The organism is Roseomonas aerilata DSM 19363, from assembly GCF_000711725.1.
Lineage (GTDB): Bacteria > Pseudomonadota > Alphaproteobacteria > Acetobacterales > Acetobacteraceae > Roseomonas > Roseomonas aerilata.
Genome location: NZ_JONP01000014.1, coordinates 1 through 52,352 on the forward strand (window position 1 = coordinate 1; position 52,352 = coordinate 52,352).

Genomic DNA, 52,352 nt, shown 5'->3' on the forward strand with positions numbered 1-52,352 from the left:
CATGGGTAAGGCGAAGTTCGAGCGGACGAAGCCGCACTGCAACATTGGCACGATTGGCCATGTGGACCACGGCAAGACGTCCTTGACGGCGGCGATCACGAAGGTTCTGGCCAAGACGGGCGGTGCGTCGTTCACGGCGTACGACCAGATCGACAAGGCTCCCGAGGAGCGGGCTCGCGGGATCACGATCTCGACGGCGCACGTGGAGTACGAGACGGCGAACCGCCACTACGCGCACGTGGACTGCCCTGGCCACGCCGACTACGTGAAGAACATGATCACGGGCGCCGCGCAGATGGACGGCGCGATCCTGGTGGTGTCGGCGGCGGACGGCCCGATGCCGCAGACGCGCGAGCACATCCTGCTGGCGCGCCAGGTCGGCGTGCCGGCGCTGGTGGTGTTCCTGAACAAGGTGGACATGGCGGACCCCGACCTGCTGGAGCTGGTCGAGATGGAGGTTCGCGAGCTGCTGTCGTCCTACCAGTTCCCGGGCGACGACATTCCGATCATCCACGGCTCGGCGCTGATGGCGCTCGAGGACAAGCAGCCGGAGATCGGTGAGCAGGCGATCCTGAAGCTGATGGAGGCGGTGGACGCCTTCATTCCGCAGCCCGAGCGCGCGGTGGACCTGCCGTTCCTGATGCCGGTCGAGGACGTGTTCTCGATCTCGGGCCGCGGCACGGTGGTGACCGGTCGCGTTGAGCGCGGGATCATCAAGGTGGGCGAGGAGGTCGAGATCGTCGGCCTGAAGGACACCGTGAAGACGACGGTGACGGGCGTCGAGATGTTCCGCAAGCTGCTCGACAGCGGGATGGCGGGCGACAACATCGGGGCCCTGCTGCGCGGCACGAAGCGCGAGGACGTGGAGCGCGGGCAGGTTCTGTCCAAGCCCGGCGCGATCACGCCGCACACGCAGTTCAAGGCCGAGGCCTACATCCTGACGAAGGAGGAGGGCGGTCGCCACACGCCGTTCTTCACGAACTACCGGCCGCAGTTCTACTTCCGCACGACGGACGTGACGGGCGTGGTGCAGCTGCCCGAGGGCGTGGAGATGGTGATGCCGGGCGACAACGTCGCCATGACGGTGGAGCTGATCGCGCCGATCGCCATGGACCAGGGCCTGCGCTTCGCCATCCGCGAGGGCGGCCGCACCGTCGGCGCCGGCGTCGTCGCGAGCATCGAGAAGTAAGATGGCCGCCGACGCCCAGAACATCCGGATCCGCCTCAAGGCGTTCGATCACCGCGTGCTGGATGGCAGCACGCGGGAGATCGTGAACACCGCGAAGCGGACCGGTGCGCGGGTGCGGGGTCCTATCCCGCTGCCCACGCATATCGAGCGGTTCACCGTGAACCGTTCTCCGCACGTCGATAAGAAGTCGCGCGAGCAGTTCGAGATCCGGACTCATCGCCGCCTTCTCGACATCGTCGACCCCACCCCGCAGACCGTGGACGCGCTGATGAAGCTCGACCTCGCCTCGGGCGTGGATGTCGAAATCAAGATCTGAGTCTGAGGGGCGCATACACCATGGCCGCGAAAGATGGCCGCACTGGCCTGATCGCCCGGAAGCTGGGCATGTCCCGGCTCTTCAACGACGACGGCTCCACCGTGCCGGTGACGCTGCTGCACGTGGATGACGTTCGCGTCGTGGCGGTGCGCTCCGCCGACAAGGACGGCTACACCGCCGTGCAGCTGGGCGCGGGGCATGCGAAGGCGAAGAACGTCTCCAAGCCGAACAAGGCCCACTTCGCCAAGTCCGGCGTCGAGGCGCCGATGAAGGTGGTGGAGTTCCGCACGGCCGAGGACGCGGTGCTGGAGGCGGGCGCCAAGCTCTCCCCTGCGCACTTCGTCAAGGGCCAGAAGATCGACGTCACCGGCGTGACGAAGGGCAAGGGCTTCGCCGGCGCGATGAAGCGCTGGAACTTCCGTGGCCTCGAGGCGTCACACGGCGTGTCGATCAGCCACCGTTCGCACGGCTCGACCGGTAACCGTCAGGATCCGGGCAAGGTCTTCAAGAACAAGAAGATGGCTGGCCATCTCGGTGTCGAGCGTGTGACCACCCAGAACCTGGAAGTGGCCGGCGTCGATGTTGAGCGCGGCATCCTCTTCATCAAGGGCGCCGTTCCGGGCGCCGCCAATGGCTGGGTCATGGTGCGCGACGCCGTGAAGCGGAAGCGTCACGCCGACGCGCCGTACCCGACGGCCGCGGCCTGAGGATCGAGCGATGCAGATCAAGGTCATCACCCTCGATAACGCCGAGGCCGGCGAGATCGAGCTCCCGAACGAGGTCTTCGGGGCCCAGCCGCGCGCCGACATTATGGCGCGCGTGGTTCACTGGCAGCTCGCCAAGCGCCGTGCCGGCACCCACAAGGTGAAGGGCATGGGCGAGGTGTCGGGCACGACGAAGAAGCCCTATCGCCAGAAGGGCACCGGCAATGCTCGTCAGGGCTCGCTTCGCGCGCCGCAGTTCCGCACCGGTGGTGTGGTCCACGGCCCGGTCGTGCGCAGCCACGAGTACAGCCTGCCGAAGAAGGTCCGCCGCCTGGGCCTGATCAGCGCCCTCAGCCAGAAGGCTGCCGAGGGCAAGCTCTTCATCCTCGACGCGGCCGCTCCGGGCGAGAGCGCGAAGACGAAGACGCTTGCGGCTCAGCTCAAGGCGCTCGGCTGGACCAGCGCCCTGGTGTTCGATGCGACCCCGGACGAGGGCCTGGTGCGCGCCGCGCGCAACCTGCCGAAGTTCCAGGTGATGCCGACGGTGGGCGCCAACGTCTATGACATCCTCCACCACGACGTGCTCGCGGTCACGCGGGCGGGCGTCGAGGCCCTGAAGGAGCGCCTGTCGTGAGCGGCACGCAGACCAAGAAGCCGGTCGTCACGCCCGAGCGGATGTACCAGCTGATCGTTGCCCCGGTGATCACCGAGAAGGCGACCGTCCTGAACGAGACCGGGCAGGTCACCTTCAAGGTGACGCTCGACGCCACGAAGCCTGAGATCAAGGCCGCCGTCGAGACGCTGTTCGGCGTGAACGTCACCGCTGTCAACACGGTGGTGGTGAAGGGCAAGTCCAAGCGGTTCCGCGGCCGTCCCGGCCAGCGCTCCGATTGGAAGAAGGCGATCGTCAGCCTGGCCGAGGGCCAGAGCATCGATCTGACGACGGGGCTCGCGTAAGCCATGGCGCTCAAGCAATTCAAGCCGGTCACGCCGAGCCTCCGCGGCACGGTGCTGGTCAACAAGTCCGAGCTTTGGAAGGGCAAGCCGGTCAAGCAGCTGACGGAGGGCAAGAGCCACTCCGGCGGCCGCAACAACCACGGCCGTACCACCGTTCGGTTCCGTGGCGGCGGACACAAGCAGTCCTACCGCTACGTCGACTTCAAGCGCCGCACGAAGTTCAACGTGCCGGCGACGGTCGAGCGGCTGGAGTACGATCCGAACCGCACGGCCTGGATCGCCCTCCTCAAGTATGAGGACGGCGAGCTCGCCTACATCATCGCGCCGCAGCGCCTCAAGGCGGGTGACCAGGTGATCGCCGGTGAGCGCGTGGATATCAAGCCCGGCAACGCTATGCCGCTGGCCTCCATCCCCGTTGGCACGATCGTCCACGCGCTGGAGATGAAGCCCGGCGCCGGCGCGAAGATCGCCCGTTCGGCCGGAACCTACTGCCAGCTGGTTGGCAAGGATGCCGGCTATGCCCAGGTAAAGCTGATGTCTGGCGAGGTGCGGCTCCTCCGCGCCGAGTGCCTGGCGACGATCGGTGCGGTGTCGAACCCGGACAATTCCAACCAGCAGCTCGGCAAGGCCGGGCGCCGCCGGTGGATGGGCTTCCGTCCGCATAACCGCGGTGTCGTCATGAACCCGGTCGATCACCCGCACGGTGGTGGTGAGGGCCGGACCTCGGGCGGCCGTCATCCGGTCACCCCCTGGGGCAAGCCGACCAAGGGTTACAAGACCCGCACCAACAAGCGCACGGACCGTCTCATCGTCCGTCGCCGCACTGCGAAGAAGGGCTGACCGCGATGTCGCGCAGCGTATGGAAGGGGCCGTTCGTCGACGGCTACCTGCTGAACAAGGCGGAGACGGCGCGGAACTCCGGCCGGAACGAGATCATCAAGATCTGGTCCCGCCGCAGCACCATCCTTCCGCAGTTCGTTGGGCTGGTCTTCGGCGTCTACAACGGCAAGAAGTTCATCCCCGTCCAGGTGTCCGAGAACATGGTGGGCCATAAGTTCGGCGAGTTCTCGCCGACGCGCACCTTCACCGGCCACTCGTCGGACAAGAAGGCGAAGCGGGGCTGAGATGAGCAAGCCGAAGCACGAGCGCAGCCTCGCCGACAGCGAGGCCCAGGCCGTCACCCGGAACATCCGGGTGTCGCCGCGCAAGCTGAACCTCGCGGCCGGCCTCATCCGCGGCCGCCGCGCCCAGGATGCTGTCGCCACGCTGACCTTCAGCAAGCGCCGCATCTCAGACACGGTGAAGAAGACGCTCGAGAGCGCCATCGCCAACGCCGAGAACAACCACAGCCTCGATGTCGACAAGCTGGTGGTCTCGCGCGTCGAGGTGGGCCGTTCGATCGTCATGAAGCGCTTCCAGGCGCGTGGTCGCGGCAAGGCGGCGCGCGTCGAGAAGTGGTTCAGCCACCTGAAGATCGTCGTCGCCGAGCAGCAGCCGGCGCCGGTGGCCGAGGAGGCCGCGTAAGATGGGTCACAAAGTCAATCCGATCGGGCTCCGGCTCGGCATCAACCGCACCTGGGACAGCCGCTGGTACGCCGGCGACGCCGACTATGCCGGCCTGCTCCATGACGACCTGAAGCTGCGCCGCACGCTGCGCGACCGCCTCAAGGGCGCGGGCGTGGCCAAGGTGGTGATCGAGCGTCCGGCCAAGAAGCCGCGGGTGACGATCCACGCCGCCCGCCCGGGCGTCGTGATCGGCAAGAAGGGCGCGGACATCGAGCAGCTCCGCAAGGACCTGGCGAAGATGGCCGGGGCGGAGGTCTCGCTGAACATCGTCGAGATCCGCAAGCCCGAGCTGGACGCCACCCTGGTGGCCGAGAGCATCGCGCAGCAGCTCGAGCGCCGCGTGGCCTTCCGCCGCGCGATGAAGCGTGCGGTTCAGTCGGCCATGCGCCTCGGTGCCGGCGGCATCCGCATCAACTGCGGCGGGCGCCTGGGCGGGGCGGAGATCGCCCGCATGGAGTGGTACCGCGAGGGTCGTGTGCCCCTGCACACGCTCCGCGCCGACATCGACTTCGGGGTCGCGACCGCGAAGACCACCTATGGCACCTGCGGCGTGAAGGTCTGGATCTTCAAGGGCGAGGTCCTTGGCCATGACCCGATGGCCCAGGATAAGCGCGCCGCCGAGCAGGCGCCGCAGCGCTGAGCGACGGACTGAGGAACACGCAACATGTTGTCGCCGAAGCGCACGACGTATCGAAAGGCCCATAAGGGCCGCATCAAGGGCAACGCTAAGGGTGGGTTCACGCTCTCCTTCGGCGGCTATGGCCTGAAGGCGCTTGAGCCGGAGCGGGTGACCGCCCGGCAGATCGAGGCGGCCCGCCGCGCGATCACCCGCGCGATGAAGCGCCAGGGGCGCGTGTGGATCCGGATCTTCCCGGATGTGCCCGTCTCCTCCAAGCCGGCCGAGGTTCGCATGGGCTCGGGCAAGGGCGCGCCCGAGTTCTGGGTGGTCCGGATCAAGCCGGGCCGCATCATGTTCGAGATCGACGGCGTCAGCCAGGAGACCGCGCGCGAGGCGCTGGCCCTGGGTGCTGCGAAGCTGCCGATCAAGACGAAGGTCGTGGCCCGTCTGGGCGCGGCGGAGGCCTGATCGATGACGAAGATCGCGGATGTCCGCGCCAAGACCGCGGACGAGCTGAAGACCATGCTGCTCGACCTCCGGAAGGAGCAGTTCAACCTGCGCTTCCAGCGGGCGACCGGCCAGTTGGAGGCCGTGGGGCGTATCCGGGCTGTGCGCCGGGACATTGCCCGTGTTAAGACCGTGCTGGGCCAGCAGGCCCGCACATCCCAGAAGTCCTGAGAGAGGAGACCGCGGCACATGCCGAAGCGCGTCCTCACCGGGCGGGTAACGAGCGACAAGCAGGACAAGACCGTCACGGTCCTGGTCGAGCGTCGCATCATGCACCCGCTCTACAAGAAGTTCATCCGGCGCTCGAAGAAGTACGCCGCGCATGACGACACCAACCTGTGCCGCGAGGGCGACACGGTCTCCATTGAGGAGTGCCGTCCGATCTCCAAGCGCAAGTCCTGGCTCGTGGTCCAGCGCAACGGCGAGGCGGTTGCCCGCCCGGCCGCCTATGAGCTGCTCGAGAACATCGTGCTGCCCGAGGAGCAGGGCGCATGATCCAGGTCGAATCCAACCTCGACGTCGCCGATAACTCCGGTGCGCGCAAGGTGCAGTGCATCAAGGTGCTCGGCGGCTCCAAGCGGAAGACGGCCTCGGTCGGCGACATCATCGTCGTCTCGATCAAGGACGCCATTCCCCGCGCCAAGGTGAAGAAGGGCGAGGTCCACCGGGCCGTGATCGTCCGCACCGCTTATCCCGTGCGCCGGGTTGATGGCACCGCCATCCGCTTCGACAACAACGCGGCCGTTCTGATCAACAAGCAGAACGAGCCGATCGGGACCCGCATCTTCGGGCCGGTCGTTCGCGAGCTGCGCGCCCGGAAGTACATGAAGATCATCTCCCTGGCTCCGGAGGTGCTGTGATGGCTGCGAAGATCCGCAAGGGCGATCGCGTTCAGGTCCTCACCGGCAAGGACAAGGGCAAGCGCGGCGAGGTGCTGTCCGTCTCCCCGGAGACGAACCGCGCCGTCGTGCAGGGCGTGAACATGGTCAAGCGCCACACGAAGCCGCAGGGCATGAACCAGCCCGGCGGCATCCAGGAGAAGGAGGCGTCCATCGACCTCTCCAACCTGGCGGTGATCGACCCGAAGAGCGACAAGCCGACCCGCGTCGGCTTCCGCATGGACGGTGACAAGAAGGTCCGGGTGGCGAAGGCCTCCGGCGAGGTGATCGCATGAGCGACACGCAGGAGAAGGTCCGCGGCGAGAACGTCGCGGGCGAGCAGCCCCGCCTGCAGCAGGAATACTTCGCCTCGATCCGTCAGGCGCTGATCGAGGAATTCGGCTACAAGAACCCGATGGAGGTTCCGAAGCTGGAGAAGATCGTGATCAACATGGGCGTCGGCGAAGCCGCGGGCGACCAGAAGAAGCTCGACGCCGCCGTCGCGGAGCTGACCGTCATCGCCGGTCAGAAGCCCGTCAAGACGAAGGCGAAGAAGGCGATCGCCGGCTTCAAAATCCGCGAGGGCCAGGCCATCGGCACGAAGGTGACGCTGCGGCGCGCCCGGATGTACGAGTTCCTGGACCGGCTGGTCACCATCGCGCTGCCGCGCGTCCGCGACTTCCGTGGCATTTCGGGCAAGGGCTTCGACGGCCGTGGCAACTACGCCATGGGCCTGAAGGAGCAGATCATCTTCCCGGAGATCGCCTACGACAAGGTCGAGGCCATCCGCGGCATGGACATCGTTTTCGTCACGACGGCGAAGACGGACAAGGAAGCGAAGGCCCTGCTGAAGGGCTTCCGGCTTCCCTTCGTCAACTAGTCTTGGAAAACCACCGGGCCGGCGCACTTCGCCGGGTCCGGACAGGTTCCGGAGGATACTGATCGAATGGCAAAGACTTCGTCAGTCGAGAAGAACAACAGGCGCAAGCACCTCTCGTCCGCTCATGCGGCCAAGCGGGCTGCTCTGAAGAAGGTCGTGATGAACCGCGAGCTGCCGGTGGAGGATCGCTTCGAGGCGACCCTGAAGCTGGCGCAGCTGCCGCGCAACGGGGCGAAGGTCCGCGTGCGCCTGCGCTGCGAGCTGACCGGTCGTCCCCGCGGCAACTATCGCAAGTTCCAGCTCAGCCGGAACATGCTGCGGGATCTCGCGTCCAGCGGTCAGATTCCCGGCCTCACCAAGGCCTCGTGGTAAGGGAGGAGAGCACAAATGCAGCTTTCCGATCCGCTGGGTGACATGCTCACCCGCATTCGCAACGGCCTCCGCGCGCGTCAGTCTCGCGTGGTCTCGCCGGCCTCCCGCCTGCGCTCCGACGTCCTCGACGTCCTGAAGCGCGAGGGCTACATCCGCGGCTACCGCGGCGAAGAGCTTCGTCCCGGCATCAAGGTGCTTGAGATCGAGCTCAAGTACGCCGAGGGGGAGCCCGCCATCAAGGAGATCACCCGCGTGTCCAAGCCGGGCCGCCGGGTCTACTCCAAGATCAAGGAACTGCCGAAGATCTACAACGGTCTCGGCATCTCCATCCTCTCCACGCCCCGCGGGGTGATGAGCGACCTCGAGGCCCGCGCTGCCAATGTCGGCGGCGAAGTCCTCTGCCGCGTGTTCTGACGGAGGGCAGGGAACATGTCTCGCGTCGGTAAGTATCCGGTGAAGGTTCCTTCGGGCGTGACCGTCACGCTCGAGGCGGGCACGGTCGTGGCGAAGGGCAAGCTCGGCGAGCTGCGCCTTCCGGTCACGGAGAAGGTGGACGTCACCATCGAGAACGGCGAAGTCGCCGTGGCGCCCCGCGGCGATGACCGCGCGGCCCGCACGATGTGGGGCACCACGCGCTCCCTCATCAACAGCATGGTCACGGGCGTCTCCACGGGCTTCACGAAGTCCATGGAGATCACGGGCACCGGTTATCGCGCGGCAGTGCAGGGGAAGGAGCTTGTCCTGAACCTCGGCTACAGCCACGAGATCCGCTACGCGATCCCCGAGGGCATCAAGATCACGACCGAGCGCCCGACGGCCATCAAGGTCGAGGGTGCCGACAAGCAGCGCGTCGGCCAGGTTGCGGCGGAGATCCGGGCGTATCGCGGTCCCGAGCCCTACAAGGGCAAGGGCATCAAGTACGATAACGAGACGATCCTCCGGAAGGAGGGTAAGAAGAAGTAATGTCGAACAAGCTCGCACTGACGCAGCGTCGCCGTTCGCGCACGCGCTACCAGATCAAGCTAAAGGGCGCGGGGCGCGTGCGCCTCTCCGTCCACCGCTCCGGCCGCCACATCTACGCCCAGGTGATCGACGACAAGGCGGGCCGCACGCTCGCCGCCGCGTCCACCCTGGAGAAGACGGTCCGCGAGGCCGGCCGTACGGGCGCCGACCTCGACGCGGCGTCGGCCATCGGCAAGCTGGTGGCCGAGCGCGCGCTCGCAGCCGGCGTGACCGAGGTGGTCTTCGACCGCGGTCCCTATATCTATCATGGCCGGGTCAAGGCCCTGGCGGACGGCGCCCGTGAGGGCGGGCTGTCGTTCTGAGGAGCCGATAGAATGGCATACGCACCGCGTTCCAACGCGCCGCGTCCGGGTGGCGAGGGCGGCGACGCCGACCGCCGCCGCGGCCGTGGCCGCCGCGACGACAACCGCGACAACCGTGGCGCCGATCGCGAGAATGACGAGTTCAAGGACAAGCTCGTCACCATCAACCGCGTCGCCAAGGTGGTGAAGGGCGGCCGTCGCTTCTCCTTCGCCGCCCTGGTCGTGGTCGGTGACGAGAAGGGCCGCGTGGGCTGGGGCGCCGGCAAGGCGCGCGAGGTCCCGGAGGCGATCCGCAAGGCGACGGAGCGGGCCAAGCGCGGCCTCATCCGGGTGCCGATGCGCGAGGGCCGCACGCTGCACCACGACGTGATCGGCGAGTTCGGCGCCGGCCGCGTGATCCTGCGGGCGGCGCCCGCCGGCACCGGCATCATCGCCGGCGGCCCGATGCGCGCCGTCTTCGAGGTGCTGGGCATGGGCGACGTCGTCGCGAAGTGCACGGGCACCACGAACCCGCACAACATGGTCAAGGCGACCTTTGCCGGCCTCGCCCGCTGCACCTCCCCCCGGGCGGTTGCGGCCCGGCGCGGCAAGAAGGTGGCCGACCTGCTCCCCAACCCGCCCCGCGGCGGTGCGGAGACGACGGCGGAGGCCGCCAATGTCTGAGACGACGAAGCAGACCGTGAAGGTGACCCAGACCGGGTCGCCGATCGGCCGCAAGCCCGGCCAGCGCGAGACGCTGATCGGCCTCGGGCTGAACAAGATGAACCGGTCGCGTGAGCTCGAGGACACCCCTGCCGTGCGGGGGATGATCCGCAAGGTCGCGCACCTGGTGAAGGTGGGCTGAACCATGAAGCTCAATGAACTGCGCGACAACGAGGGCGCCCGCCCGAAGTTCAAGCGCGTCGGCCGGGGCATCGGCTCCGGCAAGGGCAAGACCAGCGGGCGCGGCGTCAAGGGCCAGAAGGCCCGTACGGGCGTCTCGCTCAACGGCTTCGAGGGTGGTCAGCTTCCGCTGTACCGCCGCCTGCCGAAGCGCGGCTTCAAGAACATCTTCCGCATCGAGTACGCCGTGATCAACGTCGGCACGATCGAGAAGGCGCTTGAGGCCGGTGTCCTCCCGGCCGGTGAGACGGTCGATGAGGCGGCGCTGGTGAAGGCCGGGCTGGTTCGCGTCGGCAAGAAGGCGGGCGTCCGCCTGCTGGCGAAGGGCGCGATCAGCCGCCCGGTCACCATCTCCGTGGCCGGTGCCTCTGCGGCGGCCGTTCAGGCGGTTCAAGCCGCTGGTGGCAGCGTCACCGTGCGCGAGGCTGCGACCGAGGAAGCGCCGGCTGCTTGATGCCGGTGGCTGGCGCCGCTAACTGATCATTGGACCTTTCTGCGGCGCCGCGGGTAAAATCCGCCGGCGCCGCAGTCGTAAGAGAGGGCATTCCCATGGCGTCCGCCGCCGAGCAGCTCGCGGCCAATCTCAACCTCGGCGTGCTCTCGCGAGCGACCGAGCTGAAGAGCAGGCTCTGGTTCACCCTGGGCGCCCTGCTGGTCTACCGCTTGGGCACCTACATCCCCGTTCCGGGCGTGGATGCGGCCGTCATGGCCGAGATCCTATCTCAGCACGGCGGCGGCATCCTCGGGATGTTCGACATGTTCACCGGCGGCGCGCTCGGTCGGATGACCGTCTTCGCCCTGAACATCATGCCCTACATCTCGGCGTCGATCATCGTGCAGCTGATGTCGGCCGCCATCCCCTCCTGGGAGGCCCTCAAGAAGGAGGGCGAGTCCGGGCGGAAGAAGCTCAACCAGTACACCCGCTACCTGACCGTCGTGATCGCCTTCTTCCAGGCCTACGGTCTTGCGATCGGGCTGGAGGGCATGCGCGGCAACTTCGGGGCGGCGGTGCTCGATCCAGGCCTGTTCTTCCGTGTCTCCTGCATCACCACGCTCGTCGGCGGAACGATGTTCCTGATGTGGCTGGGCGAGCAGATTACGGCCCGGGGGGTCGGCAACGGCATCTCGCTGATCATCTTCGCGGGCATCGTGGCCAACCTGCCGCACGCGCTAGTTTCCACCCTGGAGTTGGGCCGGACGGGGGCCCTCAGCCCCTTCTTCATTCTCTTCTTCCTGCTCCTGGCACTCGCCGTCATCGCCTTCGTGGTCTTCATGGAGCGCGCCCAGCGAAAGATCCCGGTGCAGTACCCCAAGCGCCAGGTCGGCAACCGCATGTTCGGCGGTGATTCGACGCACCTGCCGCTGAAGCTCAACACGGCCGGCGTCATTCCCCCGATCTTCGCCTCCTCGCTGCTCCTGCTGCCGGCGACCTTCTCGGGCTTTGCGGCGAACCAGGGGGAGGACACCTGGGTGACGCGCATGGCGGCGCTGCTGGCCCATGGCCAGCCGCTCTACATGGGCCTCTATGTCGCCCTGATCATCTTCTTTGCCTTCTTCTACACGGCGGTCGTGTTCAACCCGCAGGAGACGGCCGACAACCTCAAAAAGTACGGCGGCTTCGTGCCGGGCATCCGCCCCGGCGCCTCGACGGCCGAGTATTTCGACCGCGTTCTCAGCCGGCTGACGCTGGTGGGGGCGATTTACCTCTGCATTGTCTGCCTCCTGCCGGAGTTCCTGATCAGCCAGTACGGCGTGCCGTTCTACTTCGGTGGCACGAGCCTGCTGATCATTGTCTCCGTGACGATGGACACGGTGGCCCAGGTGCAGTCCCATCTCTTCGCCCACCAGTACGAGGGGCTGATTCGCAAGTCCCGCGTCGGCGGGCGCGGCGGTCCTGCCCCCGTTACCCCCCGCGGAGGAAGCCTGCGCCGATGAACCTGATCCTCCTGGGCCCGCCTGGGGCCGGTAAGGGCACCCAGGCCAAGACCCTCCAGGACCGCTACGGCATCGCGCAGATTTCCACGGGCGACATGCTCCGGGCCGAGGTTAAGTCCGGCTCGGCCATCGGCAACGAGGCGCGCGCGATCATGGAGCGCGGTGACCTCGTACCGGATGCCATCATCACCGCCATGCTGGCGCTGCGGGTGCAGAAGCCCGACTGCGCCGGCGGCTTCATCCTCGACGGCTTCCCCCGCACGGTGCCACAGGCCGAGGCGCTGGACGTGATGCTCGGCGAAATGGGCCTCGCGCTGAACCACGTGATCGAGCTCCAGGTGGACGACGCCGCCCTGGTGGAGCGCATCGCCGGTCGCTTCACCTGTGCCTCCTGTGGCACCGGCTACCACGACCGCTTTAAGCCGACCCAGCAGGCCGGCGTCTGCGATGTCTGCGGAAGCCACGAGTTCATCCGGCGCGCCGACGACAAGGCCGAGACGGTGGCCGCCCGGCTGGACGCCTATCATCGCCAGACCGCGCCGCTGCTTCCCTATTACCAGGCGCAGGGCAAGCTGCACCACGTCGACGGCATGGCCGATATGGGCAGTGTCGCCAAGCAGCTCGCGGCTATTCTCGATGCTCCCGCAAGCATTGCTTGACTCAGCGGGGCCGGGCGCCTAAATCGCCCGTCTTCGCGGCCGGCCCCATTTGGCCGCGATCCCGCTTGCACGGACGGTCCCCGTCCTCCACCGATTGGTCCTGCCGCCGCCGCGGTCGGGCCAGGATCACCTCGCCGGGCGGCCTCGCCGACCGGCCCGAACGGAGCGAACGCTCCAGGAGAGCACCGTGGCGCGTATCGCCGGCGTGAACATCCCCGACAACAAGCGCGTGCTGATCTCGCTGCGCTACATCTATGGCATCGGCCCGAAGAATGCGGCCGCCATCTGCGAGAAGCTCGGTATCCCGGCGGAGCGCCGCGTGAACCAGCTCTCCGAGGATGAGCTGCTTCGCCTGCGCGCGACGCTGGACAACGACTACCGCGTCGAAGGTGACCTCCGGCGCGAGGTCGCGATGAACATCAAGCGGCTGATGGACATGGCCTGCTACCGTGGCCTGCGCCATCGTCGCGGCCTGCCGGTGCGCGGCCAGCGTACCCACACGAACGCCCGCACCCGCAAGGGCAAGGCCGTCGCGATCGCCGGCAAGAAGAAGGTGACGAAGTAAGATGGCGCGTCAGCCGAACGCCGGGTCCCGCCCGCGCAAGAAGGAACGGAAGAACATCTCTTCCGGCGTGGCTCACGTCCTCGCCTCCTTCAACAACACGATCGTCACGATCACCGACAGCCAGGGCAACGCGATCGCCTGGTCGTCCTCGGGCTCCCAGGGCTTCAAGGGCAGCCGCAAGTCCACGCCCTACGCCGCCCAGGTGGCCGCCGAGGACGCGGGCAAGAAGGCTCGCGAGCACGGCATGGAGACGCTCGAGATCATGGTCTCGGGCCCCGGTTCGGGCCGTGAGAGCGCGCTACGCGCTCTGCAGGCCGTCGGCTTCTACGTGACGGCCATCAAGGACGTGACGCCCATCCCGCACAACGGCTGCCGCCCCCGCAAGCGCCGCCGGGTCTGAGAGGGAGGGTATCACCACCATGAGTGGCGCGATGGATCGCAACTGGCGTTCCCTGATCAAGCCCGAGCGTCTCGACGTGGAGGGGGGCAACGACCCCTCCCGCACTGCGACCATCGTGGCGGAGCCGCTGGAGCGCGGCTTCGGCATGACGCTCGGCAACGCGCTGCGCCGCATCCTGCTGTCCTCTCTCCAGGGGGCGGCGGTCACGGCCGTGCAGATCGAGGGCGCGCTGCATGAATTCAGCAGCCTCCCCGGCGTCCGCGAGGACGTCACCGACATCGTCCTGAACATCAAGCGCCTAGCCATCCGCATGCAGGGCGAGGGTAGCAAGCGCCTCTCGCTCACGGCGACGGGCCCGGGCGAGGTGACGGCGGGCCAGATCCAGGTGTCCGGCGACATCGAGATCGCCAACCCGGAACTCGTCATCTGCACCCTCGACGACGGCGCGAAGCTCAACGCCGAGCTGACCGTCGCGACGGGCAAGGGCTATGTCCCCGCCTCCGAGAACCGCCCCGAGGACGCGCCGATTGGCCTGATCCCCGTGGACGCCATCTACTCGCCCGTCCGCCGCGTGGCCTACCGCGTGGAGCCGACCCGCGTCGGCCAGCGCACGGACTACGACAAGCTGGTGCTGACGGTTGAGACGGACGGCACGGTCACGCCGGATGACGCGGTGGCGCTCGCCGCACGCATCCTGCAGGACCAGCTGCAGCTCTTCATCAACTTCGACGAGCCGCGCGAGGCGCGGGCCGCCGAGGTCGAGGACGACCTGCCGTTCAATCGCAACCTGCTCCGCAAGGTGGACGAGCTCGAGCTCTCCGTCCGCTCGGCGAACTGCCTGAAGAACGACAACATCGTCTACATCGGTGATCTCGTTCAGAAGTCCGAGCAGGAGATGCTGCGCACGCCGAATTTCGGCCGCAAGTCGCTGAACGAGATCAAGGAGGTTCTCACCTCCATGGGCCTCGGCCTCGGCATGAACGTCCCCGGCTGGCCGCCGGAAAACATCGAAGATCTGGCGCGGAAGGTGGACGAGCCGTTCTGACGGCCGTCCGGGAAAGGTAGAGACAATGCGTCACGGAATGGCCGGGCGGAAGCTTAACGTCACCTCCGCCCACCGGATCTCCATGTTCCGGAACATGGCGACCAGCCTGCTCAAGCACGAGCAGATCACCACCACACTGCCGAAGGCCAAGGAGCTGCGCCCCTACGTGGAGCGCATCATCACCCTCGGCAAGCGCGGTGACCTGCACGCCCGCCGCCAGGCGGCCGCGCAGATCCGCGACGAGGCGGTGGTCCGCAAGCTGTTCGACACGCTGGCGCCGCGCTACGCGGCCCGCACCGGCGGCTACACCCGCGTGCTCCGCGCCGGCATCCGCTACGGCGATGCCGCGCAGATGGCGGTGATCGAGCTGATCGAGCGCGACGTGGCCGCCAAGGGCCTCGACAGCGGCCCGCGGCCTGAGGTGGCTGAGGAAGAGACCGCCGAGGCGTGAACACGCCTCCACGGAAGATCGGTAGGAGGGCGGGTGGGCAACCACTCGCCCTCTTCCTTTTGGCGCTGCTCATCGGACCGGCGCTGGCCCAGCCTGATCGCGCTCCCTCTGCCCTTGAACTTGCCGGGCAACCCGTCCCGGCCCTTGCAGCCCATCCGGATGTCACAGTCCTGCTGCGCTCCGTCGCGCGCGGGCGCCAGACCTACGTGCTCCGCCATCTCCGTGCCCCCGAACCGGGCAGGCTCAGCGTGGCTGAGGACCGGTACGTCTTTGGCTGGACCTGCGACGGCGGCGAATGCGCGGAGGCTGGCCTCTTTCTCGGCTATGACACGCGCACGGAGCGCCTCTACCTGCTCCTCCTCGACGAGGGCGTGGCGAGCCTCACCGTGCCCACCCGCCGCTCGCCCTGGCCGGTGCCGATGGCTGAGGCAGTTCTGGCCATGAAGCCGGATTTACAGCACTTCCACTCGGAGTGAATGAAAGAGCGGGCCGGGTACCGCCCCGCAACGCCCGCCTATTCTGGCCGTTCCCTTCATGAATCCTAGAAGGAAACCCACCGCGATGGTGCGCTGGACAATTGGCCTTGCCGTGCTCTTTGCCCTGCTGGCACTCCTCGCGCGGGTGCTGCAGTTTGGCTTTTCGCTCGCCCTACTGGCTGTGGCTGGCGTTGCCCTGGTGGTGGCGATCGTCGCGGGCTTGGGTGCCAAGGCGACCTCCGGCAGCCCGCCTGACCGCACGCCCTGAGCCCGCGTTCATTCCGCGCGGATGCCGGCCTCGCGCACCAGCGTAGCCATCGACTCGCGTCCCTCACGCACGAAGCGGGCAAAGTCGGCGGGGGAGGAGCCCACGGGAAGGGCGACGATCTGATCCAGGCGCGCCCGCACCTCAGGATCCGCGAGGGCGCCGGAGACCGCTTCGTGCAGCCGGGTCGCGACGGCCATCGGCGTTGCGGCGGGCGCAAAGAGTGCGCACCACTCGGCGATGGTCAGGCCCGGCAGCCCGGCTTCCGCGAAGGTCGGCACATCGGGCCGCGAGGGTAGTCGCGTCTCCGTCGCCACAGCCAGGATCCTTGCCCGTCCGGAGTCGGCGATCGGCCCCGCTGAAAGCGCGGTGATGAAGGTGCCGTCCAGCACGCCCGCCGCCAGGTCGCGTGCCGCGTCCGCGCCGCCACGATAGGGCGCATGGGTTAGCTCGATCCCTGCCAGCCGTTGCAACTGCGCCAGCGCCAGGTGCCCCGCCGTCGCATTCCCCTGCGTGCCGATATTCAGCGCGCCGGGCCGCGCCTTGGCGAGGGCGATGAACTCCCCGAGGTTGCGGGCGGGGCTCTCCGACTTCACTGCCAGCACCTGCGGGAAGGTAGTGGCCAGCGTCACTGGGAGGAAGGCGGTTGCGTAGTCGAAGGAGAGGCCCTTGAGCAGGCTCGGGTTCACAATGTGCGAGGAGGCGTCCCAGAGCAGCGTGTGCCCGTCCGGCGCGGCCTGGGCCACTGCCGCGCCACCGTTGGAGCCGCTGCCGCCCGTGCGGTTCTCCACCACCACGCTGACGCCGAGCCGCTCTCCCATCTTCGGAGCCAGAACGCGCGCCGCACTGTCCGCCGCACCTCCGGCCGCGAAGGCCACGATCAGGCGGATGGGCCGGGTGGGATAGGCTGCCTGCGCCCGGGCCAGCCCCGGCAGGGCAAGCCCCGCTGCAACTCCCGCCAGCGCCCGACGATGCAACATGGAAAGTCCTCCTTCGCCCCTCCCACGGATGGAGGCCGCGCCGGGCGCCCTCGTCAAGTGCTGCGGCCTGCCCTTGCCGGGGCGCGCCCGCGCGCGCTTCATGCGGACCACCACGGATTTGGCCACCGGAGCCCCGAATGCGCGTCAGCGTCGTGCAGATGAATCCCGGCGCCGACAAGGCCGCCAACATCGCCCAGGCCGAGCGCCTCGCCGCCGCCGCGATCGAGGCCGATCGGCCCGACGTCATCGCGCTGCCGGAGATGTGGACCTGTCTGGGCGGAGACCGCGCCACGAAGCTTGCCGCCGCCGAACTCCTCCCCGAGCCCGGCTCGAATGCTCCGGGTGGGGAGGTCTACGAGGTGTTGCGCGCCATGGCGGTCGCCAACCGCATCCACGTCCATGGCGGCAGCATCGGCGAGCGCGTGGGCGACCGGCTGCGCAACACGAGCCTTCTCTTTGCGCCCGATGGTCGCGAGGTTGCCCGCTACAGCAAGCTCCACCTCTTCGACATTACCGCCCCTGACGGCACCGGCTACCGCGAGAGCAGCACCTACGACGCTGGCAGCGCCATCGTCACCGCCAGGGCCGGCGACACGCAATGTGGCCTGGCCATCTGCTACGACGTGCGCTTCCCCGAGCTCTTCCTCTCCCTCCGTCAGGCAGGCGCCGAGCTGATCTTCCTGCCCGCGGCCTTCACCCTGCAGACCGGGAAGGACCACTGGGAGGTGCTGATCCGCGCCCGCGCCATCGAGACACAGTGCTGGATAGCGGCCCCTGCCACCTGGGGCCAGCATATGGAGCCCAAAGGGCCCCGCTATACCTATGGCCACTCCCTCGTCTGCGATCCCTGGGGGCATGTCGTCGCCCGCTGCTCGGACGGCACCGGCTGGGCGACCGCACGGATTGATCGGGCGCTCACCGCCCGTGTCCGCGCCGACATGCCCGTGCTCGAGCACCGGCGCCTGCCGCTCGAAACCCAGCGGCCCCCCTCCGCGGCATGACGGCCGCTCTTCTCGGGGGCACCCCTGATCCGGACGCTCCGCGCGAACTTCCAGCCGACCTTCGTGGCCGCATCACCTTCCACGCCGCCGCCACCCCGGAGGCGGCCACCGCCTACTCGCGGCTCGCTGCGCTCTACGGGGACGCCCCCGTGGAAGAAGCCGTGGTCATTGTCGCCCTAGGTGGGGACGGCGCCATGCTGGAGACCCAGCACCGGTTCCTTGGCCGCAACCTGCCTGTCTATGGCATGAACCGCGGCAGTGTTGGGTTCCTGATGAATCCCTACCGGGAGGAATGTCTGCCGGAGCGCCTGCGTGCCGCCCAGGCCGCGTTCCTCCAGCCGCTGCGCATGCGGACGACCAATGCTGATGGTGACACCGCGGAGGCGCTGGCGATTAACGAGGTCTCCCTGCTCCGCGAAACCCGCCAGGCCGCCAAGATCCGCATCCTCGTGGACGGCAAGGTCCGCCTGCCGGAGCTGATCTGCGACGGCATCCTTGTCTCCACCCCCGCCGGCAGCACGGCCTACAACCTCTCGGCACACGGGCCAATCATCCCGCTCGGGACGAACCTGCTGGCGATGACGCCCATCTCCGCCTTCCGCCCGCGGCGGTGGCGCGGCGCCCTCCTGCCGGGCAACGCCTCCGTTACCTTCGAGATCCTGGAGGCGGAGAAGCGCCCCGTGGCCGCGGTGGCCGACTACACGGAGGTCCGCGACATCCGCCGGGTGGAGATCTGCGAGAGCACGAGCCACCGGCTGACGATGCTTTTCGACCCGGACCAGGGATTGCCGGAACGCATTCTGGCCGAGCAGTTCACTGTCTGAAACGGGCTGCCCGGATCAACCCGGGCAGCCCACCCGTTCAGGCGGCCTTCCGCAGGCGGTCCACCAGCGCACCGATTTCTGTGCGTAGTGCCTCGCCACTTTCGGCCATCTCGTCGCTCGTGCGCTGCAAGCCGACGACGGCGAGGCGCGAATCCTCGGCGGCACCAGCGATCTCACTCATCGTCCGGTCCGCCGCGGAAGCTCCCTGTGCCGCACCCGCCACACTGCGGGCGATCTCCTGCGTTGCGGCGTGCTGCTGCTCCACGGCTGCGGCGATGCTCCCGGCAATGGTGGAAAGCGTATCGATGGTGCCGCCGATGCCCTGGATCGCTTCAACCGCCGCCGTGGTCGAGGCCTGCATCCCGGTGATCTGCGCCCCGATCTCCTCGGTCGCCTTGGACGTCTGGGTGGCGAGGCTCTTCACCTCGCTCGCGACCACGGCAAAGCCACGCCCGGCCTCCCCGGCCCTTGCTGCCTCGATCGTGGCGTTGAGCGCGAGAAGGTTCGTCTGCCCGGCGATGTCGTTGATCAGCCGCACGACGTCGCCGATCCGCGCCGCACCCTCGGCCAAGCCGCGCACCGTGGCATCGGTCGCCCGCGCCTGGGCTACGGCCTGCCCGGCGACAGCCGCGGCCTCTGAGACTCGCCGGGCGATCTCCTGGACGGAGGAGGCCATCTCCTCGGCAGCCGCGGCGACGGTTCCGGTGCTCTGCGCGGTCTCCCTTGCACTGACCGTCCCGTCGGCCGCGCGCTCCGCTGTGCTGACCGCAAGCCCCGTCAGCGCCGCCGCCCCCTCGCGAACGGCTGCCGCCGAGGACTGAACGCGGTGCGCGATAGCCTCGAGACCGCGCTGAACGTCATCGGCAAGCGCCAGCGTCGCCTGCCGCTCCCGCGCCGCCGCCTGCTCGTTCCGCGCGGCGGCCTCGGCCTCGGCCTGACGGGCGCGCCCGACGACGTTCTGCATCGCCGAGATGGCGCGGGCGAGCACCCCGATCTGGTCGCGGCGCGTGCTGGCGGCCTGGGTATGTGCGTCGATCGTGGTGTTCCCCTCGGCGACCCCCTGAACAGCCGCGGCCAGATGCCCGATCGGCCGCAGCGACTTGGCGATGATCAGCCACAGGGCCAGCCCGCCCAGCACCAGCGCGCCGCCGCCGGTGATCCCGGCGCGCAGGCGCATGCCGGCCAACGTGGCGTCGATCTGATCGAGCGTCGCGCCATGGGCGGCCATCCCCAGCACCCGCCCCTGGGCGTCCTTCAGCGGAACGAAGCGGGAGATGCGCGGCACGCCGTTCAGCGCGAAGCGCTGGATCAGCGGCTCGCCGCGGCGCAGAACCATCTCCAGCACCGCCGGCTCGGTGACCTTCGTGTTCAGCACGCGCGGCGCGACGGCACCGCTGACCGCCACCCGCACGTCCTTGTGCATAATCGCCGCCGAGTTGCCACTGGCCCTCTCCAGCAACTCCACGCCCTCGCTCCAGCCGTTCAGGCGGTGCTGCCCGGCATAAAGCCCGTCGGCACGCTCCTCCAGCGGGCCGAGTTCCTTGATCCGCTCCACCAGCATGTTCAGGCGCGATTCCACGCCCAGCAGGAGTTGCGCCGTGAGCTCGGCCTCGGCCTTCTGCAGCAGCAGCCAGTTGCTGCCGCCCAGGGCAAGGGAGAGCAGCAGCAGCGCTCCCCCGATCAGGCGCGCGCTGAGCGGCACGCGGTCGAGAAGGCGGGATAAAGTTCTGCGCATTGGGAGGTCCGGAAAGCCGAGGGGATCCGCACCGTCCCATGCAAACGTGAAAGCTTCGTGTCACCCGGCGGGTGGAACGGCCTTCTGGCCGATCCTCGCAAATGGCTTCAGCCGAGAAAGCTGTCCAACGCCGCCAGCACCTCCTCCGGCGCTTCCTCGGCCAGGTAGTGCCCGCTGTTCACCGGGCCGCCGGCGATCGTTCCGTCCGCGAAGTCGCGCCAGAGCTTCAGCGGCTCGTACCACTGGCCGATCCGCCCCTTCGCACCCCAGAGAACGAGCATCGGGCATCCCACCCGCACCCCCGTCGTGCGCGATGCCCGATCGTGCTCCAGGTCGATCCCCGTCGCCGCACGATAGTCCTCGCAGATGGATTCGACGGTGCCGTCCAGGTGCAGGGCCGCGATGTAGTCGGCCCGCGCCTCCGGGTGGAAGAAGCCGTCGTCCTTCGGCTCGCGCGAGGTCTGCAGGCGGAACCAGTCCTCCACATCCCGGCGGATCATCCGCTCGGGCAGGGGGTGCTTCTGCGCGAGGAAGAACCAGTGCCAGTAACCGAGCGCGAAGCCCATGTCCGTGCGCTCGAAATGCGCGAGGGTCGGCACGATGTCCATCACGCAGAGCCGCTCGACCCGCGCCGCGTGATCCAGCGCCAGGCGGTGAGCCACCCGCGCGCCCCGGTCATGGGCGACGACGCCGAAGCGCTCATGCCCCAGCCCCTCCATCAGCGCCGCCATGTCCGCCGCCATCACCCGCTTCGAGAAGGCGGCGCTGTCCGTGGAGATCGGCGGCTTGCCGCTGAAGCCGTAGCCGCGCAGGTCCGGGCAGATCACCTCGAAGCGCCTTGCGAGAATCGGCGCCACCCGGTGCCACATCGCGTGGGTCTGCGGGTTACCGTGCAGCAGCAGCAGCGGCGGGCCCTCGCCTCCGCGCCGCAGTCGCAGCGACACCCCGTTCGCCTCGCGGGTCTCCTGCGTGAAGCCCTCGAAAATCATGCCGTCTCCCCAAGCACCCATGGCGCCGGCCATGACGGCGGCGCGGAACGAGCGCCTATCCTGGCCCGCCCGCGACGAGCCGTCAGCCCGTTCCCCTGCATCGCGATCCATGCCATCGCTCACCCCAACCGCCGCGCCCGGCGCGGCCCGCGAGAAGGGAAGGGGCCTCTCCATGAGCATCCGCATCACCCGCCGCCATGCGCTCGCCCTGCCCGCCGCGCTCACGGCCGGCACGGCGGCGCGCGCGCAGGCCCCCTGGAGCCCGGGGCGCCCGGTGACGCTCGTGGTGCCCTATCCGGCCGGTGGCCCTACCGACGTGCTCGCCCGCCTCGTCGCCGGCGAGCTGGCGAGGGACCTGAACTCCCCGGTCGTGGTGGAGAACATCGCCGGCGGTGGCGGCGCCATCGGCAGCCGTCGCGTCGCCATCGGCCCGGCGGACGGCACCTCCATCATGCTTGCCTCGAACCAGACCCACGCCACCAACATCTCCCTTCTTCCGGATGGTGGCGGCTACGATCCGGTGCGCGACTTCGCGCCCATCGCGGGGATGGCAGACCTGCAGCATATCCTCGTCGTCCGCCCGGACCTGCCGGTGGGAAGCGTGGCGGAACTGCTTGCCCTCGCGCGCGCCGAGCCGGGCAAGCTCACCTGCGCTTCCACCGGTCAGGGGTCCGCCTCCCACCTCACGCTCGAGCTGTTCCGGACGCAGACCGGCGTGGACATGGTGCATGTCCCCTATCGCGGCTCCTCGCCGATGCTGAACGACCTGCTGGGCGGGCATGTGCAGCTCTCCTTTGCCACCACTCCCACGGTCCTGACCCAGGTGCAGTCGGGCAAGCTCCGCGCCCTCGCCGTTGCCTCGCCCAACCGTTCCCCGCACCTGCCGAACCTGCCCACCCTGGCCGAGGCCGGCGTGCAGGGCGTCGAGGCCGACGCCTGGTTCGCGCTCTTCGCCCCCGCCGCGGTGCCGCCCGCCGCGCTCGCCAGGCTCCGTGAACTGACGCTCGCGGCCATGGAGCGCGAGCCCGTGCGCGCCCGCACCACTGAGGTCGGGATGACCGTCCATGTCCGCCCCGCCGAGGCCATGGCGTCCTTCCTGCGCGAGGACATCGCCCGCTGGGCCGAGGTCATCCGCACCGCGAACGTGAAGCCAGAATAGGGCGGGCCACGCCGGGATGCGCGTCCTCGTCACCGGGGCGGCCGGCTTCCTCGGCGCCCGCCTCGCAGCCGCCTTCGCTGCCGACCCGCGAGTGACCGCCGTAATGGGTCTAGACCGGGTGCCCGCCGCCGGTCCGCCCTCCGGATTCATCACCGCCGAGATGGCCGATTTCGAGCGCGCTGCCCCGATCGCCGACCTCGTGCTCCACGCGGCCGCCATCACAAGCCAGGCCAGCGAGGCCGATCCGGAGGCCGCCCATGCCGTCAACATCGACGGCACCCGCGCCCTGCTCCGTTGGGCCCGCGCGCAACCGAGCCCGCCCCACATTCTCTACCTCTCAAGTGTCGCCGTGCTGGGCCATGGGGAGCCGGTGGCGACGGAGGACGCCCCGCCGGCCCCGCGCTCCACCTACGGCACCACCAAGCTTGTTGCGGAGGCCCTTCTCCAGGACGCCACCCGTCGCGGGGAGGCCGATGCGGTCATTCTCCGCCTGCCCGTGACCATCATCCGCACCGCCACTCGCATCGCTCCGCCCGGCGCCGGCTTTGTCTCGGACCTGATCGACTCCGCCCTGCACGGGCGCCCCTTCACCGCGCCCCTGCCGCCGGACCGCGCCATTCCCGTCGCCTCGGTGAAGGCGGTCACCGCCCTGGCCCTTCGGGCGGCGCTTGAACCTGTGCCCGCCCGGCTGCTGCACGTCCCGTCAATTAGCGCTTCCGCCGACCTGGTCCGGTCGGCTCTTTTGGCCCTCGGCTTTCCGACAAAGGGCATCGGCTGCGCTCCCGATCCGGCCATCCTGCGCCTTGTCGCCGGCTGGCCCGCCCGCCTCGGCACCCTTTATCCCGGCTTCTCCGCGGGCGTCGCGGATACAGGCCTCGAACCCATCATCCGCGCCTACGCCGCCCAGATCGGCCTCGACGAGCGGTCATGAAAATGCCGCCGGCTCCGTTCGGAACCGGCGGCTGACGGCCGCACTGGAAGGGATCAGAGGGCCCTACCGCCCCCGTGCCCGCGCCTTGCGGGCCGCGTAGCGCCGGTCGCGCTCCGCCTTGGCCTCGATCAGGGCGAGCCGCGCCTGCTCTGCAGCCTCGGCCGCCTCCCGGGCCAACTCCGCCTGGCGGGCCTCCTCCTCGGCGATAAGGCGCAGGCGCTCCGCCTCCTGGCGCGCCTTCTCCTCCTCCTTCAGGCGCCGGCGCTCCGCCTCGCGAACCTCGCGCGCCTCGATAATCCGCCGGCGCTCCTCCTGTCGGGCGAGCACGGTCGGGTCATCCGCCGCCGGCCGCGCCTTGAAGCGCTCCAGCAGGGCCTTCTTGGCCTCCGTAGAATTCTTGCTGCGGTCGCTGAACTCTGTGCCCTTGAGGGTTCGCATCGTCGCTCTCTGCTGTGGGATCCCGCGGCTGGTGCTTGGACAGGATAACCGTGTCGGAATGGCCGCGTTGCGGGATGCGCGTCAGGTGGCATCACCCGGCGGAAAAAGAAAGCCTGTTGCCGCAGCTTGCAGCCATGTCCCCGCGGGTGGGCAAGCTCCTCGCTGGCGGCACTTTCCAATCCACTGGTGGAAAAGATGGCCGCCAATCCCAGGGATTGGCGGCCAAGTCAAACAGGGAGGCTTCACGTCTAGGAGACGCGGGATCCAGAAGGACCCGTTCGGGTCAATCACCGAACAACCCGAGGCTAATTCCAGCGCCGTCATGCCCGACGCGCAAAGACCCGTTGCCAGGCATGCGCATTCTGCATCGAGCTTCGCTACGTCCCCGCCAGTTCCGCCACCAGGAAGTCCCGGAACACCGCCACGCGCTTGGAATTTCGCATCTCCTCCGGATAGACGAAGAAGGCTTCGATCTTCGGCGCCTTCATCTCCGTCAGCACGGGCACGAGTTCCGCCAGGTCCTCCCCCATGTAATCGGGAAGTGCGGCCAGCCCGAGCCCGGACCGGACGGCCCGCAGCATGGCGGTCAGTGAATTGACCTCCACCACGGCGCGACGTGGCGAACCCGGCCGGCGCCCGGCTTCGGCCAGCCAGTTGATGTCGTCCACTGGGGGCCGGTAGTCGCCGTAGATGATCAGCCTATGCGCATCCAAGTCCTCCGCCCGGGCCGGCATCCCCGCGCTGCGCAGGTATTCCGGCGATCCCACCACCTTCCAGCCGAAGGTCGCGATGTGCCGCTGGATCAGGTCCGGCTGCCTTGGGGGGTGCATGCGAATCGCGAGATCGGCCTCGCGCATCGCCAGGTCCAGTTCGGTGTCGTCCAGCAGCAGCGTGACGGTCACCTCTGGGTGCAGCTTGAGGAACTTCTCGAGGCGCGGCGCCAGCCAGGTGGAGCCGAAGCCGGTCGTGGTCGTCACCTTCAGCCGGCCCGCCGCCCTCTCCCGGCTCTCCGTCAGCAGCGCCTCGGTCATGGCAAGCTTGGCGAAGACCTCGCGCACCGTCTTGTTCAGCGTCTCGCCTTGCTCCGTCAGGATCAGGCCGCGAGCGTGACGGTGGAAGAGCGGCACCGCGAGGCTCTCCTCCAACGCCTGGATCTGCCGTGAAACTGCCGATTGGCTGAGATTCAGCGTGTCCCCCGCATGGGTGAAGGACCCCGCCTCCGCCACCGCGTGGAAGACCCGCAGCTTGTCCCAATCGAGCGGCATCAGGCGTCCACCGCGTCATAGGCGGCAGGGGAGGGGGCGTCGTCGGGCATATGCGCTAGCCACTTCTCGGCATCGAGCGCCGCCATGCAGCCGCTTCCTGCCGCGGTTACCGCCTGGCGATAGATGCGATCCTGCACGTCGCCCGCAGCGAAGACGCCTGGCACGCTCGTCCGCGCCGAACCCTTCTCCGTCACAATGTAGCCGTCCTCATCCGTCTCCAGCTGCCCGCGGAACAGGGCGGTGGCGGGGTCGTGCCCGATGGCCACGAACATGCCGTGCACCGGCAATTCGAAATGCCCGCCGCCCACCACGTCGCGCAGCTTCAGGGCCCGCAGGGCCGGGAAGCGGTCCTCCGTCGCCAGCGCCGCCTCCACGGTGGTGTTCCAGAGGATCGAGATCTTCGGATGGTTGAACAGCCGCTCCTGCATGATCCGCTCCGCCCGCAGGCTGTCCCGTCGGTGGATGAGCGTCACCTTGGAAGCGAGGCCGGCAAGATAGAGCGCCTCCTCCACGGCGGAATTGCCGCCGCCGATGACCGCCACCTCCTTGCCTCGGAAGAAGAAGCCGTCGCAGGTCGCGCAGGCGGAGACGCCGAAGCCGGACAACTCCTTCTCACCCTGAATCCCGAGCCAGCGAGCCTGCGCACCGGTCGCGATGACCATGGCGGAGGCTTCGTAGTGGTCTCCCGAGTCCCCGACCGCGCGGAAGGGGCGTGCCCCCAGGGCGACTTCCGTCACGACGTCTCCAATGATGCGGGTGCCCACATGCTCCGCCTGGGCGCGCATCTGGTCCATCAGCCAGGGACCTTGCACGGCCGCCGCAAAGCCGGGGTAGTTCTCCACATCCGTGGTGATGGTCAGCTGCCCGCCCGGCTGCAGCCCGGCGACCAGGATCGGCTCCAGCCCGGCGCGCGCCGCGTAAATGGCCGCGGTATAGCCCGCAGGGCCGGCGCCAAGGATGAGGAGTCGCGTGCGGTGGGTCTCGGCCACGTGAATGTCCCGGATGCAATGCAGAGTCGCGGCCGCACCATATCGGTGCGCGTCCCGTGTTGCACCACCCCAGGACCAGCCAAGGAGCCAAGCGCCCTTGAAGCCCTCCCCCCGGACGGGGGATAGTCGCCCCTGTGAAGCACCCGGGCCACACGGCCCGCAACCCAGCCCTCAGAAGCGGTCCCCGTCAGCAGCCCCATGTCGGCCCCGAGAGAAGCACCGCCCTTGAGAGAACTCGGCCCCGCCAGCCTCGACGCGACCGACCGCGAGATCCTCCGTGAGCTGCAGGCCGATGGCCGGATGACCAACGTGGCCCTTGCCGCCCGCGTCGGCCTCTCCGCGCCTCCCTGCCTCCGCCGCGTCCGCCGCCTGGAGGAAACGGGCATCATCCGCGGCTACCACGCGGACGTGGAGCCCGCCGCCCTCGGTTGGGAGATCACCTTCTTTGCGATCGTCGGCCTCGAGAGCCAGAAGCTTCCGGTGCTGGAAGCCTTCGAGGCCATGGTCCGCGAATGGCCCGAGGTGCGGGAGTGCCATATGATCCGCGGCGGTGGCGACTTCCTGCTGCGGCTCGTCGCCCGCAACCCCGCGCACGAGAACGAGCTCACCAACCGCCTGACCGGCGCGCCGACGGTCATGCTCGTTCGCACCCTCCAAACGATCCGTACTTCCAAGGACGAAGCTGGGGTGCCGGTGGAGGGCTGACACCGACGCCATTCCGCGGGGCATCGCGGCGGGCGGGCGCTTTTCCGCCCGGCGCGGCTATCCCCGGCGGACCACGTAGTCCCCGGCCTCCAATGCTGCGACGATCGCCGCGCCCTGCACGGAGTCCCGAACCTCCACCATCAACTCCAGTTCCGCCGTCTGCACGGAGGGGGCGGCGAAGAGGCGCTGGTGACTCACCTCGATCACGTTGCCCCCTGCCGCCGCGACCCGGGTGGAGATGTCGGCAAGGACGCCCGGCCGGTCCGGGATCTCAAGGTGCAGCCGGAGGAAGCGCCCGTCCCGCAGGAGGTTCCGCAGCAGCACGTTGGCGAGGATGCGCGGGTCGATGTTGCCGCCGCAGACCGTGGTCGCTACGCGCTTGCCCGCGAAGAGGGCAGGAAAAGCCAGTACCGCCGCCAGCCCCACGGCCCCAGCGCCCTCGGCCGTCACCTTGGCGTTCTCCGCCAGCACGGCGATGGCCTGCTCCACCACGGCCTCGGGCACCACCAGCACCTCGATGCCCATGTCCCGCAACATGGCGAAGGGCAACTCGCCCACATCGCGGACGGCGATGCCTTCGCAAACCGTGGGGCCGCCGACCGAGACGGGCTGCCCCGCCAGGCGCTGCGCCATGGCAGGATAGCCCTGGACCTCCACGCCATAGATCTTGAGTCCCGGCCGCGCCTCGGCGACGGCGGCGGCGCAGCCCGCCAGCAGCCCGCCCCCACCCACCGGCAGGATCAGCGCGTCCAACTCGCCGGCGTCCTCCAGGATTTCCAGCGCCATGGTCCCCTGGCCGGCGATGACCGCGGGGTCGTCATAGGGATGGACGAAGACCAGTCCCTCGCGCAGCGCCAGCTCATGGGCATGGGCCGCGGCCTCGGCCAGCGTCTCCCCGTGAAGCACCACATTGGCGCCCCAGCCCTCGGTCCGCACCACCTTCGTTGCCGGCGTGAAGCGGGGCATGACGATGGTCGCGGTTACCCCGCGCAGCGCGGCGTGCCGCGCGACGGCCTGGGCGTGGTTGCCGGCGGACATGGCGATCACCCCCGCCGCCCGTTCCCGCGCGGACAGCAGAGCCAGCCTGTTGGCCGCGCCGCGCTCCTTGAAGGCCCCGGTCGCCTGAAGGTTGTCGAGCTTCAGCAGCACCTCGGCGCCCGCGATCCGGCGGATCGCCTGCGGCTCCACCAGCGGCGTCCGCAGCACCGCGCCCCTGATCCGCTCTGCCGCCGCCTGCACGTCGGCCAGCGTCACCGCGGCGGGCGTGATCCCGGCCGGGGCCACCGGGCCAGGCGCCACGGTGTTCGGCGAGGAGGGGGCCACCCCCCGCGCGAGGGACACGCGCCCGCCCCTAGCTGTAGGAGACGGCGGTGATCTCGACGGAGCGGGCCCCGCCCGGGGCCGGCACCTCGACGCTGTCCCCGACCTTCCGCCCGATCAGGGCGCGGGCGAGGGGGGAGGAGATGGAGATCGACCCATTCTTCATGTCGGCCTCGTAGGCGCCGATGATCCGGTAGGTCTTCTCCTCCTCCGTCTCCTCGTCGACGATGGTGACCTTCGCGCCGAAGCGCACCTGATCTCCCGTGAGCCGCGAGACGTCGATCACCTCCACCGAGGGGATGACGGTCTCTAGGTCCGCAATCCGGCCCTCGATGAAGGACTGCTTCTCACGGGCCGCGTGGTACTCGGCATTCTCCGAGAGGTCGCCATGCGCGCGAGCCTCCGCGATCGCCCGGATCACGGCCGGCCGCTCCTCCGCACGCAGGACACGGAGTTCATCCTCGAGGCGCGCGAGCCCCTCGGCGGTCATTGGGAACTTCTGCACGGGCGGTAATCCCCCCAATTGCGGCACGGACTCACGAGAGCCACCCGGCGCGCCCGCGAAGAGCACCGGATGGCCGAAGATGCGGCCGCCGCGCGACCCCTGGGCAAGGCCCGGAGATGCGCGGCGGGAAAAACGCTTTGGGGCGGGCGCCGGCCTTCCCAATCATGGGAAATAACCGGTCCCGCCCCATTCGGCACAGGCCCGCGAGGGTAGCCCCTGCGGTCTGCTACGAGAACGAAGGCCGAAAATACGCCTGCAACGGCGCCACATCAAGGGTTCCGGCCCGGAGTGCCGCGATGGCGTGCACCGCCGCCCGTGCTCCGGCCACCGTCGTGTAGTGCGGCACCCCCTGTGTCAGGGCGCCGCGACGGATGTCGAAGCTGTCGCTGACCGACCGCCCACCACCTGTCGTGTTGATCACGAGCTGAATGTCGCCGGACTTGATGGCATCCACGCAGTGGGGCCGCCCCTCCAGCACCTTGTTCACCACGCGTACAGCCAGGCCCGCCTCGCGCAGCCGACCCGCGGTGCCGCGGGTGGCCAGCAGGTCGAAGCCCATCTCCGACAGGCGCCGGGCGAGGGAGACCGCATGGGCCTTGTCCGAGTCCTTGACTGAGACGAAGGCCGTGCCGCCCTCCGGCAGCTTCACCCCTGCGCCCATCTGGGACTTGAGGAAGGCCCGCTCGAAGGAGAGGTCGAGGCCCATTACCTCGCCGGTGGACTTCATCTCCGGCCCGAGCAGCACGTCCACGCCGGGGAAGCGGTTAAAGGGGAAGACCGCCTCCTTCACCGCGACGTGGCGGGAGATAGTGGTGTCGTCGAGGTTGAACTCGGCCAGCTTCGCCCCCGCCATCACCCGCGCGCCGATCTTCGCCACGGGGATGCCGGTTGCCTTGGCGACGAAGGGCACGGTGCGGCTGGCGCGCGGGTTGACCTCGAGGACGAAGATCTCGCCGTCCTTCACCGCGTACTGCACGTTCATCAACCCGCGCACCTTTAGCGCCCGCGCCATCGCCTCGGTCTCGGCCTTCAGCTCCGTCACGATGGAGGGCGGCAGGGAGTAGGGCGGCAGGGAGCAGGCGCTGTCGCCGGAATGGATGCCGGCCTCCTCGATGTGCTCCATGACCCCCGCGACATAGACCTCGCCCGCTTCGTCGGCGATGCAGTCCACGTCCACCTCGATCGCGTCCTGCAGGTACTGGTCGATGAGGATGGGGTTCTCGCCCGAGACCTTCACCGCCTCCTTGCCGAAGCGCAGCAGCTGCTCGTGGTTGTGGGCGATCTCCATCGCCCGCCCGCCGAGCACGTAGGAGGGGCGCACCACCACGGGGTAGCCGATGCGCTCCACCTCGCGCGCCGCCTCCTCGAGGTTGCGGGCGATGCCGTTCTGCGGCTGCTTCAGGCCGAGGCCCTTCAGCAGTTGCTGGAACCGCTCGCGGTCCTCGGCGATGTCGATCGCCTCGGCCGAGGTGCCGAGGATGGGGATGCCCGCCTTGTCCAGCGCCTGGGAGAGCTTCAGCGGCGTCTGCCCGCCATACTGCACGATGCAGCCGAGCACGGTGCCGCGCTCCTGCTCCTTCCGGATGAGGGCGATCACGTCCTCCTCCGTCAGCGGCTCGAAGTAGAGGCGGTCGGATGTGTCGTAGTCGGTGGAGACAGTCTCGGGGTTGCAGTTGACCATGATCGTCTCGAAGCCGGCCTCGCGCAGGGCGTAGGCGGCATGGACGCAGCAGTAGTCGAACTCGATGCCCTGGCCGATCCGGTTCGGTCCGCCGCCGAGGATCACTACCTTCGTCCGATCGGTCGGATCGCTCTCGCAGACGGGCGCCCCGAAGCCGCCCTCATAGGTCGAGTACATGTAGGGCGTGCCCGAGGCGAACTCGGCCGCGCAGGTGTCGATCCGCTTGTAGACCGGCTTCACGCCGAGCCGCACGCGACGCGCCTCGACCTCCGGCGCCTGCAGCCCCGCGAGCTTCGCCAGGCGCTTGTCCGAGAAGCCGAGCGCCTTGAGCTTGCGCATGCCGCTGGCATCGGTCGGCAGCCCGTCGCGGATCACCCCGGCCTCGGCCGTCACGATCTTCTCGATCTCCCGCAGGAACCAGGGATCGAACTTGCAGGCCGCATGGATCGCCTCGACGTCCAGCCCGGCCCGGAAGGCCTGGGCCACCGTCAGCATCCGGTCAGGCGTGGGCGTGGCGAGGGCCGCGATATAGGCTTCGGGCGAGCCGTCGCCGGGCACGGGGATGTCGTCGAGACCCGAAAAGCCCGTCTCCAGGCTGCGAAGCCCCTTCTGCAGCGCCTCGGGGAAGGAGCGGCCGATCGCCATCGCCTCGCCCACCGACTTCATGCTGGTGGTCAGGGTGTTCGGCGTGCCCGGGAACTTCTCGAAGGTGAAGCGCGGAATCTTCACGACCACGTAGTCGATGGTCGGCTCGAAAGCCGCCGGCGTCGTGCCCGTGATGTCGTTCGCCAACTCGTCCAGCGTGTAGCCGACCGCCAGCTTCGCCGCGACCTTGGCGATGGGGAAGCCCGTCGCCTTGGAAGCCAGCGCCGAGGACCGCGACACCCGCGGGTTCATCTCGATCACCACCATGCGCCCATCGGCCGGGTTGATGCCGAACTGCACGTTCGAGCCGCCGGTATCGACGCCGATCTCGCGCAGGCACGCGATCGAGGCGTCGCGCATCCGCTGGTATTCCTTGTCCGTCAGCGTCAGCGCGGGCGCGATGGTCACGGAGTCGCCGGTGTGGACGCCCATCGGGTCGAGGTTCTCGATGGAGCAGACGATGATGCAGTTGTCCGCGGAATCGCGGACCACCTCCATCTCGAACTCCTTCCAGCCGAGCACGCTCTCCTCGATCAGCACCTCGGTCGTCATCGACGCATCGAGGCCGGAGGCGACGATCTGCTCGAATTCCTCGCGGTTATAGGCGATGCCGCCGCCCGTGCCGCCGAGAGTGAAGGAGGGGCGGATGACGCAGGGGAGCTTCACCAGCTCCAGCCCGGCGCGCGCCTCCTCCATCGTGTGGGCGATGTGGCTGCGCGGGCTCTCGATGCCGATCTTCGTCATGGCATCGCGGAACTTCAGCCGGTCTTCGGCCTTGTCGATCACATCGGCCTTCGCGCCGATCAGCTCGCAGCCATACTTCGCGAGAGCGCCGGAGGCGTCGAGCTTCAGCGCGGTGTTCAGCGCGGTCTGTCCGCCCATGGTCGGCAGCAACGCGTCCGGCCGCTCCTTGGCGATGATCTTCTCGACGACCTCCGGCGTGATCGGCTCGATATAGGTCGCGTCTGCCAGATCGGGATCGGTCATGATCGTGGCGGGGTTGGAGTTCACCAGGACCACCCGGTATCCCTCAGATCGCAGCGCCTTGCAGGCCTGGGCGCCCGAGTAGTCGAACTCGCTCGCCTGCCCGATAATGATCGGCCCGGCGCCGATGATCATGATGGACTTGATGTCGGTGCGCTTCGGCATCTAGGCAGTCTCCTTAGTCGGCGCGCGGAATGGAATGAGTTGGATGTGCAGGAGGAGGATAGCGAGGAGGAGGTGCGACAGAATGAGGAAGGTCATCGGCTCCATGCTTGCCCACCGAGGAACAAGCGCAATTGCTCCGCTTCCTTTCCAGAACCAGGCCAGGCCATGGGCCAGGAAGGACGTGCATATGACCGCAACACCCGCAACAGAGGCCGGTATCGTTCTAAGCCGCCGCAGAATCAGGTAGGCCGGAAAGGCCGTTGCAAGCACGATACTGCTCGGCAGCACGAAGGAGAAAAGGAAATAGCCGAAGCCGGCCACGACCATTCCACCCGCCGCGCCGAACAACATGATTGGCGCACAGCCAATCCCGAGCGCCGAGGCAGCGGCGAGTTGCCTTGTCATGTGCGGTGCCGACGCGCTCGCAACCGGTGCTGCCGACCCATCTGGAGGCAAACCCGGCTCGGACGGGATCTGAGGCACGGAGAAGGGCATCAGGATCCGCCCGACGACGGTTCACATCCCCGCGTGTCGGCGCGCACCACGTCGGACACCATCCTCCCCATCACCGCGCCCGCCCGAGGATCGGTCTGAGGATGAGGAACAGCAGCAGGTGAACCCCCGCCCAAAGCGCCGCGGCCACCGCGCGTCCGGTCTCGAAGCCCTCGCCCGAGAAGAACACCACGCCGCCGAGGGCGAGGAAGGAGATCGCCACCCCGCCCGTCCAGGCGCGGTCCCGCGGCTGGCCGACGCGGGTGAGCGTCCACCAGGCAAGCAGCGAGAGCGGCAGCGCAAGGAACAGCAGCCGGATCACGGGCGCTTTCCCTTATGGGCGAGGGCCGGCACGCTAGCCCGCCTTCGCCATCATCCCGGTGAAACGGTGGAACAGGTAGTGGCTGTCGCTCGGGCCGGGCGAGGCCTCCGGGTGGTACTGGACGGAGAAGGCCCGCTTCGCCTCGCAGGCGATGCCCTCGTTCGAGCCGTCGAAGAGGCTCACATGCGTCACCCTCACGCCTTTGGGCAGTGACTTGTCGTCCACCGCAAAGCCGTGGTTCTGCGAGGTGATTTCCACCCGCCCGGTGGCGAGGTCCTTCACCGGCTGGTTCGCTCCCCGGTGCCCGCGGTCCAGCTTGTAGGTCTTCGCCCCGAGGGCGAGGGCCAGCAACTGGTGCCCGAGGCAGATGCCGAAGATCGGCTTGCCGGCGTCGAGCACGCCCTGGATGGCCGGCACCGCGTACTCCGCCGTCGCGGCCGGGTCGCCAGGGCCGTTGGAAAGGAAGACGCCATCCGGCGTGTGGCGCAGGATCTCCTCGGCAGTCGCGTTGGCCGGCACCACGGTCACCTCGCAGCCGGCATCGGCCAGGCAGCGCAGGATGTTGCGCTTCGCCCCGTAATCGACGGCGACCACCTTGTGCTTCGGCGCGGTCTGCTTGCCGTAGCCCTGGCCCCAGGCCCAGAGGCTCTCGTCCCAGGAGTAGGACTGGCGGCAGGAGACCTCCTTCGCGAGATCCATCCCCTCCAGCCCCGGCCAGCCCGCGGCCTCGGCCCGCAGCGCGGCGAGGTCGAATACCCCGTCCGGCGCGTGGCAGATCACCCCGTTCGGCGGCCCTCCGTCGCGGATCATCACTGTCAGCGCGCGCGTATCGACGCCGGAGATGCCGGGCATGCCGTGGCTCTTCAGCCAGTCGTCGAGGTGGCGCGTCGCGCGGTAGTTGGAGGGCTCGGTGAGATCGGCCTTCACGACCAGCCCGAGGGCGGCCGCCGTCGTCGCCTCCACATCCTCGGCGTTGGCGCCGACATTGCCGATATGCGGGAAGGTGAAGGTAATGATCTGCCCCGCATAGGAGGGGTCGGTCAGCGTCTCCTGGTAGCCGGTCATGCCCGTGTTGAAGCAGACCTCGCCAACGCGCTTGCCTGCGGCGCCGAAGCCACGACCCCAGAACGCCGCGCCATTCCCGAGGACGAGGCAGGCGGTCGCCCCTTCGGGCACCGCATCGGCCGTCTGGTTCGGGGCAGGGGTCATCGCGGGCTCCTGGGTGGAAGATATCGTGTGATCAGTATCGGCGCGCGGCAGGTCCTCGAGGGCCAGCCTGGTGGCGGCGAGCACCGCAGGCCAGTGGCGCGGCGGGATCGTGCGCGCCTGCCGCCACTTGCGGATGGCCTCTGTGCCAACGCCGCAATGGGTCGCGGCGGCGCTGGCGCCGCCCATGAGGGTCAGGATCTGCTCGACCGTCCGCATGGGCTAGATATGTGGGAAAGAACTTCCCAATGGAAGGGGAAATGCGGTCTGTGGCTGGGAAACCACTTCCCAGCCTTCTGCGGGATCACGGCCGGGGCAGACGTGCGTCGCATTCCCCTCTAAACCGCGCCCCCTATCAACGGAGACCCGAGATGAGCCTGCGCGCCCGCTTCACTGAGGAAATGAAGGCCTCTATGCGCGCGGGGGACAGCGCCCGCACCTCCACGATCCGTATGATCATGGCCAAGCTGAAGGACGCTGACATCGCCGCCCGCCCCTCGGGCGTGGAGGCGATCCCGGACGAGGCCATCACCTCCCTCCTCCGCGGAATGGTGAAGTCCCGCCGCGAATCGGTGGAGATGTACCGTCAGGGCAACCGCGAAGAACTCGCCGCCAAGGAGGAGGCCGAGATCGCCGTGATCGAGTCCTTCCTGCCGCAGCAGATGGACGACGCCGCCATGCAGGCCGCGGTGAAGGAAGCCGTCGCTGAGACCGGCGCAACCTCGATCAAGGAGATGGGCAAGGTCATGGCCGCCCTGAAGGCGAAGCACGCGGCGGTGCTGGACATGGCGAAGGCCGGCCCGATGGTGAAGGCCGCGCTCGGCGGCTGAGAACGCTACAGCCCTGGCGGCCGAACCGGTAAAGAGAGGGGAGGATGGCCCTCCCCCCCAACTTCCTCGACGAGCTTCGTGCCCGCACGCCGCTCGCGCCTCTTATCGGCCGTCGGGTCCGGCTGACCCGCAACGGCCGCCAGTGGAAGGGCTGCTGTCCCTTCCACAACGAGAAGACCCCCTCCTTCTACGTCTATGACGACCACTACCACTGCTTCGGCTGCGGCCAGCACGGCGACGCCATCGGCTTCACCATGCAGACCGAGGGCCTGCAGTTCCGCGAGGCCATCGAGCGCCTGGCGGGCGAGGCTGGGCTGGAGGTTCCGCGCGAGAGCCCGCGGCAGGTCGCGCGCGAGGCCCGCGCGAAGGATATTCACGAGGTTCTCCAGGCCGCCTGCGAGGCCATGCAGCGCCGCCTGCGCGGCGTGGAGGGCCGACCGGCGCTCGATTACCTCCGCCGCCGCGGCCTGACCGACGAGACCATCGCCCGCTTCGGCCTCGGCTGGTCCGGAGGAGGCCGCGGCGCGCTGGCCTCCGACCTCAAGCCGCTGGGGATCGAGCCCCGGCAACTGGCGGAGGCCGGTCTCACCAAACCCGCCGAGGGGCGGGAAGGAGCCTTCAACGACTTCTTCTACAACCGCGTCATGTTCCCCATCCGGGACCGCCGCGGCCGGATCGTCTCCTTCGGCGGCCGCATCCTCGGGGACGGCCAGCCGAAATACCTGAACGGCCCCGAGACCGACGTCTTCTCCAAGCGCCGCACCCTCTACGGCCTGGACATGGCGCGGGAGGCCGTCTTTCGGGGCAAGGCGCGGCTGATCGTCGCCGAGGGCTACATGGACGTCATCGCCCTCCATCAGGCCGGCTTCGAAGGGGCGGTCGCTCCCCTCGGCACGGCGCTGACGCCCGAGCAGATGGAGGAGATCTGGCGCGTCACGCCCGAGCCGGTCCTCTGCCTCGATGGCGATGCCGCCGGCCTTCGCGCCGCCGCCCGCGCGAGCGAGATGGTCCTTCCCCTGATCGGCACCGAGCGCACGCTGCACTTCGCGACCCTGCCCCTCGGCCAGGATCCGGACGACCTCATCGGGAAGAAGGGCGCCGCCGGCTTCGAGGCCGTGCTCGCCGGCGCAAGACCCCTCTCGACCGCCCTCTACGACCTCATGGCCGAGGGGAGGGCGCTCGGCACGCCGGAGGGCCGCGCCGCTTTCCGCAACGACCTTGCCGCCGCGGCCGGGCGTATCTCCGACAAATCCCTCGCGGCCGAGTACCGCAGGGCCCTGCTGGACCGCTTCTTCGAGAGCGCGCGGCCCCAGCGGCCTGCGCGCCAGCCCTTCACCCCGGGCCCGCGCAAGAATGGCGCCCCCTTCCGCCCGCCAACACGCCTTCCGCCCCGCGCCGCGCCCGAGGCGGGACACGCGCGGATGGAACAGGCCCGATGCCTGCTGGCCATCACCCTCGCCCATCCCTGGCTGCTCGACGAGGTGGAGGAGGCCTTCGCCCTGCTAGACCTTCCCCACGGCAACCCCGCGGCGCTCCAGGCCGGTCTGCTGGCGTGGCACGCAGGACGCGCCCTCACGGATGTGTCAGAAGCGGAGGGTGCTTCGCTTGACTCCGCGGATTTGGTTGACCACTTGAACGAGACCGGCCTGGAGGAGGCCCGGGCCTGGGTCATGGGCGCGACCGGCCTCCCGCGGGAGGCGAGCCCCGATGCCCAGCCCGCGGAAGCCCTCGATGGCTGGTGGCACTTCTTCGGCTTCCTTCGGGGTGAGGGCGCGCTGGTCGAGGATCTGGAGGCGGCAGGACGCGACCTGGTGGCGGCGAACGACGCCGCTGCCCAGGCACGCGTGATCCGCCTGAGCCAGGCCCTCTCCGCGCTCCGCCGCGGCGAGACGGGGTTGGAGGCGGGGCTGGAGAGCGGCGTCGGCAGCGCCTCTCCATAGTATAGAGACCTTTTTTCCTCCGGCGGCGGCCGCACCCGCTGCCCGGAGGGCATATCCGTGGCGGGAGACGAGCATGGCGACCAAGGTGGCGAACGGCACGGAGACGACGGAGCACCGCGACGAAGCGGTCGAGGGCGCGATGCTCGACAGCCTGCTGGCCTCCGTCAAGAAGCTGATGGCGAAGGGCAAGGAGCGTGGGTACATCACCTACGACGAGTTCAACGCCGCGCTGCCCCAGGGCCAGGTTTCCTCGGAGCAGATCGAAGACACGATGGCGCTCTTCTCCGAGATGGGGATCAACCTCGTCGAGGCCGAGGAGAGCGCCGACGACGACGCCGAGAAGAAAGCCGCGCCCAAGGCCGAGGGCGAGGAAGGCGACGAGGAGAAGGAGAAGGCCGAGGACGAGGAGTCCGGCGGCAACGTGGACGAGGAATCCCTCGGCCGCACCGACGACCCCGTCCGCATGTATCTCCGCGAGATGGGCAGCGTGGAGCTGCTCTCGCGCGAGGGCGAGATCGCCATTGCCAAGCGGATCGAGGCCGGCCGCGACATGATGATCGGCGGGCTCTGCGAGAGCCCGCTCACCTTCCGCGCCATCGTCGGCTGGCACGAGGCCGTGCGCGACGGGAAGATGCTCCTGCGCGACGTCATCGACCTCGAGGCCACCAACAACGCCGACATGCCCGACGGCCCGCCGCCCGAGGCCGAGGAGTTCGAGGAAGGCGAGGAGGGCGAGGGTGTCGGCCTCTCCCTCTCCGCGCTCGAGGAGAAGTTGAAGCCTGAGGCGCTAGCCGCCTTCGAGGCGATCGAGGCTGGCTACGGCCGCCTCGAGAAGATGTCCGCCAAGCGGATGGACACCTACACCTCCGGCGGCGAGCTCGCGGGTCGCTCGGAGAAGTCCTACGAGAAGCAGCGCCTCGAGATCGTGGCACTTGTGCAGAAGGTGCACCTGCACAACAACCGGATCGAGGAGCTGGTCGACCAGATCAAGGGCCTCTACCGCCGACTCGTTGGTCTCGAGGGCCAGGTGCTGCGCCTGGCCGAGAGCCACAAGGTCAAGCGCGCCGAGTTCCTTGAGCACTGGCAGGGCGCCGAGATGGACCCTGCCTGGTTCGACCGCATCGCGAAGCTGAAGGGCAAGGGCTGGCAGAACTTCGTCGCCAACTCGCGCGAGGACGCGGAGAACATCCGCGCCGAGATCGGCAAGGTCGCGGCCCTCACTGGGCTTCCGGTGGGCGAGTACAAGCGCGTCTACGCCACCGTCTCGCGCGGCGAGCGCGACATGACCCAGGCAAAGAAGGAGATGATCGAGGCCAACCTCCGCCTCGTGATCTCCATCGCCAAGAAGTACACGAACCGTGGCCTGCAGTTCCTGGACCTCATCCAGGAGGGCAATATCGGCCTGATGAAGGCGGTGGATAAGTTCGAGTACCGCCGCGGCTACAAGTTCTCCACCTACGCCACCTGGTGGATCCGGCAGGCGATCACACGTTCGATTGCGGACCAGGCGCGGACCATCCGCATCCCCGTCCACATGATCGAGACGATCAACAAGCTCGTCCGCACCTCGCGCCAGATGCTGCACGAGATCGGGCGCGAGCCGCAGCCGGAGGAGCTGGCCGAGAAGCTCGGCATGCCGCTGGAGAAGGTCCGCAAGGTCCTCAAGATCGCCAAGGAGCCGATCTCCCTCGAGACGCCGATCGGCGACGAGGAGGACAGCCACCTCGGCGACTTCATCGAGGACAAGGCCGCCATCATCCCGCTGGACGCCGCCATTCAGTCCAACCTGCGGGAGGCGACCACGCGCGTCCTTTCCAGCCTTACCCCGCGCGAGGAACGTGTCCTGCGGATGCGATTCGGCATCGGTATGAACACCGACCACACGCTGGAGGAGGTCGGGCAGCAGTTCAACGTGACGCGCGAGCGCATCCGGCAGATCGAGGCGAAGGCGCTGCGCAAGCTCAAGCACCCGACCCGCAGCCGCAAGCTGCGCTCGTTCCTCGACAACTAAGCGCCGGAATGTCCACGACCCCCGTCCAGGTCGAGGTCACCTTCCTCCGCATGGAGCGTCCGCCGGCCGATCAGCCGGCGGCGCTTCCTGCCGATACCTTCGTGCTGCCGGTGCCGGACTGCACCGTCGGCTTCTACCGCTACCTCTACGACGGCGTTGGCCGGAACCACTGCTGGTGGCTCCGCCGCACCCTGCCCGATGCCCGCATAGCCGCCATCCTCCACGACCCGGCGACCTCGATACAGGTTCTCTACCGCAACGGGGAGCCCGCGGGCTTCCACGAGATCGAGCGCCGCTGGGATGGCACGACCAACCTCTCCTATTTCGGCCTCATGCCGCACGCGATCGGCCAGGGCCTGGGCCGCGCCTTCCTGCGCCACGCGATCGATGCCGCCTGGTCGGGCCCCTGCTCGCTGCTGACGGTGAACACCTGCACGGCGGACCATCCCCGCGCCCTGCCGAACTACCTCTCGGCCGGCTTCCGCGTGATCCGGCGGGTGCGCGAGGAATGGCCCGTGCCCGACAACCTGGGACTTCGGCTGCCGCTGCGCGCCGGGTAGGAGTGGCTCGCGGCGTCAGTGCTCCCGCGCGAACTCCTCCACCACGCTGAACCCGCGCGTGGCGACCGCGATGAAATGTACCCAGAGTGACTGCGACAGCGCCTGCACGTCCTTGTCGCGTGTTGCCCGCTCGCTCGCGAGCGAATAGGCCGACATCCATTCCCGCATCGCGAAGTTGTCACGGGCCGGCCCTGTCAGGCCCTGGGCCTCGCTCATGTCGATGATGCGCGAGGCCACCACGCTCCGGCCCCACCGCGTCCGCTGGTCCGGCGTCAACTGGTCCCAGGCCAGGGCTGCCTCCAGGTCAGCGGCCTTCATCGCGCTCCTCCTCGATCCGTCTCCCGCTCGCGCGACGGCGAGGAGCCGTCACGAGGGATAATTTACGGTCGGTGGAACGCGCCTGTCCCGCGCGCGGCCGGGGCCTGACGGGCTTGTGTCCGCGCCCGGTGCGGCGCCGCGGTACCCGTCGCGTCGCAGCCACAGCCGGGTGGAGAAGAGGGCACCGCTAGGCTCTCCGTGGAGTCCCGGCGGGAACGCCGCCCCACCCCGGCGCAGGGCGGGGCAGCGCCATGGCTTACTTGGCCGCCGCGGCCGCGATGCCCTGCTGGATCAGCTCTGCGGCCTTGTCCACCGAGCCCCAGCCCGTGATCTTCACCCACTTGCCCGGCTCCAGGTCCTTGTAGCGGGCGAAGAAGTGCTCGATCTGCTGGCGCGTGATCTTCGGCAGGTCGTCGCAGCTGCGGATGTCGGAGAAGTAGGGGTGCAGCTTGTCGTGCGGCACGCAGACGATCTTCTCGTCCTGCCCCGCCTCGTCCTCCATCAGCAGCACGCCGATGGGCCGGCAGCGGATGACGCAGCCCGGCACCACGGCGGCGGGGATCAGCACCAGCGCGTCGGTCGGGTCGCCGTCGTCGGCGATGGTGCCGGGGATGAAGCCATAGGCCGCCGGGTAGTTCATGGGAGTGAAGAGGAAGCGGTCCACCACCACCGCACCGCTGTCCTTGTCCAGCTCATACTTTACCGAGGAGCCCTCGGGGATCTCGATGACCACGTTGATGTCGTGCGGCGGGGCCTTGCCGCTGGGGATCAGGCTCGGGTTCATTCGGGCGGTGGTCCTGGCTCTCGTGGCCCCGGCCGGGGGCGGCCGGGGTGCATCGCCGCGGAATGCGACGAAATGTCGCGGCGGCTCTAGCAGCGCGGGCCCTGACCGGCAATTCGCCAGCTTGCGGGCCGCCTGCTCACTCGCCAGCATGGCGCACCCGAAACGGGAAAATGAGGGGACGCCATGCCACAACGAGAGATCTCCCGCCGAGCGCTGCTGGCCGCGCCCCTGCTCGCGGCCCCGCTTGCCGCGCCCGTCCTGCTCGCGCCCCGCCGGGCGCAGGCCCAGCAGGCGGCCGCCCAGCCCCTGATCGTCCGCAAGCAGGTCTTCGAGGCCGGCGAGTACCGCACCCGCAGCGGGGGCATCGTGCCCAATGCCCGAATCGGCTATCAGACCGCGGGCACCCTCAACGCTGCCGGCGACAACGCCGTACTCATCACCCACTTCTTCTCGGCAAACAGCCATGCCTTCGGCCGCTTCTCGCCGACGGGCCCTGCCGGGTACTGGGACAACATCGTCGGCCCTGGCAAGGCGATCGACACGGATCGCTTCTTCGTCGTCTCCTCCGACACGCTGGTGAACCTCAACCTCAACGACGCCGCCACCACCAGCACCGGCCCCGCTACCATCGATCCCTCCACCGGCCGCCCCTTCGGCATGACCTTCCCGGTGGTTTCCATGCGGGACTTCATCGAGGTGCAGAAGCGCCTGCTCGACAGCCTCGGCGTGAAGCGCCTCGCTCTCGTCGCTGGCCCCTCCATGGGCGCGCTGCAGGCGATCGAGTGGGCCTGCGCCTATCCCGACATGATCGACCGCGTCATGCCCTCGGTCGTCACGGGGGAGTTCGATGCCTTCCTCCTCGGCTGGATGGAGATCTGGGAGGTCCCGATCCGCATGGATCCCAACTGGCGTAATGGCGAGTACTACGGCGCCGGGCGCGAGCCGCCCGTGCGGGGCCTCGCGGAGGCGCTGAAGATCGTCACGCTCCAGGCCCGGGATCGCGGCAGCTTGGCGCAGTTCGGCCGCCGCGCCGCCGAGGGCCAAGATCCCGCCAAGCGGATCGGCGACAGCTTCGCGGTGGAGCGCTTCCTCGACGAGGCCGCGACCGCCCGCGCCAAGACCGCCGACGCAAACGCCTTCATCTATCTCACCCGCGCCAACCAGCTCTTCCTGAACGAGTATCAGGACAGCGCCGAGGCCCTCTCCCGAAGCAAGGCGCGCTGGCTCGTCCTGCCGGCGCCGGGGGACCACATCTTCCCCATCGCCTATGGCCGCGACCTCGGCGAGACGCTCCGCAAGGCGGGCCGGCCCGTGACGGTCTTCGAACTGGAGGGCGGACTCGGCCACCTTGAGGGCGTCGCGAGCATGAACAAGGCCGAGGGCGCGATCCGCACCTTCCTCGGAACCTGAGGCTGATCTAAGGATCGCGCGGGGTGGGCCGGTAGCTCAACGGTTAGAGCTGGCCGCTCATAACGGCTTGGTTGCGGGTTCGATTCCTGCCCGGCCCATCCCCCCTACCGCCCGAGCAGCCCTCGCAGCAGATCTTGGACCCGCGGCTCGCGCGCACGGGGCGTTGGTGCGGCGGGGGCGACGCCCACTGCCGGCGCTTCGCCCCGCGCCACAGCGAGCTGCGCCGCACAGTCCGGCGCGGCGGCCGCAGCGCCACGCCCGCCGAGCAATCCCTCTGCCAGGGCTCCCAAGGCCGCGGTATCCGCGTCGTCCGAGCGCCGGGCCAGCCCGCCCAGCACCCCTGCTGCCGCGGCCGCCGCCGCGTTGGGGTCCACCGAGAAGCGCGGCGCCGCGAAGCGGCCGGTCACACCCAGCGGCGTCGTAACCGAGAGGTCCCCGACTCGCACAACCGGCCGTAGGCGGAAGGCCAGGGTTTCGTCACCGAGGTTGGCTGCGCCCGCCCCGGTGGCACTCGCCACACGGGTTTCCAGCAGCAGGGCGCGCGACTGTGCCACCCCAGCGGCAAGGTCGAAGCGCAGCGCGAGGCAGCGTAGCTCGGTCGCGCCCCCCAGTGCCTCTCCGGGCACCACGCCGCGCAGCGCCGCCGTGGCGCCGGCCAGTAGCCGCTGGTCGATGTGCCCGCCCGTCATCGCCAGGCCGACATGGCCGGAGAGGCTGGCGGCGAGCGCCCGGGTTCCCGCCCCCTGGCCTGACAGAGAAAGGTCCAGCGCCGCCGGGCCCGACACCGGGGACGAGAGGCCCAGCGCCTGGAGAAGGGGCGCGGCATCGACGCCGCCCTCACCACTGCGCAGCGCGAGGAAAACGCGCGGCACTGCTCCGTCCGCCTCCAGGGAGAAGCTTCCGGCAACCGGGCCGCCAGGGGTCTGCGCGGAGAAGCGTTCCCCCACCAGCTTCCGCCCGTTAAGCACCGCGCGCAGGGAGACGTCGCGCCAGTCAGCACCGCCCGACCGAAGTGAGGCGACCGTTCCCTCCGCATCGAGGTTGAACGCGGCATCCCGCACGACCGAGAGATCGACCGGCTGATCGGGGATCACCCGCCCGTTCGGCCGCCCCACCGCGGGAGCGGGGGAGGGCGGTGCAGCCGGAGCGGCCGGTGCGGGGACCGGGTTCGCCGCAGGAGCCGGGGCCGGCGGCTGGAGCCGAAGCGCATCCGCGTCCACCCGCTCCATCACTGCGCGCAGCAGCGCGCTCGGCACGGGCCCCGCCCGCCAGCCGAAGCTCGCCCGCCCGGCCACCTCGCGGGAGGCGAGGACGAACTCCGGGAGGTCCACGCCCTCACCCAGCACATGCGCCCGCCCGTCGAACGCCGCGTCGTGCAGACCCGGCAGCCCGCCGAGGCCGGCGCGCTGCCCCAGAGCGCGCAGGTCCGGCACTCGCAAGGAGAAGGCCCAGTCCGTCTCTGCCAAGGTGCGCCCCGGCGCGAGCGCCCCGTGGAGGGTCCCAGCCACCCCCTCTCCCTCAAGGCTGATTGCCAGCGGCCCCGCGCCCTCTGCCAGCACCTGCGCGAGCGTGGGGCCCTGAACGCCGAAGTTCACCGCCAGCCCGCCGCTGCGCAGCGACCCACCGAGCGTGACCGGTGCCTCCACCGAGGCCGCCGTGAACTGGAGCGGACCGGCGGTGATCTCCCGGCCTCCGGCGCGCAGCGCCACCTCGTTCAGCGAGACGTGCAGGGAGCGCAGCCCCGTGCCCGCTTCCGCTTCTGCGACCAGGGAAAGGCCGCGCGCATCCGGCAGCGCCACGCCCGGCAGGGCGGGCGCCAGCCGCGCTGCCGTATCCGCGGTCGCCGCCACGCGCGCGCGCCAGGCTCCGCGGAAGGGAAGCGGCAGACTGCCGTTCGTCTCCGCGTTCAGGCCTGGCCCGGAAAGCCCCAGCCGGAACGGCCAGTCCGAGGCGGCATCCCCCAGCAGCGCCGCGAGCGGCCCCGATGTGCCGTTCACCGTCGCCGTGACGCCCCGCGCCACCACCTCGCCCTCCGCGAGGATTCCGCCCGCGGAGCCGCGCAGCAGGAGGCGAGGCAACTCCACCACCTCCTCGCGGCCGCCCGCGCGCCAGGTGACCCGGCCAGCTTCGACCGCGACGGTCGCCACATCCAGGTCCAGGGGGCGCGGCGGGGGTGCCGAAGGGGCCGGCGCAGGGGCCGTTTCTGCCTTCGCGGCCCGCGCGAACTGCCAGTTGCCGTGCCCCTCCGCATCCACCTCCAGCAGCAGGTCCGCGCCGACGATCGTTAGCCGTCGCACCTCCACCCGGTGCGAGAGGAGCGGCAGGAGCGCCACTTCCGCCTCGATCCGCCGCGCGTGCAGCATGTCAGGCCGAGAGCCGCCGGGGGCATTCGCCAGGACCGGGCCCTCGAGCGTGATCGCCGGCACTAGCGAGGCCCGCAGCCCCACAGGTCCGGAGAGGCTGAACTCCCGCCCCGTCGCGCCCCGCACCGCCGCCTCCACCCGCGGGCGGACGGCGTCGGAATTCAGCAGCAGGAGCAGCGCCCCGTAGCCCGCCAGCGGCAGGGTCAGCAGGACCACGAGCAGCCCGATCAGCCAGGCTCGCATCCGACGGCGTGGGGCCAGCGGGGCCGATGCGTCGGCGGCCGCCATCTCAGCGCACCCGCTTCGGCGGCGGCGTGCGCGGCCGGTCGAAGCCGAGGAACTCGAAGCTTTCCTTCATATGCGGCGGCAGCGGGGCGGAAACCGAGAGCGTGCCGCCCTCGGGATGCGGCAACTCGATCGTCCGCGCGTGCAGGTGCAGCAGGCCCGACATGCCCTCCAGATGCGCGGCCGCCCCGCCATACTTCCCGTCGCCGAGGATCGGGCATTTCAGCGCGGCTGCCGCATGGACGCGCAGCTGGTGCGTGCGCCCGGTCAGCGGATTCATCTCCAGCCAGGAGACATGCTTACGGGCGTTGTCCACGACGCGAAAGTCCGTGATGGCGGCGGCGCCGTCCTCTCCCTCCTCGGCCGGCGCCGTGCGTTCCCCGCGCGGGCCGCCCTGCCGGGCGAGGGGCATGTTGATCCGCCCGGCAAGCGGGTGCGGCCGCCCTACCACCAGCGCCCAGTAGGTTTTGTGCGCGTCCCGCCCGCGGAAGGCTGCCGCCAGGCGCGACGCCGCCGCCGCGCTGCGAGCCAGCAGCAACACGCCGGAGGTGTCCCGGTCCAGCCGGTGCACGAGCTTCGGCCGTTCCTCATGCCCGAAGCGCAGCGCATCCAGCATGCCGTCGAGGTGCCGCGTGATGCTCGGGCCGCCCTGCACGGGCAGGCCATGCGGCTTGTCGAGGGCGATGACGGAATCGTCGCGGTAGATCACCATCCGCTCCAGCATCGCCGCGTCGCGCTCGGACACGGCGGGGCGCGCGGGCTCGGGGGAGGGGGCCTCGGGCATCGGCGGCACCCGAATTTCCTGCCCTGGCTGCAGGCGCATACCCGTCTCCGCCCGCTTGCCGTCCACCCGTACCTGGCCGGTGCGCAGCATTTTCTGCAGTGCGCCCTGGGTGAGGTTGGGGTGGTGGCGACGGAACCAGCGGTCCAGCCGCAGGTCGGCCTCGTCGGGAAGAACGGTGCGAAGGGTGATGCTCATGCCCGCCAGCGTTTAGCACCCGGGCGGCCTTCCCATGCACCCCGGTGCTTTGCGGCGCTGGTCAATTCCCGCGGGGCGAGCGGGTCCGTTCCGCCAGCGGGGTGCCGCTCCAGCCGCACGACGGGGCTTGCACCCCGCCCTGGCCCGTTCTCAAACACTCAAGCGACGACGCGAGGAACGCCCATGACTGTGCAGGCCCGATCCCCCATCCACCCGGAGGACCTCGCCCTTGTCCGGGACTGGTTCCGCAAGCTGGCCGAGCATGTCCAAGCCGTGGACTTCGCCCCCGCCCGGCCTCTCTTCGCCGAGGATTTCATCGCCTTCGGCACCTACAGCGATTTCGTCAGCGGCCGCGATCACGCGGAGAACAACCAGTGGCGCAAGGTCTGGCCCAGCATCGACGGCTTCACCTGGCGCCTCGACGGCGTACAGGCGGTCGTCTCGCCGGATCGCCTCCACGCCACCGGCATGGCGGTGTGGGACTCCACTGGCTATCGCGAGGACGGCACGCCCTTTGACCGGCTCGGGCGCGCCACCGTCACCTTCGCGCGCGAGGCGGTGGGCAATCCCTGGGTCGCCACGCACACCCATATGTCGCTCTTTCGCGGCACGCCCGACGTGTCGCACGGCCGGAAGCCCTCGCGGAGTTGAGCTAGGCGCGGACGAACCGCAGCATGAGGTTGTTCGCCGGCATCTCTCGCAGTTCCGGTGCCCCGAACCCTTCGGACCCGGCCAGTTCGGCCACGGCCTCAAGGTCCCGCACGCCCCAGGCAGGGTTGCGGGAGCGCAGGTTCGCGTCGAATTCCGCGTTGCTCGGGGCAGTATGAGCCCCGCCCCTCCGGTAGGGACCGTAGAGGATCAGCGGCGCGCCCGCCGACAGTCGCGCCGCCGCGCCGCGCACCAAGCCTTCCGCCGCCGACCAGGGCGCGATGTGGATCATGTTGATGCAGAGCATGGCATCCACCGCGCCCACCGGCCATTCCGCCGCGGCCGCGTCCAGCCTCAGGGCGGGCCGGATATTCGCGGCGTCCTCCGCCCAGGCATCGATGCTCGCGAGCAACGCCGGATCGGGGTCGCTCGGCTGGAAAACCAGCTGCGGCAGTGCCGCCGCGAAATGCGCTGCGTGCTCGCCGGTTCCGCTCGCCACCTCCAGCACCATGCCTTCCGCTGGCAGCCATTCCCGCAGCACCGCCAGGATCGGCTCCCGGTTCCGCGCCGCCGCCGGTGCGTGCCGGCGCGCATCCCCGCTCATGCAGCGCGCTGCCCGAGCAGCCAGCCGAGGGTGAAGGCTCCGAGCCCGCCCGCGATCGTCACGCCGAGATAGACCGCTGCCAGGGCAGGGGAGCGCTGGAACAGGGCGCCGGTATCCAGTGAAAAGGCGGAGAAGGTGGTGAAGCCGCCGAGGATGCCTGTCACCAGGAAAAGCCGCATCTCCGGCGCCAGCGCCGCTCCGCCGGCCACAGCGCCGCCGATGATGCCGATCACCAGGCTGCCTACCACGTTCACGGTCAGCGTGCCCCAGGGGAATTCCGCGCCGAGATGCCTCAGGGCCAGCACCCCCACGAGGTGCCGCAACACAGACCCGATCGCCCCCCCCGCCGCCACGCAGAGCACCGGCACGGCCGAGAGCGGGTTCACCTATCGCCTCCCTGGATCTCGTCCCGCAGGGCTTCGAGCCGTTCCAGATGCCGCGCTACTCGCGCCTCCGCCCCGCGCTCGGTCGGGCGGTAGAGCCGCAGCCGCTCCATGCCATCAGGGAAGTAGTTGGCGCCGGAGAATCCCTCCTCCGTGTCGTGGTCGTAGGCGTAGTCCCGCCCGTAGCCGAGGCTCTTCATCAGCTTCGTCGGCGCATTGAGGATGTTCGCGGGCGGCATCAGGCTTCCCGTCTCGGCAGCGGCCGCCTGCGCCGCCTTCCAGGCAGCATAAGCGGCGTTGGACTTCGGTGCCGCGGCTAGGTGGAGCACCAGCTGTGCCAGCGCCAGCTCCCCCTCCGGGCTGCCCAGCCGCTCGTAGCTCTCCCAGGCCGCCAGGGCGAGGGTGAGCGAGGACGGATCTGCCGCTCCCACATCCTCCGAGGCGAAGCGCAGCAAACGCCGGGCGATGTAGCGCGCGTCCTCGCCCCCCTTGATCATCCGCGCGAACCAGTAGAGCGAGGCATCGGGGTCCGAGCCCCGCAGGGACTTATGAAGGGCCGAGATGAGGTTGTAGTGCTCCTCCCGGTCCTTGTCGTAGAGCGCGGCCCGGCGTGCGAGCAGCGAGGAGAGCCCCGCCACGTCCAGCGGTTGCGTTCCGGCGGGCAGTGCCTGCAACTGCTCCGCCATGTTCAGCAGGTAGCGCCCGTCGCCATCCGCCATCGCCCGGAGCGTCGCGCGCGCGGCGTCCTCCAGCGGCAGAGGGTGCCCGCCCTCCGCCTCCGCGCGCGCAAGCAATAATTCCAGCGCAGCGTCGTCCAGGCGCTTGAGCACCATCACCTGGCAGCGCGACAGCAACGCGCCGTTGAGCGCGAAGGAGGGATTCTCCGTCGTCGCGCCCACCAGCACGACCGTGCCGTCCTCCACCACCGGCAGGAAGCCATCCTGCTGCGCACGGTTGAAGCGGTGAATCTCGTCCACGAAGAGAAGCGTCACCTGCCCGTTGGCCCGCCGCATCCGTGCCTCGTCAAAGACGCGCTTGAGGTCGGCCACCCCCGAGAAGACCGCGGAGATGGAGACGAAGCGCAGCCCTGCCTCCTCGGCCAGCAGCCGGGCGATGGTGGTCTTTCCTACGCCGGGCGGGCCCCAAAGGATTAGAGAGGCCAGTGCCCCCCTATCCAGCATCCGCCGCAGCGAGCCCTGCTCCCCGAGCAACTGCTCCTGTCCTACCACCTCGGCCAGCGTCCGCGGCCGCAGCCGGTCCGCCAGGGGGCGCGGCCCGGCGAGCGCCGCGGCCGTGGATTCGGAAGGCGGATCGTCGGCACCGAACAGATCCTGAGAAGCGGGGCGGCGGGGAGGCATTCCCCGAGGATAGGACATGCGGTGCGGTGCTTCGATGGGCGCGAGCTGCCGATCCGGGCTAGAAACGCGAAACGGAGGAACGATCATGCCCAAGCCGACCCGTCGCGCCGCGCTTCAGACCTGGGGCGCCGCCATCCTCGCCCTGCCGGCGCTGCATGCCCGCCGGGCCGAGGCCCAGTCTCAGAATGCGGCGCCCTGGCCGAACCGCCCGATCCGCCTGCTGGCCCCCTATACGCCGGGCGGCGGTGTGGACACGACCGCGCGCCTCCTCGCCACCCCTATGGGCGCGGCGCTAGGCCAGCCAGTCGTGGTGGAGAACCGCCCCGGCGCCGGCGGCAGTCTCGGCGCCGGTGAGCTGGCGCGCTCTGCCCCGGACGGCAACACCATCATGGTCGATGCCCTTGCCCATGTGGTGAACCCCTTTGTCCTCCGCGGCCTGCCCTTCGACTACGCCACCGCTTTTGCGCCTATCAGCGAAGTGGTCGTCCTGCCCCAGATCCTGGTGGTGGACCCGACCAAAGTCCCGGTCCGGACCCTCCCGGAATTCATCGCCTGGGCGAAGAGCCGGCCGAATCTTTCCTTCGGTTCCTCTGGCAACGCGACGGCAGCCCATCTCGCGGCCGCGCTCTTCCTCCAGCGCGCTGGGCTCGACATCCAGCACATTCCCTACCGCGGCGGCACCGCGGCGCTGCAGGACGTGATGGGCGGCAGCACCGTCTTCGTCTTCGGCACCGTCTCCTCCTCCATCCAACTCGTCCGCGACGGGCGGCTGACCGCGCTGGGCGTCACCACCGCTGCCCGAATCCCGCCGCTGCCGGATGTGCCGACCATCGCGGAGCAGGGCTTCCCCGGCTACGAGCTGAACGAGTGGAACGGCCTCTACGCCCCCGCCCGCACACCGGGACCGATCATCGCGAAGCTGTTCGAGGCGTCCAAGGCGGCGCTGGCCGACGAGACGGTGAAGCAGCGACTTGAGGCGCTAGGCGCCATCCCTGTCGGCACCGATCCCGCGACCTTCGCCGCCTATGTAGCCGCCCAGCGCGCGGCGATGGGCGAGATCGTGCGGAGCGCGAAGATCGAGGCCGGCTGAGCGCGCGCCCTCAGCGCCGCGGCGGGCCCAGCCGCGGTTCGGCCCGGCGGCCCGCCTCGCGGCCACCCTCCGGCCAAGCGGGCGGCGGTGGGATGGGCGGCGTCATCCGCGGCGCACGCTCATCCCGGTAGCGCTCCTCCCCCAGCGAGGCCTCGGGCCGCATCATCGGCTCGTCGTAGGCATCTTCTGCCACCACGGCCCGGCGCCGCATCCCAGGCTCCGGCAGGCGCATCGCCAGGCTGCGGATCTCCTGCTGCACCTCATCCAATTGGGCCTCGATCGCGTCCAGCCGCGACTTCGTGCCGAAGACGCTGAAGGGCATCATCACGAAAGCCAGGACGAAGAGCAGCCCCAGCAAGAGGATGACGAGCCCGCTCCATTCCGGCAGCCCCGGGATCGCCAGCCTCGCGGCGAGTTCCGAATTCAGCACGCCGCGTCCCTCCGTCCAATCAGGTCACCCGCCCGTCACGCTCATGTGCCGGCCGACCGAGGGGCGGGCGTCCCGCCCAATGATGAAGTCATGCCCCTTCGGCTTGCGGGCAATGGCTGAGAGGATCGCGTCCCGCAACCCCGCATCGCCGATGGAAGGGTCGCGCAACGGTGCTCGCAGGTCCGCCGCGTCCTCCTGGCCCAGGCACATGTAAAGGGTGCCCGTGCAGGTCAGCCGCACCCGGTTGCAGGATTCGCAGAAGTTATGGGTCATCGGCGTGATGAAGCCGAGGCGGCGCCCGGTCTCGGCCACGGTGTCGTAGCGGGCCGGGCCGCCGGTCCGGTGCTCGCTCGGCACCAAGGTCCAGCGCTCGGCGATTCGGCGCCGGATGGTCGAGAGGGAGAGATACTGGTCCGTCCGGTCGCCGGTGATCTCGCCCATCGGCATGGTCTCGATGAGCGTGAGGTCGAAGCCGTGCTCGCCGCACCAGGCGATCATGCGGTCGTACTCGTGCTCGTTCACGCCCTTGAGGGCAACCGCGTTGATCTTCACCTCAAGCCCCGCTGCCTTGGCCGCGAAGATCCCGTCCAGCGTGCTGTCCAGCTTTCCCCAGCGGGTGACAGCGGCGAAGGTCTGGGGATCCAGCGTGTCCATCGACACGTTGATCCGCCGGACGCCGGCCCGGAACAGGTCGTCCGCCATCTTCGTGAGCTGGGTGCCGTTGGTGGTGACCGTCAGCTCCCGCAGCCCGCCGCCGGCTTCCTTCGGCCCGATCCGGCGCCCCAGCGCCTGGAAGAGCTGGATCACCCCCCGCCGTACGAGAGGTTCGCCCCCGGTCAGCCGGATGCGCTCGACGCCGAGGTCGATGAACGCGCCGCAAAGGCGCTCCAACTCCTCTAGCGTGAGCAGCTCCCGCTTCGGGAGGAAGGTCATGTCCTCCGCCATGCAATAGACGCAGCGGAGGTCGCAGCGATCCGTCACCGACACGCGGAGATAGGAGATCCGCCGGCCGAACGGATCGAGCATCGAGGGGGTACTCCGTCGGGAAAAAGGTAGTTGGGACGTTGCTGAGTGGGATTTGGGCCGCCTACCCCGGCTTTCGCAAGGGCGCCCCTATGCCAGCAGCGCAATGGCGCCCGCCAGGACGAGCGCCCCAAAGGCGAATCGGCGGTACCAGACAGTCGGGATCACGTGGAACAGCCGGGCTCCGACTCGGACACAGAGCACCATCAGTGGCAGCAGCACGGCCGTGCGGACCAGGGCGGTCGCGTCAATCAGGCCCCCTACCAGGGGCGCAACCACCGCAACGATCGCGATGAGCCCGAAGAAGAGGATGAGGTTGGCCCGATGGCGCCGCGCCTCCTCGGGCCCGGAGAGGAAGTAGAGGATGATGGGGGGGCCCGACATGCCCGTCGCCCCCTTCAGCAGCCCGCCGATGCCGCCGACAGCGATGTTCAGCCAGAGCGGCCTCGCCCCGCGGTAGCGCCACGGCGAGAGCAGCAGCAGCCCGAAGACGAGGACCAGCCCCCCGATCGCCCGCCGCAGGGCCAGCCCATCCGCATAGAACAGCACGCCCGCCCCGAGGGGCGTGGCGATCACGGCGGCGAGCCCGATCGGCAGTACCATCACCCGGTCCGCTTCCTTGAAGGAGCGGGGCAGGAGCTGGATGGAGACGATCAGCTCCATCAGCAGAAGCACCGGCACCCCTTCGCGAGGGCCCCAGAGTGTGGAGAGGATCGGCGCGAGCAGGATTGCCGTGCCGAATCCGGAGTAGCCCCGCATCACGCCCGCCACCGCGACGCCGAGCGCGGCAAGCAGGAAGGAGGGGGTCAGTACCGCGTGGGAAAATACGTCGTTGAGGCCGCTCACGGGCCTGGGCGGCCCGGCGGCACGCCGTCCAAGATTTCGAGAACGGTTAGTCCCGTATTAATCAGCAGCTTGCCGGCATTCTCGAAGTTGACGGTGACCCGATCTCCGATCACGGACTGCACCTGGCCGGTGCCCCAATCGGGACGAGCGGGGTGCCGGACGT

The 52,352-nt window shown here is 69.3% G+C and carries 65 protein-coding genes and 1 tRNA gene (1 of these 66 running past the window's edge); 43 read left to right on the top strand and 23 right to left on the bottom strand.

The features are described from left to right. Position 1: 1 nt before the first annotated feature. The 30 genes from tuf (at position 2) to BO39_RS16670 (ending at position 15,994) form a co-directional block, all read left to right on the top strand. The gene (gene tuf / locus BO39_RS16525; protein ID WP_043834338.1) at positions 2–1,189 is read left to right on the top strand and encodes an elongation factor Tu; all 1,188 of its coding nucleotides are present in this window, start codon (positions 2–4) and stop codon (positions 1,187–1,189) included. A gap of 1 nt (position 1,190) precedes the next feature. Beyond that, a complete protein-coding gene (gene rpsJ / locus BO39_RS16530) occupies positions 1,191–1,505 on the top strand; it encodes a 30S ribosomal protein S10 (protein ID WP_043835383.1) in 315 nt (104 codons plus the stop codon). A gap of 20 nt (positions 1,506–1,525) precedes the next feature. After that, positions 1,526–2,212: a 50S ribosomal protein L3 gene (gene rplC / locus BO39_RS16535; protein ID WP_043835385.1), complete on the top strand. Its 687-nt coding sequence runs from the start codon at positions 1,526–1,528 to the stop codon at positions 2,210–2,212. 10 nt (positions 2,213–2,222) lie between these two features. Beyond that, positions 2,223–2,843 carry a 50S ribosomal protein L4 gene (rplD, locus tag BO39_RS16540; protein ID WP_043835386.1) on the top strand — a complete coding sequence of 207 codons (621 nt, stop codon included), beginning with the start codon at positions 2,223–2,225 and terminating at the stop codon, positions 2,841–2,843. A gap of 41 nt (positions 2,844–2,884) precedes the next feature. Further along, on the top strand, positions 2,885–3,166 hold the full coding sequence (locus BO39_RS16545) for a 50S ribosomal protein L23 (RefSeq protein ID WP_043835639.1): 282 nt from the start codon (positions 2,885–2,887) through the stop codon (positions 3,164–3,166). Positions 3,167–3,169: 3 nt separating this feature from the next. Then, positions 3,170–4,006: a 50S ribosomal protein L2 gene (gene rplB, locus BO39_RS16550; RefSeq protein WP_043835388.1), complete on the top strand. Its 837-nt coding sequence runs from the start codon at positions 3,170–3,172 to the stop codon at positions 4,004–4,006. A gap of 5 nt (positions 4,007–4,011) precedes the next feature. Beyond that, positions 4,012–4,290: a 30S ribosomal protein S19 gene (gene rpsS / locus BO39_RS16555; protein WP_043835390.1), complete on the top strand. Its 279-nt coding sequence runs from the start codon at positions 4,012–4,014 to the stop codon at positions 4,288–4,290. A 1-nt stretch (position 4,291) separates the two neighbouring features. Further along, a complete protein-coding gene (rplV, locus tag BO39_RS16560) occupies positions 4,292–4,690 on the top strand; it encodes a 50S ribosomal protein L22 (RefSeq protein WP_043835391.1) in 399 nt (132 codons plus the stop codon). Position 4,691: 1 nt separating this feature from the next. Beyond that, a complete protein-coding gene (gene rpsC / locus BO39_RS16565; protein ID WP_043835393.1) occupies positions 4,692–5,372 on the top strand; it encodes a 30S ribosomal protein S3 in 681 nt (226 codons plus the stop codon). 24 nt (positions 5,373–5,396) lie between these two features. Beyond that, the gene (gene rplP, locus BO39_RS16570) at positions 5,397–5,819 is read left to right on the top strand and encodes a 50S ribosomal protein L16 (protein ID WP_043835395.1); all 423 of its coding nucleotides are present in this window, start codon (positions 5,397–5,399) and stop codon (positions 5,817–5,819) included. A 3-nt stretch (positions 5,820–5,822) separates the two neighbouring features. Beyond that, positions 5,823–6,029 carry a 50S ribosomal protein L29 gene (gene rpmC / locus BO39_RS16575; protein ID WP_043835397.1) on the top strand — a complete coding sequence of 69 codons (207 nt, stop codon included), beginning with the start codon at positions 5,823–5,825 and terminating at the stop codon, positions 6,027–6,029. 18 nt (positions 6,030–6,047) lie between these two features. Next, positions 6,048–6,353, top strand: a complete 306-nt coding sequence (gene rpsQ / locus BO39_RS16580; RefSeq protein WP_043835399.1) for a 30S ribosomal protein S17 — start codon at positions 6,048–6,050, stop codon at positions 6,351–6,353. Continuing rightward, positions 6,350–6,718 carry a 50S ribosomal protein L14 gene (gene rplN, locus BO39_RS16585; RefSeq protein WP_043835401.1) on the top strand — a complete coding sequence of 123 codons (369 nt, stop codon included), beginning with the start codon at positions 6,350–6,352 and terminating at the stop codon, positions 6,716–6,718. The genes rpsQ and rplN overlap by 4 nt, the downstream gene beginning before the upstream one ends. After that, on the top strand, positions 6,718–7,032 hold the full coding sequence (gene rplX / locus BO39_RS16590; protein WP_043835403.1) for a 50S ribosomal protein L24: 315 nt from the start codon (positions 6,718–6,720) through the stop codon (positions 7,030–7,032). Before rplN ends, rplX begins: the two co-directional genes overlap by 1 nt. After that, entirely contained in the window at positions 7,029–7,616 is a 588-nt protein-coding gene (gene rplE / locus BO39_RS16595) for a 50S ribosomal protein L5 (protein WP_052402210.1), read from the top strand. Before rplX ends, rplE begins: the two co-directional genes overlap by 4 nt. Before the next feature lie 66 nt (positions 7,617–7,682). Beyond that, complete coding sequence (gene rpsN, locus BO39_RS16600; RefSeq protein ID WP_043835405.1) at positions 7,683–7,988, top strand: 30S ribosomal protein S14; 306 nt, start codon at positions 7,683–7,685, stop codon at positions 7,986–7,988. Between the two features lie 15 nt (positions 7,989–8,003). Next, positions 8,004–8,402 carry a 30S ribosomal protein S8 gene (gene rpsH / locus BO39_RS16605; RefSeq protein WP_043835406.1) on the top strand — a complete coding sequence of 133 codons (399 nt, stop codon included), beginning with the start codon at positions 8,004–8,006 and terminating at the stop codon, positions 8,400–8,402. 15 nt (positions 8,403–8,417) lie between these two features. After that, on the top strand, positions 8,418–8,951 hold the full coding sequence (gene rplF, locus BO39_RS16610) for a 50S ribosomal protein L6 (RefSeq protein WP_043835408.1): 534 nt from the start codon (positions 8,418–8,420) through the stop codon (positions 8,949–8,951). After that, positions 8,951–9,313, top strand: coding sequence for a 50S ribosomal protein L18 (rplR, locus tag BO39_RS16615; protein WP_043835410.1), 363 nt, complete (start codon positions 8,951–8,953; stop codon positions 9,311–9,313). The genes rplF and rplR overlap by 1 nt, the downstream gene beginning before the upstream one ends. Before the next feature lie 12 nt (positions 9,314–9,325). Next, positions 9,326–9,976: a 30S ribosomal protein S5 gene (gene rpsE / locus BO39_RS16620; RefSeq protein ID WP_043835413.1), complete on the top strand. Its 651-nt coding sequence runs from the start codon at positions 9,326–9,328 to the stop codon at positions 9,974–9,976. Beyond that, positions 9,969–10,157 (top strand): 50S ribosomal protein L30, encoded by a 189-nt coding sequence (gene rpmD / locus BO39_RS16625; RefSeq protein WP_043835414.1) that lies wholly within the window; start codon positions 9,969–9,971, stop codon positions 10,155–10,157. Before rpsE ends, rpmD begins: the two co-directional genes overlap by 8 nt. 3 nt (positions 10,158–10,160) lie before the next feature. Beyond that, complete coding sequence (gene rplO, locus BO39_RS16630) at positions 10,161–10,649, top strand: 50S ribosomal protein L15 (RefSeq protein ID WP_043835416.1); 489 nt, start codon at positions 10,161–10,163, stop codon at positions 10,647–10,649. Between the two features lie 95 nt (positions 10,650–10,744). Further along, positions 10,745–12,130 carry a preprotein translocase subunit SecY gene (gene secY / locus BO39_RS16635; protein ID WP_043835418.1) on the top strand — a complete coding sequence of 462 codons (1,386 nt, stop codon included), beginning with the start codon at positions 10,745–10,747 and terminating at the stop codon, positions 12,128–12,130. Then, positions 12,127–12,789, top strand: coding sequence for an adenylate kinase (locus BO39_RS16640; RefSeq protein ID WP_043835421.1), 663 nt, complete (start codon positions 12,127–12,129; stop codon positions 12,787–12,789). Before secY ends, BO39_RS16640 begins: the two co-directional genes overlap by 4 nt. 187 nt (positions 12,790–12,976) lie before the next feature. Further along, positions 12,977–13,354: a 30S ribosomal protein S13 gene (gene rpsM, locus BO39_RS16645; protein ID WP_043835423.1), complete on the top strand. Its 378-nt coding sequence runs from the start codon at positions 12,977–12,979 to the stop codon at positions 13,352–13,354. A 1-nt stretch (position 13,355) separates the two neighbouring features. Then, positions 13,356–13,754 carry a 30S ribosomal protein S11 gene (gene rpsK, locus BO39_RS16650; protein WP_043835425.1) on the top strand — a complete coding sequence of 133 codons (399 nt, stop codon included), beginning with the start codon at positions 13,356–13,358 and terminating at the stop codon, positions 13,752–13,754. 31 nt (positions 13,755–13,785) lie between these two features. Next, positions 13,786–14,799, top strand: coding sequence for a DNA-directed RNA polymerase subunit alpha (locus BO39_RS16655; protein WP_043835428.1), 1,014 nt, complete (start codon positions 13,786–13,788; stop codon positions 14,797–14,799). A 25-nt stretch (positions 14,800–14,824) separates the two neighbouring features. After that, on the top strand, positions 14,825–15,250 hold the full coding sequence (gene rplQ / locus BO39_RS16660; protein ID WP_043835430.1) for a 50S ribosomal protein L17: 426 nt from the start codon (positions 14,825–14,827) through the stop codon (positions 15,248–15,250). Between the two features lie 248 nt (positions 15,251–15,498). Then, positions 15,499–15,726, top strand: coding sequence for a hypothetical protein (locus tag BO39_RS32645; RefSeq protein WP_156963723.1), 228 nt, complete (start codon positions 15,499–15,501; stop codon positions 15,724–15,726). An 85-nt stretch (positions 15,727–15,811) separates the two neighbouring features. Further along, the gene (locus BO39_RS16670) at positions 15,812–15,994 is read left to right on the top strand and encodes a hypothetical protein (RefSeq protein WP_043835434.1); all 183 of its coding nucleotides are present in this window, start codon (positions 15,812–15,814) and stop codon (positions 15,992–15,994) included. Between the two features lie 8 nt (positions 15,995–16,002). On the opposite strand, the gene BO39_RS16675 is transcribed toward BO39_RS16670, so the two are convergent. Then, a complete protein-coding gene (locus BO39_RS16675; protein WP_043835436.1) occupies positions 16,003–16,971 on the bottom strand; it encodes a Bug family tripartite tricarboxylate transporter substrate binding protein in 969 nt (322 codons plus the stop codon). Between the two features lie 137 nt (positions 16,972–17,108). On the opposite strand from BO39_RS16675, the gene BO39_RS16680 reads away from it, so the two are divergent. Together BO39_RS16680 and BO39_RS16685 are read left to right on the top strand one after the other, a co-directional pair. After that, positions 17,109–17,972, top strand: a complete 864-nt coding sequence (locus BO39_RS16680; protein ID WP_043835438.1) for a carbon-nitrogen hydrolase family protein — start codon at positions 17,109–17,111, stop codon at positions 17,970–17,972. Further along, positions 17,969–18,796 (top strand): NAD kinase, encoded by an 828-nt coding sequence (locus BO39_RS16685; RefSeq protein ID WP_084698185.1) that lies wholly within the window; start codon positions 17,969–17,971, stop codon positions 18,794–18,796. The genes BO39_RS16680 and BO39_RS16685 overlap by 4 nt, the downstream gene beginning before the upstream one ends. A 37-nt stretch (positions 18,797–18,833) precedes the next feature. Here BO39_RS16685 and BO39_RS30050 read toward each other — a convergent pair whose 3' ends face one another. Continuing rightward, entirely contained in the window at positions 18,834–20,531 is a 1,698-nt protein-coding gene (locus BO39_RS30050) for a methyl-accepting chemotaxis protein (RefSeq protein ID WP_084698186.1), read from the bottom strand. A 107-nt stretch (positions 20,532–20,638) separates the two neighbouring features. After that, on the bottom strand, positions 20,639–21,631 hold the full coding sequence (locus BO39_RS16695; RefSeq protein ID WP_342666327.1) for an alpha/beta fold hydrolase: 993 nt from the start codon (positions 21,629–21,631) through the stop codon (positions 20,639–20,641). A 61-nt stretch (positions 21,632–21,692) separates the two neighbouring features. On the opposite strand from BO39_RS16695, the gene BO39_RS16700 reads away from it, so the two are divergent. Together BO39_RS16700 and BO39_RS30055 are read left to right on the top strand one after the other, a co-directional pair. Next, positions 21,693–22,679: a Bug family tripartite tricarboxylate transporter substrate binding protein gene (locus BO39_RS16700; protein ID WP_043835440.1), complete on the top strand. Its 987-nt coding sequence runs from the start codon at positions 21,693–21,695 to the stop codon at positions 22,677–22,679. Positions 22,680–22,695: 16 nt separating this feature from the next. After that, positions 22,696–23,610: an NAD-dependent epimerase/dehydratase family protein gene (locus BO39_RS30055; RefSeq protein WP_052402212.1), complete on the top strand. Its 915-nt coding sequence runs from the start codon at positions 22,696–22,698 to the stop codon at positions 23,608–23,610. A 63-nt stretch (positions 23,611–23,673) separates the two neighbouring features. On the opposite strand, the gene BO39_RS16710 is transcribed toward BO39_RS30055, so the two are convergent. From BO39_RS16710 to trxB, 3 genes are all read right to left on the bottom strand, one after another. After that, positions 23,674–24,048, bottom strand: a complete 375-nt coding sequence (locus tag BO39_RS16710; RefSeq protein ID WP_043835443.1) for a DUF6481 family protein — start codon at positions 24,046–24,048, stop codon at positions 23,674–23,676. 377 nt (positions 24,049–24,425) lie between these two features. Then, a complete protein-coding gene (locus tag BO39_RS16715) occupies positions 24,426–25,313 on the bottom strand; it encodes a LysR family transcriptional regulator (protein ID WP_043835446.1) in 888 nt (295 codons plus the stop codon). Beyond that, positions 25,313–26,302 carry a thioredoxin-disulfide reductase gene (trxB, locus tag BO39_RS16720; protein WP_043835448.1) on the bottom strand — a complete coding sequence of 330 codons (990 nt, stop codon included), beginning with the start codon at positions 26,300–26,302 and terminating at the stop codon, positions 25,313–25,315. Before trxB ends, BO39_RS16715 begins: the two co-directional genes overlap by 1 nt. Positions 26,303–26,500: 198 nt before the next feature. On the opposite strand from trxB, the gene BO39_RS16725 reads away from it, so the two are divergent. Next, entirely contained in the window at positions 26,501–27,007 is a 507-nt protein-coding gene (locus tag BO39_RS16725; RefSeq protein ID WP_052402214.1) for an Lrp/AsnC family transcriptional regulator, read from the top strand. 57 nt (positions 27,008–27,064) lie between these two features. Here BO39_RS16725 and BO39_RS16730 read toward each other — a convergent pair whose 3' ends face one another. The 6 genes from BO39_RS16730 to carA form a co-directional block, all read right to left on the bottom strand. Further along, complete coding sequence (locus BO39_RS16730; RefSeq protein ID WP_043835650.1) at positions 27,065–28,261, bottom strand: threonine ammonia-lyase; 1,197 nt, start codon at positions 28,259–28,261, stop codon at positions 27,065–27,067. 97 nt (positions 28,262–28,358) lie between these two features. Further along, positions 28,359–28,832, bottom strand: a complete 474-nt coding sequence (greA, locus tag BO39_RS16735; protein ID WP_084698189.1) for a transcription elongation factor GreA — start codon at positions 28,830–28,832, stop codon at positions 28,359–28,361. Positions 28,833–29,058: 226 nt separating this feature from the next. Beyond that, positions 29,059–32,307 carry a carbamoyl-phosphate synthase large subunit gene (carB, locus tag BO39_RS16740; RefSeq protein WP_043835455.1) on the bottom strand — a complete coding sequence of 1,083 codons (3,249 nt, stop codon included), beginning with the start codon at positions 32,305–32,307 and terminating at the stop codon, positions 29,059–29,061. Then, the gene (locus BO39_RS16745) at positions 32,308–32,712 is read right to left on the bottom strand and encodes a hypothetical protein (RefSeq protein WP_156963724.1); all 405 of its coding nucleotides are present in this window, start codon (positions 32,710–32,712) and stop codon (positions 32,308–32,310) included. Positions 32,713–32,872: 160 nt separating this feature from the next. Further along, entirely contained in the window at positions 32,873–33,121 is a 249-nt protein-coding gene (locus BO39_RS16750) for a hypothetical protein (protein ID WP_043835458.1), read from the bottom strand. Between the two features lie 33 nt (positions 33,122–33,154). Further along, positions 33,155–34,546 carry a glutamine-hydrolyzing carbamoyl-phosphate synthase small subunit gene (carA, locus tag BO39_RS16755; RefSeq protein ID WP_043835459.1) on the bottom strand — a complete coding sequence of 464 codons (1,392 nt, stop codon included), beginning with the start codon at positions 34,544–34,546 and terminating at the stop codon, positions 33,155–33,157. A gap of 152 nt (positions 34,547–34,698) precedes the next feature. Here carA and BO39_RS16760 point away from each other — a divergent pair, with 152 nt between their 5' ends. From BO39_RS16760 to BO39_RS16775, 4 genes are all read left to right on the top strand, one after another. Then, positions 34,699–35,157: a GatB/YqeY domain-containing protein gene (locus BO39_RS16760; RefSeq protein ID WP_043835461.1), complete on the top strand. Its 459-nt coding sequence runs from the start codon at positions 34,699–34,701 to the stop codon at positions 35,155–35,157. A gap of 44 nt (positions 35,158–35,201) precedes the next feature. Further along, positions 35,202–37,097, top strand: a complete 1,896-nt coding sequence (gene dnaG / locus BO39_RS16765; protein ID WP_043835463.1) for a DNA primase — start codon at positions 35,202–35,204, stop codon at positions 37,095–37,097. Positions 37,098–37,170: 73 nt separating this feature from the next. After that, positions 37,171–39,108, top strand: coding sequence for an RNA polymerase sigma factor RpoD (gene rpoD, locus BO39_RS16770; protein WP_043835466.1), 1,938 nt, complete (start codon positions 37,171–37,173; stop codon positions 39,106–39,108). 8 nt (positions 39,109–39,116) lie between these two features. Continuing rightward, positions 39,117–39,668: a GNAT family N-acetyltransferase gene (locus BO39_RS16775; RefSeq protein ID WP_043835468.1), complete on the top strand. Its 552-nt coding sequence runs from the start codon at positions 39,117–39,119 to the stop codon at positions 39,666–39,668. 15 nt (positions 39,669–39,683) lie between these two features. Here BO39_RS16775 and BO39_RS16780 read toward each other — a convergent pair whose 3' ends face one another. Both BO39_RS16780 and ppa read right to left on the bottom strand, forming a co-directional pair. Then, positions 39,684–39,986, bottom strand: a complete 303-nt coding sequence (locus BO39_RS16780; RefSeq protein WP_043835470.1) for a hypothetical protein — start codon at positions 39,984–39,986, stop codon at positions 39,684–39,686. A gap of 256 nt (positions 39,987–40,242) precedes the next feature. After that, positions 40,243–40,770 (bottom strand): inorganic diphosphatase, encoded by a 528-nt coding sequence (gene ppa / locus BO39_RS16785; protein WP_043835471.1) that lies wholly within the window; start codon positions 40,768–40,770, stop codon positions 40,243–40,245. A 183-nt stretch (positions 40,771–40,953) separates the two neighbouring features. Here ppa and BO39_RS16790 point away from each other — a divergent pair, with 183 nt between their 5' ends. Further along, on the top strand, positions 40,954–42,180 hold the full coding sequence (locus tag BO39_RS16790; RefSeq protein WP_043835472.1) for an E22 family MetX-like putative esterase: 1,227 nt from the start codon (positions 40,954–40,956) through the stop codon (positions 42,178–42,180). 25 nt (positions 42,181–42,205) lie between these two features. Beyond that, positions 42,206–42,278 (top strand) — tRNA-Ile (locus tag BO39_RS16795). Between the two features lie 6 nt (positions 42,279–42,284). Here the strand turns inward: BO39_RS16795 and BO39_RS16800 are convergent. After that, positions 42,285–44,831 carry an AsmA family protein gene (locus BO39_RS16800; RefSeq protein ID WP_043835473.1) on the bottom strand — a complete coding sequence of 849 codons (2,547 nt, stop codon included), beginning with the start codon at positions 44,829–44,831 and terminating at the stop codon, positions 42,285–42,287. Position 44,832: 1 nt separating this feature from the next. After that, positions 44,833–45,807, bottom strand: coding sequence for an RluA family pseudouridine synthase (locus BO39_RS16805; RefSeq protein ID WP_043835475.1), 975 nt, complete (start codon positions 45,805–45,807; stop codon positions 44,833–44,835). Between the two features lie 183 nt (positions 45,808–45,990). Here BO39_RS16805 and BO39_RS16810 point away from each other — a divergent pair, with 183 nt between their 5' ends. Continuing rightward, positions 45,991–46,458 (top strand): YybH family protein, encoded by a 468-nt coding sequence (locus BO39_RS16810; protein ID WP_043835476.1) that lies wholly within the window; start codon positions 45,991–45,993, stop codon positions 46,456–46,458. A 1-nt stretch (position 46,459) separates the two neighbouring features. Here the strand turns inward: BO39_RS16810 and BO39_RS16815 are convergent, their stop codons facing one another. From BO39_RS16815 to BO39_RS16825, 3 genes are read right to left on the bottom strand one after another with little or no spacing between them, the layout of a single operon-like run. After that, positions 46,460–47,059 carry a DUF938 domain-containing protein gene (locus BO39_RS16815; protein WP_043835478.1) on the bottom strand — a complete coding sequence of 200 codons (600 nt, stop codon included), beginning with the start codon at positions 47,057–47,059 and terminating at the stop codon, positions 46,460–46,462. Further along, positions 47,056–47,445: a fluoride efflux transporter CrcB gene (gene crcB, locus BO39_RS16820; protein WP_084698190.1), complete on the bottom strand. Its 390-nt coding sequence runs from the start codon at positions 47,443–47,445 to the stop codon at positions 47,056–47,058. The genes BO39_RS16815 and crcB overlap by 4 nt, the downstream gene beginning before the upstream one ends. Next, complete coding sequence (locus BO39_RS16825; RefSeq protein WP_043835480.1) at positions 47,442–48,818, bottom strand: replication-associated recombination protein A; 1,377 nt, start codon at positions 48,816–48,818, stop codon at positions 47,442–47,444. The genes crcB and BO39_RS16825 overlap by 4 nt, the downstream gene beginning before the upstream one ends. A gap of 67 nt (positions 48,819–48,885) precedes the next feature. On the opposite strand from BO39_RS16825, the gene BO39_RS16830 reads away from it, so the two are divergent. Further along, positions 48,886–49,890, top strand: a complete 1,005-nt coding sequence (locus BO39_RS16830; protein ID WP_043835482.1) for a Bug family tripartite tricarboxylate transporter substrate binding protein — start codon at positions 48,886–48,888, stop codon at positions 49,888–49,890. Between the two features lie 10 nt (positions 49,891–49,900). Here BO39_RS16830 and BO39_RS30060 read toward each other — a convergent pair whose 3' ends face one another. The 4 genes from BO39_RS30060 to BO39_RS16850 all read right to left on the bottom strand — a co-directional run. Further along, positions 49,901–50,320: a hypothetical protein gene (locus BO39_RS30060; protein ID WP_052402215.1), complete on the bottom strand. Its 420-nt coding sequence runs from the start codon at positions 50,318–50,320 to the stop codon at positions 49,901–49,903. A gap of 24 nt (positions 50,321–50,344) precedes the next feature. Then, a complete protein-coding gene (moaA, locus tag BO39_RS16840; RefSeq protein WP_043835484.1) occupies positions 50,345–51,346 on the bottom strand; it encodes a GTP 3',8-cyclase MoaA in 1,002 nt (333 codons plus the stop codon). Positions 51,347–51,433: 87 nt separating this feature from the next. Next, on the bottom strand, positions 51,434–52,189 hold the full coding sequence (locus BO39_RS16845; RefSeq protein ID WP_043835486.1) for a sulfite exporter TauE/SafE family protein: 756 nt from the start codon (positions 52,187–52,189) through the stop codon (positions 51,434–51,436). Continuing rightward, positions 52,186–52,352, bottom strand: partial view of a DUF3553 domain-containing protein gene (locus BO39_RS16850; protein ID WP_043835489.1) — the 3' portion only. Its footprint extends 28 nt past the window's final position; the window shows 167 of its 195 coding nt (coding positions 29–195); its start codon lies beyond the right edge, outside the window; the stop codon is at positions 52,186–52,188. Before BO39_RS16850 ends, BO39_RS16845 begins: the two co-directional genes overlap by 4 nt.

What these genes read in the sequence shown, in the direction of transcription:
- BO39_RS30050 (WP_084698186.1), bottom strand. Translation starts at nt 20,531, where the DNA reads ATGCGCAGAACTTTATCCCGCCTTCTCGACCGCGTGCCGCTCAGCGCG.
- rpsJ (WP_043835383.1), top strand. Translation starts at nt 1,191, where the DNA reads ATGGCCGCCGACGCCCAGAACATCCGGATCCGCCTCAAGGCGTTCGAT.
- BO39_RS16810 (WP_043835476.1), top strand. Translation starts at nt 45,991, where the DNA reads ATGACTGTGCAGGCCCGATCCCCCATCCACCCGGAGGACCTCGCCCTT.
- moaA (WP_043835484.1), bottom strand. Translation starts at nt 51,346, where the DNA reads ATGCTCGATCCGTTCGGCCGGCGGATCTCCTATCTCCGCGTGTCGGTG.
- BO39_RS16685 (WP_084698185.1), top strand. Translation starts at nt 17,969, where the DNA reads ATGACGGCCGCTCTTCTCGGGGGCACCCCTGATCCGGACGCTCCGCGC.
- BO39_RS16780 (WP_043835470.1), bottom strand. Translation starts at nt 39,986, where the DNA reads ATGAAGGCCGCTGACCTGGAGGCAGCCCTGGCCTGGGACCAGTTGACG.
- rpsH (WP_043835406.1), top strand. Translation starts at nt 8,004, where the DNA reads ATGCAGCTTTCCGATCCGCTGGGTGACATGCTCACCCGCATTCGCAAC.
- rplX (WP_043835403.1), top strand. Translation starts at nt 6,718, where the DNA reads ATGGCTGCGAAGATCCGCAAGGGCGATCGCGTTCAGGTCCTCACCGGC.
- BO39_RS16745 (WP_156963724.1), bottom strand. Translation starts at nt 32,712, where the DNA reads ATGACAAGGCAACTCGCCGCTGCCTCGGCGCTCGGGATTGGCTGTGCG.
- rpsE (WP_043835413.1), top strand. Translation starts at nt 9,326, where the DNA reads ATGGCATACGCACCGCGTTCCAACGCGCCGCGTCCGGGTGGCGAGGGC.
- rplR (WP_043835410.1), top strand. Translation starts at nt 8,951, where the DNA reads ATGTCGAACAAGCTCGCACTGACGCAGCGTCGCCGTTCGCGCACGCGC.
- BO39_RS16825 (WP_043835480.1), bottom strand. Translation starts at nt 48,818, where the DNA reads ATGTCCTATCCTCGGGGAATGCCTCCCCGCCGCCCCGCTTCTCAGGAT.
- rpsQ (WP_043835399.1), top strand. Translation starts at nt 6,048, where the DNA reads ATGCCGAAGCGCGTCCTCACCGGGCGGGTAACGAGCGACAAGCAGGAC.
- BO39_RS16655 (WP_043835428.1), top strand. Translation starts at nt 13,786, where the DNA reads ATGGATCGCAACTGGCGTTCCCTGATCAAGCCCGAGCGTCTCGACGTG.
- BO39_RS16725 (WP_052402214.1), top strand. Translation starts at nt 26,501, where the DNA reads ATGTCGGCCCCGAGAGAAGCACCGCCCTTGAGAGAACTCGGCCCCGCC.
- BO39_RS16680 (WP_043835438.1), top strand. Translation starts at nt 17,109, where the DNA reads ATGCGCGTCAGCGTCGTGCAGATGAATCCCGGCGCCGACAAGGCCGCC.
- rpmC (WP_043835397.1), top strand. Translation starts at nt 5,823, where the DNA reads ATGACGAAGATCGCGGATGTCCGCGCCAAGACCGCGGACGAGCTGAAG.
- rpsK (WP_043835425.1), top strand. Translation starts at nt 13,356, where the DNA reads ATGGCGCGTCAGCCGAACGCCGGGTCCCGCCCGCGCAAGAAGGAACGG.
- BO39_RS16815 (WP_043835478.1), bottom strand. Translation starts at nt 47,059, where the DNA reads ATGAGCGGGGATGCGCGCCGGCACGCACCGGCGGCGGCGCGGAACCGG.
- rpsC (WP_043835393.1), top strand. Translation starts at nt 4,692, where the DNA reads ATGGGTCACAAAGTCAATCCGATCGGGCTCCGGCTCGGCATCAACCGC.
- BO39_RS16695 (WP_342666327.1), bottom strand. Translation starts at nt 21,631, where the DNA reads ATGGATCGCGATGCAGGGGAACGGGCTGACGGCTCGTCGCGGGCGGGC.
- rplN (WP_043835401.1), top strand. Translation starts at nt 6,350, where the DNA reads ATGATCCAGGTCGAATCCAACCTCGACGTCGCCGATAACTCCGGTGCG.
- rpsS (WP_043835390.1), top strand. Translation starts at nt 4,012, where the DNA reads ATGTCGCGCAGCGTATGGAAGGGGCCGTTCGTCGACGGCTACCTGCTG.
- rplB (WP_043835388.1), top strand. Translation starts at nt 3,170, where the DNA reads ATGGCGCTCAAGCAATTCAAGCCGGTCACGCCGAGCCTCCGCGGCACG.
- ppa (WP_043835471.1), bottom strand. Translation starts at nt 40,770, where the DNA reads ATGAACCCGAGCCTGATCCCCAGCGGCAAGGCCCCGCCGCACGACATC.
- BO39_RS16790 (WP_043835472.1), top strand. Translation starts at nt 40,954, where the DNA reads ATGCCACAACGAGAGATCTCCCGCCGAGCGCTGCTGGCCGCGCCCCTG.
- BO39_RS16805 (WP_043835475.1), bottom strand. Translation starts at nt 45,807, where the DNA reads ATGAGCATCACCCTTCGCACCGTTCTTCCCGACGAGGCCGACCTGCGG.
- BO39_RS16640 (WP_043835421.1), top strand. Translation starts at nt 12,127, where the DNA reads ATGAACCTGATCCTCCTGGGCCCGCCTGGGGCCGGTAAGGGCACCCAG.
- BO39_RS30055 (WP_052402212.1), top strand. Translation starts at nt 22,696, where the DNA reads ATGCGCGTCCTCGTCACCGGGGCGGCCGGCTTCCTCGGCGCCCGCCTC.
- BO39_RS16545 (WP_043835639.1), top strand. Translation starts at nt 2,885, where the DNA reads ATGTACCAGCTGATCGTTGCCCCGGTGATCACCGAGAAGGCGACCGTC.
- BO39_RS16800 (WP_043835473.1), bottom strand. Translation starts at nt 44,831, where the DNA reads ATGGCGGCCGCCGACGCATCGGCCCCGCTGGCCCCACGCCGTCGGATG.
- tuf (WP_043834338.1), top strand. Translation starts at nt 2, where the DNA reads ATGGGTAAGGCGAAGTTCGAGCGGACGAAGCCGCACTGCAACATTGGC.
- rplD (WP_043835386.1), top strand. Translation starts at nt 2,223, where the DNA reads ATGCAGATCAAGGTCATCACCCTCGATAACGCCGAGGCCGGCGAGATC.
- BO39_RS16830 (WP_043835482.1), top strand. Translation starts at nt 48,886, where the DNA reads ATGCCCAAGCCGACCCGTCGCGCCGCGCTTCAGACCTGGGGCGCCGCC.
- dnaG (WP_043835463.1), top strand. Translation starts at nt 35,202, where the DNA reads ATGGCCCTCCCCCCCAACTTCCTCGACGAGCTTCGTGCCCGCACGCCG.
- carA (WP_043835459.1), bottom strand. Translation starts at nt 34,546, where the DNA reads ATGCGGACGGTCGAGCAGATCCTGACCCTCATGGGCGGCGCCAGCGCC.
- rplC (WP_043835385.1), top strand. Translation starts at nt 1,526, where the DNA reads ATGGCCGCGAAAGATGGCCGCACTGGCCTGATCGCCCGGAAGCTGGGC.
- rplF (WP_043835408.1), top strand. Translation starts at nt 8,418, where the DNA reads ATGTCTCGCGTCGGTAAGTATCCGGTGAAGGTTCCTTCGGGCGTGACC.
- rpsN (WP_043835405.1), top strand. Translation starts at nt 7,683, where the DNA reads ATGGCAAAGACTTCGTCAGTCGAGAAGAACAACAGGCGCAAGCACCTC.
- BO39_RS16710 (WP_043835443.1), bottom strand. Translation starts at nt 24,048, where the DNA reads ATGCGAACCCTCAAGGGCACAGAGTTCAGCGACCGCAGCAAGAATTCT.
- secY (WP_043835418.1), top strand. Translation starts at nt 10,745, where the DNA reads ATGGCGTCCGCCGCCGAGCAGCTCGCGGCCAATCTCAACCTCGGCGTG.
- rplO (WP_043835416.1), top strand. Translation starts at nt 10,161, where the DNA reads ATGAAGCTCAATGAACTGCGCGACAACGAGGGCGCCCGCCCGAAGTTC.
- rpoD (WP_043835466.1), top strand. Translation starts at nt 37,171, where the DNA reads ATGGCGACCAAGGTGGCGAACGGCACGGAGACGACGGAGCACCGCGAC.
- BO39_RS16775 (WP_043835468.1), top strand. Translation starts at nt 39,117, where the DNA reads ATGTCCACGACCCCCGTCCAGGTCGAGGTCACCTTCCTCCGCATGGAG.
- rplP (WP_043835395.1), top strand. Translation starts at nt 5,397, where the DNA reads ATGTTGTCGCCGAAGCGCACGACGTATCGAAAGGCCCATAAGGGCCGC.
- rpmD (WP_043835414.1), top strand. Translation starts at nt 9,969, where the DNA reads ATGTCTGAGACGACGAAGCAGACCGTGAAGGTGACCCAGACCGGGTCG.
- rplV (WP_043835391.1), top strand. Translation starts at nt 4,292, where the DNA reads ATGAGCAAGCCGAAGCACGAGCGCAGCCTCGCCGACAGCGAGGCCCAG.
- BO39_RS16675 (WP_043835436.1), bottom strand. Translation starts at nt 16,971, where the DNA reads ATGTTGCATCGTCGGGCGCTGGCGGGAGTTGCAGCGGGGCTTGCCCTG.
- BO39_RS16670 (WP_043835434.1), top strand. Translation starts at nt 15,812, where the DNA reads ATGGTGCGCTGGACAATTGGCCTTGCCGTGCTCTTTGCCCTGCTGGCA.
- rplQ (WP_043835430.1), top strand. Translation starts at nt 14,825, where the DNA reads ATGCGTCACGGAATGGCCGGGCGGAAGCTTAACGTCACCTCCGCCCAC.
- BO39_RS16760 (WP_043835461.1), top strand. Translation starts at nt 34,699, where the DNA reads ATGAGCCTGCGCGCCCGCTTCACTGAGGAAATGAAGGCCTCTATGCGC.
- BO39_RS16715 (WP_043835446.1), bottom strand. Translation starts at nt 25,313, where the DNA reads ATGCCGCTCGATTGGGACAAGCTGCGGGTCTTCCACGCGGTGGCGGAG.
- rplE (WP_052402210.1), top strand. Translation starts at nt 7,029, where the DNA reads ATGAGCGACACGCAGGAGAAGGTCCGCGGCGAGAACGTCGCGGGCGAG.
- carB (WP_043835455.1), bottom strand. Translation starts at nt 32,307, where the DNA reads ATGCCGAAGCGCACCGACATCAAGTCCATCATGATCATCGGCGCCGGG.
- BO39_RS16700 (WP_043835440.1), top strand. Translation starts at nt 21,693, where the DNA reads ATGAGCATCCGCATCACCCGCCGCCATGCGCTCGCCCTGCCCGCCGCG.